Source organism: Serratia sp. Je.1.23.a (assembly GCF_051129805.1).
Classification (GTDB): domain Bacteria; phylum Pseudomonadota; class Gammaproteobacteria; order Enterobacterales; family Enterobacteriaceae; genus Serratia; species Serratia liquefaciens.
In genome coordinates this window covers 571,970-629,038 of the sequence record NZ_JBCPSR010000002.1, presented here as the reverse complement: position 1 = coordinate 629,038, position 57,069 = coordinate 571,970, and the positions used below count along the sequence as shown (strand labels likewise).

Genomic DNA, 57,069 nt, shown 5'->3' with positions numbered 1-57,069 from the left:
GCCATGCCGATAAAGAGGATTTGCATACCTACATTAATTTAATGTCGGGCCGCGTGGACGGCATCATCCTCATATCGTTGAAGCGCGACAAAATTGATACCGTAATCAAACAGATCCATGCGGTGCCGGTGGTGGCTATCGCTTTCGATATCGGTGATGTGATGAGTTTGTGCGGGGGGACAGAGTTCAATTTACATAACGAGACTGGCGGCTATATAGCAGGACGGTTCTTGCTGTCCAAAGGGCACAAAAAAATTGCCTGTGTGACCGGGCCCAAAGCGTTAAAGACCACAACAAACCGTATCGCGGGTCTGAAAAAAGCACTGGGGGAATTTAACCTGCCTGAAGACTCCGTCGACTATATCGAAGGAAACTACACCTATCAGAGCGGCGTTGACGCCATGTATCAACTTTTCTCCTCCGCAGCGTTACCAACGGCCATTATCTGTCATAACGATTTAATGGCCATTGGCGTACAGAATGCGGCGAATGAACTGGGCTTGAAGATCCCCAGGGAGCTTTCAGTCATGGGTTACGATGATATAGAAATGTCCAAATTGTCTTTCCCGTCACTCTCCACGGTTAGAATTCCTTTGGACGACATTGCTTACCAAGCCCTGGAAGGCCTGACCATGAAAATGTCTCATTCAGGGAGTAAAGCCATAATATCAATAACACCTAGTCTGGTCGTCCGGGGATCGGTCAGTGAACCCGTCGATTTCGGAAAATGACGTTCAGAAACTAAACCGTCGCCTTCTCCACCATGGTCGCCATATAGAGGTCAAGCACCCCCTGGTGATCAACCTGAACGCAAACACGTTGCTTCGGTTTCCCGCTCCACTCATCAATCGGGTAACGTTTCCCCCCCTCTTTAAGCAGGGTATGCCCGATGGCCGGCCCTTCAGTAATCACCCGTATAGCGCCGACTTTGACGTCGAACAGCTCAGGGGCAATCGCATAGGCAATGGCCGAAGAGTCGTGCACATAAAACCCTTCCATACCCACTTCCCGTTGATGAAAGTCCGCATAAAAGCGCGTTATGCGATAAATGAACTCACCGTATCGGGCTGAATCCAGACGTAGTCGATCAATATATTCGCCAGTCATTACCGTTTGCTGAGTAACGTCCAGCCCAACGACAGTCACCGGCCAGTCAGTGGTCATCACCCTGTCGGCCGCATGCGGGTCGCCGATGATGTTGGCTTCCGCGAAGGGAGTCACATTACCCGTATGGCCGTTATGGCCAAATGCTCCGCCCATCACAATCACCTCTTTGACCAGGCCGGCAATGCTGGGATCCTTTTCAACCGCCAAAGCCAGATTGGTTAACCTGCCGACGGCGATTAAGGTAATCTCGCCCGGATGGGCTTTTACGCTATCGATAATGTAGTCATGAGCCGCTCGCTTATCGATGCCGTGATACTCCCCCGCAGGAATATCTATATCCCCCAATCCATTTAACCCATGGACAAAAGTGGTTGGCTCACCCGCCGCGACGACCAGCGGAGTATCTGCACCCATCGCAACATCTGCAGTCAGACCAAACCGCTGCTTTAGATACAGCGCATTTCTGGTGGCATTCTCGATAGTCGCATTGCCAAAAACGGTGGTAATCCCCATCAGCTCTATCTCTGAACTGGCATGTGCCAGCAGCATCGCCATGCTGTCGTCAATACCGGGATCCGTATCAAAAATGACTTTTCTCTTCATGAATATATTTCCTTTGTGGATTTGGTGTTTTCAATCTTCTCGAGTATCAGACAGGCAACAATGGCGATACAGACGGCGGTAAAGCCTAGGACGGTCATGACCATCGCGCTGGCCACCCCGAACCGATCAACGATGGCGGCAGACAAAGCCGGAGAAATCGTGCTGCCCACGGTTCCGCACGTCAGTAAAAAGGTAACCAGCACGGCCGGAGAATTTTTCACCTGTTGAGAGCCAACGGAAATGCCTAGTTTATAGACGCACGAGGTCAGGAAACCGAAGCCGAGTGTGAGGCTCAGGAAAACTTTCGGATTGGGGGTCATGCTTAAGTAAAAGGTCAGCACAATGGCGATGATAGAGACTGCCACCAGCATTTTTCGCGCCGGGATCCTGTTAACCAAGACGGCCGCGGTGATCAAACCAAACACGGATGGCCCCCAATAGTTGCCCACTGCCGCACCCGATTCCACCGCGGATAAACCAAACGTCTGCTGCAAGTAACTGGGCGACCAGGTCAGGAAAGTACTCTGAGCAAACAGGTAAACACCGAGCGCAAACCCCATTAAAACCACTCTGGGGGTCATCACCTCTTTCCAGTTAAACCTGGCGCCTGGGGTGTTTGCTTTATCGGCTTCGGCCAAATCCCCTTTCGGATATTTCAATATAAAGGTGCTGATAAACACCAGTGCGGCAATCACGCCCGCCAGTCCGTAGGCGGTAGTCCATTGCATATTGGCCGCAATGATCATTGTCGCCATCGAGGGAAAGATAAAACCGGAAGCGCTAAAGGCACAATCAGTGGCGATAAAGGCAGAAGCACGTTTGTTTTCGTTGAAAACTTTGGAGATAAGCACTGCGCCGCCCGACAAACCGGTGCCGCAACAGGTGCCCAAAACAAAAAGATAGAACGAAACAACAAACGGATTTCTGACATCCAGAAACACCAATGCGGCCAGAACAACCAGGAAAATGGCATAGGTGACGCGCAGGATGTGACGGATCTCAAATCGGGAATACACCGCCATCGAGATGAACGTTCCCAAAAGCGTGCCACCGGTCAGGTAAGAAAACATCGCCGCGGCGTCCGTGATGCCCATACCCAGATAAACAGACATCGGTTTAATAACAATGCCTATCTGAGTGAGGAGACCCGCCATCACCATATAGGTCATAAATGAGACAGACAGTAAGCTGGCTTGGTAAGAACTCATAGTTTTCCCCGAAAAGGTTTAACGTTACACCATTTCATTTTGTTTTATGTGCCGAGAAGTTGAAGTGATCGGGTTCACAATTAAGTTAAATGAGCGTTAATGTTGCGTGAAGTGAGAGAGCGATCGGCTTTTGTTCAATAAATCAGGTTTAGATGCCTATTTTACAGTCAGGCGCAGTGAGGCAGGTTTTCTCTAGCAGGACTTATAAAAGTTTATCGTTACACCTTTTAGTTTTAATAAGGCGAATTGCAGGATTAAGGCAACGCATAGCGAATTTCAGGCAGCAAAAAGGGCCGCCGAAGCGACCCTTGTCTTTAATTAACCCTAACCTGTCGGTCAGTTCATTTCCGTGGTGCCGTTAATTTTAAAGCGAATATTCACGGTACGATCTTTCGCTTCTTTGGCTTCATAACGCCACTTACGCATTGCCTGCTTCACTTCACGCTCGAACATATTGCGCGGTTCCGCAGACAGAATACGCACGTTGCTCACCCGGCCGTCGCTGTCGATATCGAACTGTACCCGTACATTGCCTTCAATCTGCAATGCTCTGGCACGCGGCGGATAAATCGGATCGACACGGCTGAGCGCCCTCGGTGCCACATCACGCGAATTACCCGCCACCGGGGCTGACGGTGCCTGCTTAACTGGCGCTTTGTCGATAGGCTTGGCCGGCTGGTTATTTTCAAACGGCGAAGGCTCACGCGGCTCAGTTTTCTGCGGTTCACGCTTGACCGTTTTTTCGACCTTCGGCTTAGGTTTTGGCTTCGGTTTGGGTTTTACCGGCTCAGGCTTCAATATCGCCTTCGGCGGCGGCTCCGGGATCGGTTCTGGTTCCGGCTCGGGTTCAGGCTCCACCTGCGGTTCTGGCTCCGGCTCGGCCGGCGCAGGAGGTGGCGGCTCCGCCATCGCGGCGGTATTGACCATCATGACGCTGATTGGCGCATCTTCAGGTTTCGGCAACTCCATCACTTCTTTGACAGAAGCATAGAGCAGACCCGCCACCAGGGCGCTATGTAAGCCAACGGACAGGACAATCGGCACGGACAAACGGCGATTAAGGAACATCTTTTTTAGCGGCATAATGATTCTGTTTCCTCTGGTTCGCCAAGTTTAAATGCAAATAGCAATCATATTCAATAACGAATGGCAAACTATCGCTCTAATCGTCGTTATTCATCGCTAAAACCTGCAAACTCATGGGGATATTAACCTTTCATTTGCCTTTTCACCGAGGCTTTTACACGCTTCATTAACCTGATTTACCGCCGCCAAGAAGCAAAAAACCCGCCGTAGCGGGTTATTCGTTATCAATGTGGCGTTATTCTTCATCGCCGTAATACAGCACGCCCAGTTTGATCAACGGCCGGCCCTGTGCTTTGCGGTGCAGGTTGGTGTCACGAAGTGAATAAACGCAACCGCAATACTCCTGTTGATAGAAGCGCTCGCGCTTGCTGATGTCGATCATCCGCGAAGCACCGCCTTTTTTACGCCAGTTGTAATCCCAGTACTCAAGATCCGGGTACTTTTCTGCCGCACGCACGCCGCAGTCGGTGATTTGCTGCATGTTCTTCCAGCGGGAGATGCCCAGCGAACTGGAAATGGTATCGTAGCCATTTTCGTGCGCATACAGCGCGGTACGTTCGAAACGCATGTCGAAGCACATGGTGCAACGGATGCCGCGCTCGGGTTCATGCTCCATCCCTTTGGCGCGAGCAAACCAGTTATCGGTATCGTAATCGGCGTCAATAATGGGTACACCATGCTGCTCGGCAAAACGGATGTTCTCGTCTTTACGCAGCAGGTATTCCTTTTGCGGATGGATGTTCGGGTTATAGAAGAAAATGGCGTACTCGATGCCGGAGGCCTGAATGGCTTCCATCACCTCACCGGAACAGGGAGCACAGCAGGAGTGCAGCAGCAGCTTGCTTTTGCCCTCAGGCAAGTTGAGTTTCTCTCTAACCAGTTCCGTCATTTCTCTACCTCACAAACCTTGTCCGATGAATCGCGCGGCCGCACTATACGAATAAACACTAGCGGCTTCAAGGCATAAGCGCCAGCCATGGCTAAATTCCAGCGGGCGGGCATTCCCTTGTCTCGTCTTTTGCGCTACTTTAAATTTACCGTTCTATAGCAATGATTTTAAAGGTGAAACATGCTTTATCTGATCTACGCGCAAGACGTCCCCAACTCCTTGGAAAACCGCCTGTCGGTACGCCCCGCGCACCTGGCGCGCCTGCAGGCACTGCGTGATGCGGGCCGTTTGGTGGTTGCCGGCCCCAACCCCGCCATCGACAGTAACGATCCGGGTAGCGCAGGTTTCAGCGGCTCCACCGTTATTGCGGAGTTCGCCTCGCTGGCAGACGCACAAGCCTGGGCTGAACAAGATCCCTACGTCGCCGCTGGCGTTTATGGTGACGTAACGGTCAAACCGTTCAAACAGGTGTTTTAGCGCGAAGACAACCCACTGAACTCCCGCTCAGTGGGTTGTGACCACAAAGCATGGCCGGCTACGCCGACGATTGGCCTTACGTATATATCTCCTTCTTGGTTTAGCCTTGACTGGCACAACGACCTTCACCTTTCACGCTATTGTGCATGATGCGATGCGCTCATAGACTCTGAGTGCTGTATATAAATACAGTAACTCCAATTTTCCCTATGAGGATCAAATGATGAACACCTGCCCTGATATTGCCACATTGAGAAGCACCGTACCTACCCTTGCCGGTGAGCTGATCGCAGTAACCGCCTATGATTCAAGCTGGAGCAGCAGTAACGGCCAACCTGCAGGCGGTGGCATCTTTGTCGCTAAAGCACAATCGACACCGGCAGACGACGGTGGCATGTTTATTCGCCCTAACTCGTCGTGGGTTTGGCTGCGTATATTGGAGGTGGCAGGTACAGTTTCACCTTATCTGTACGGTGCTAAAGGCGATGGTCTTGCTGACGATACGGATGCGATCCAAAAAGCGCATGACTATGCCAGTTCGTTGGCCAGTGCCAGTGGCTCCCGCGTGTTGAAAAACGGCAACCTAATTTTTGGCAATGGCCGTTTCAAGTGTACAAAGAAACTGATCTTTGACACCAAAACCGTCGATTATGATTTTTCCGGCGCATTGCTGGATTTCTCGGATATGGCTCGCGGCAGCCAAGATAAGCGTAATACCGCCATCGGATGGCAAAATGATGCCGGCTATGCTCAAGGCAATCTTAGTGTTAAAAATCTGCGTATGCTGGGTCCTGGGGCTGACACTTTTGTCGATGGGATGACATTTTCCACTTCGCTTTCGAAAAGTTACCCACGTAATTCTCTAACGTTCACCGGTGGTGGTCTTGAGGGGTTCGCCCATGGCCTGACAGGCACCACTAATTTCTATTTCCTACGCATGTATGCTTTTACCTTCAATCATTGTGACATCTGTTACTTCTTCCCAAACAACACTACAGACTCCGGTGAAGAGATGAACTTTCACAGCTGTGTCTTCGCGCAAAGTAACTGCGGCGTGAATCTTCAGGGAGGGTATAGCTATTTCTTCAACTGTTCCTTTGATTATATCTACGGAAAAAATGGGCAGCAGACATCGACGGACAGCCTGGGGAAATATATTCATATTGAAGGCGGACAGCACATTTTCCGCGATTGCCACGTTGAAGGCTATGGCCCACAGAATTACATCGTCAACATTCCGGATAATAAAAGCTGCAAGGTTAACTTTATTGGCGGTCTGTTCACCTTTAAAGCAGGAGGTAGCCCATCTACCTATCCCACCACGAGTAATCCATTTTATTTTGGCAACCTGGCCCGTGTCGTGTTTGAGAAGGTCAATATTGGACAGATGCAGCAGGGTGGGGATGCGAACGTCAGCGGTTGGATTGATGGCGGCGGCTCGGCATCATTACATGATACTCAATTGCCTATTGCCTGGCCCTATTTGCTGACACAGGTTCGTACCGATAGCGGTATTCAGGACAACTGGCTCGACAGCACAACCTATACCAGTGGCACTGGCAATGAGAAATGGACCGAGGAGGTTTGGGTTCTTCCGCCAGGAGGGATTAACAGCGTGCGCAAATCTCGTTACGGCTGGGGAACCGCAAACAGCACCAATTTTAGCCTCATCCGGCAGCCCGACTTTGTCTCACTGGGGCGTAACGTCTCCGCAGGCAGCGGCGTGTTTCAAGCCGTGTTAGGGACAATAAAGCTAAAAGGCTACGGCAGCGTCATTCATCATCTTCGCGCCAATACTTTCGCTGGTGATGGACAAAGCTGCCAGGTAAAAATTGTATGGGCAAAACTGAACGAATTTGGTGCACAGCAAGATAGAGAGCCCCAAATACTGCTGCAGCAGACAGGTCACTCGTACACCTTTAATTTCAGTGGCGTTGAATCTGAACTGAAAACCGTGACTATACCTGGCCAAATGCAAGGTTACACCACTCAGCCGCCCAACTTTGAACGCGCTCCTGACTGGGCAACTCATGCTTTTCTACTGATTGATGTGTCAAAAATGAAAAGTAACTTCGACCTGCGTATTACCGATGTTTATATGCGTCAGGTATAAAAACTTAACACCGACAACAGCCGCGGAGGATCGCGGCTTTTCGTTGCGGACAAAAAAAAGCCAGCACGGAGTGGCTGGCTAAAGGGTTCTTCGAGGGAATATCTTGTTCGATAAACATACTCCCTTCCCCGCTGAATTCGCCATCTATCGGTGCGATAGGCACCGCCTGTACCGCTTATTTTTACCACTGCATGGAAAACCTACAGCTGCGACCTACACTTAAGCCGTAGTCATGTTCGAACTTATCCATTCGTTCTCTACGTAATAGGAATAGTGATGAAAGCAACTAAATATCTGTTGGCTGTACTGGCATTCGCCTCCTTCTCTTCCATGGCCGCCATTGAAATCACCAAGGAAGAAGCCGCAAAACACACCGAAATTGGTCCGGTGACCATCTCACAAGATGGTGATGATACCGTGGGCATCGATCACGCAAGATTGTCTAAAGCGGTCGATGAAAAAGGCGGGAAATACTATGTGATTATCGGTCGCGAAGGGAAAACCTCCTTCGAAACCATCAATGCCGTGGCCTACAAATAACGCCTGAAGACTCAAATGGCGTATTAACGCGGCGGTGACTCGGGCCGCGTTAATCCTGATCCACTAATAATCTTCAGCGACTCTGCACATTTTGCAAAATCAATGTCTGCATATCCGCAAACATGGCATCCCACTCCGCCGGATCAATCTCCATCAAGCCAAAGTAGCGCAGCATAAATGCTCCTTCGGTGGCCAAAAACGCCAGCCGCGCACGCTTGCCTTCCTCAGTGGCTAAATCCAGTCCGGCAATCCGGCTGCGGTACCATTCACGCGTGCTGTCCAGATGCTCCGGCGTTTGGATCAGGGTCGCCATCAGCCCGGCAGCCTTGGCGCTGGAGGCCTGATCGGAGCTTCGGGTCGCCTGCAGATGCGCTTGCACACTCGTCGTGGCCGTGGGGTTTTCGCCGGCAATCTCATCGAATACTCGTTCATAGGCCTTACCCCAGCGATCGAACATCGCATCGATCATCGCGTCTTTGCTGCCGAAGCAATATTGCACGCCACCTTTTGAAATCCCCATCGCTCTGGCAACAGAATCAATGGTCAGCCCGGCGGCACCCTGCGTGGCGACAATCTCTTCCGCCACGTCCAGAACCTTGTCACGATCGATGCTGCGTTGACGTCCCATTGAGAAACCCCCTTTTCAATACATACGTATGGATATATATTACGCCAGTATACCACCCGGCAATCCTGAGTGGTGACGATCTTATAGCTACGCCCCCGCGTAGCTTGTTTTTTTGGAATAATATTATGCACGTAAACAACCGCTGGTTGATCCTGGCAATGATTTCCAGCGCGCTATTTTTGATTATTATCGACATGACGGTACTTTACACCGCTTTGCCACGGCTGACCCTGGCGCTGGATGCCAGCGCTTCGCAAAAATTATGGATCGTAAATGCCTATCCACTGGTGGTAGCGGGTTTACTGCCTGGTGCAGGCATGTTGAGCGATCGTATTGGTCATAAGCGATTGTTTATAGCCGGGTTGCCGGTGTTTGCCGTCGCCTCGCTTTGCGCGGCCTTTTCCCCGTCGGCCGAATGGCTGATCGCTGCCCGGGTATTCCTTGCGGTAGGTGCCGCGATGATGATGCCGGCTACCCTTTCCATTGTCCGTCATGTCTTTACTGATGAGCGTGAACGCGCCTTGGCCATAGGCATCTGGGCAGCGGTGGCCTCTGGCGGGGCGGCTATTGGACCGGTGGTTGGCGGCGTGCTGCTGGAATATTTCTGGTGGGGCTCGGTGTTTTTGATCAACGTCCCTGTGGTGTTGGCAGTACTGCCGTTTGCATGGCGTTTGATTCCACACTGCGGCGGCGAAAACAAAAGCCCTTACGATATCATCGGCTCGGTACAGATCATGGCCGGTCTAGTTGGTTGTATCTATGCGTTAAAGGAACTAAGCAAAGCGGCACCCTCCTTTACCGCGTTGGCGATTGCCGCCACGATCGGCGTTGTTTCGCTCTGGCTGTTCGTTCGCCGCCAACGGCGGGCACGCTATCCGATGATCGACTTCTCGTTGTTCCAGAATCGGCTGTTTGCCGGTGGCGTCGGGGTAGCGTTAGTGTCGATGATTGCGTTAGTCGGCGTAGAGCTGGTACTGACTCAACGGCTGCAGCTGGTGCTTGAACTCAGCCCTTTGCAGGCCGCGCTGTTTATTCTGCCGATCCCGCTGGCGTCAGCGCTGGCAGGCCCGTTAACCGGCTTACTGCTGCCGCGCTTCGGTGAGCGCAGCATGATACTCGGCGGATTTACTCTGACCGGCTTGGGTATCGCAGGCCTGGCTCTGCTTTACCAAAGTAGCCTGGTGTTGCAGCTGATTTGCCTGTTCATCGCCGGTTTTGGTCTTGGCGCCGTGATCACAGCAGCCTCCACCGCCATCATGCTTAACGCGCCGGAAGAGAAGTCAGGTATGGCAGCGTCGATCGAAGACGTTTCCTATGAACTGGGCGGGGTTCTGGGCATCACCTTGCTTGGCGGATTGATGACCGCCATCTATAGCCACAGCCTGGCTCTGCCTGACAGCCTGCCGGTAAGTGATATCGCCTACGACAGCATCGATGAGGCGTTGAGGCTGGCCGCCAATCTGGCAGCCGATCAGGCTGAACAGCTAAAACAGCTGGCGCGCCTGGCATTCGACCGCGCATTTATCATCGTGCTGATTGCAGCTGCTACGCTGATGGCACTGGGCGCCGGCGTGGCAAAAATGGCATTGCGCAAGTAATGGTCGAAAGCTGCTGTTGTTGTTAACGCATTCTGCTTAAACTGATTTGGCAATTTGCTTCGCGGATTTATCGATATTGGTTTTGACGATTGCATTGATGCTTTTGAACGTCTTTAACCCTGCGATAAATCCGGTTACTGTGTTTGTTATGGATATTGTGTAAATCATCGAATCAAATAATCAGGAGAAGATTATTATGGCAACGACGAAGAAAACAGCAAAAAACCATATCGGCCTGGACAGCAAACAATCGGCAAAACTCTCGGAAGCCTTGAATGCGCTGCTGGCGAATTATCAGGTGCTGTATATGAACGTACGCGGCTACCACTGGAACATTTCAGGCCCGCACTTCTTCGAGCTGCACGTCAAATTTGAAGAAACCTATAACGACCTGCTGACCAAAGTCGATGAATTGGCAGAGCGTATTTTGACCCTGGGTTCACAACCGCGTCATGCTTTTAGCGATTACCTGAAAACTTCCGACATCAAGGAAGACACCAACGTCACCGACGATAAAGGCACGCTAAGCGGTTTGTTGCACGGCTATTCGGTGCTGCTGCAACAACAGCGTGAACTGCTGACGCTGGCTGCCGATGCCGGTGATGAAGGGACTGCTTCCCTGATGAGCGACTACATCAAAGAGCAGGAAAAACAGGTGTGGATGCTTAACGCCTATCTGGGTAAATAACCCCCAGTCTCCGCTAACAAAACAGTCCCCTCAGGGACTGTTTTCGTTTTACCACTCGTATGACACCACAAACAGCAACGAACGTCGGTGCTGATCGTCCAGGCGACGCCGCACCCGAATGATATGCCGATTGCTGCATGACTGGCGTTCCAACCAGCGATGCCTGCGGCGCTGGCTCTGCCGCAACATCCGCCAGCGGCCCACTTCGTTTCTACTGCGTCTCATCGTTTCGTTACTCATTCGTCAAAAGCCAACGGCGGGCATTATAGCCCTTTCGCTGTGCGATCCAAGCCACAGTTTTTCGTATTTTACTCTGCCCCGACAACGCGGCAGTTAGCCCAAAATGTCCTTTTCGTTTACAGCAAGTGCCTTAAGACAATCATATTTTTGCAACATAAGCGCGGAGAAAAGGTTTCCCCTTTACCATTCTGTGCGTACACTCATCGTTGGTGGTTTGCGAACGGGATTTTTCGCCTTTATGACAACATTTTATACCGTAATCAGTTGGCTCATGGTGTTTGGTTACTGGCTGCTTATCGCCGGTGTGACCCTGCGTATTCTGATGAAACGCCGTGCCGTACCGTCAGCGATGGCCTGGCTGCTGGTTATCTACATTCTGCCGCTGTTTGGTATTGTGGCTTATTTATCTTTTGGCGAATTGCACCTGGGCAAACGCCGGGCCGAACGCGCCAAGGCCATGTGGCCCTCTACCGCACGCTGGCTGAGCGAATTAAAAGAGAGCCAGCGGATCTTCGCTACGGAGTACAGCGAGGTAGCCAGACCTCTGTTCCAACTTTGCGATCGCCGTCAGGGGATTGATGGTGTCAAAGGCAACCAACTTCAGCTGCTGACCACGACGGATTCAACGCTGGAAGCGCTTATCCGCGATATTGAGCTGGCTCGCCATAATATAGAGATGGTGTTTTATATCTGGCAGCCCGGCGGACTGGTGGATCAGGTCGCCGAGTCGCTGATGGCGGCCGCGCGCCGGGGCGTACACTGCCGCCTGATGCTGGATTCTGCCGGTAGCCTGCAATTCTTCCGTAGTCCCTATCCCGGCATGATGCGTAATGCCGGTATCGAAGTCGTGGAAGCACTCAAGGTCAACCTGTTCCGTGTATTCCTTCGTCGAATGGATTTGCGCCAACACCGTAAAGTGGTACTGATCGACAACTATATTGCCTACACCGGTAGCATGAACATGGTGGACCCACGCTATTTCAAACAGGACGCCGGCGTCGGCCAATGGATCGATTTGATGGCACGCATGGAGGGCCCGGTCGCCAGCACCATGGGGATCGTTTATGCCTGCGATTGGGAAATTGAAACCGGTAAACGCATCCTGCCGCCGCCGCCGGACGTCAATATCATGCCGTTCGAACAGGAAAGCGGCCACACGATCCAGGTTATCGCCTCCGGCCCCGGCTTCCCTGAAGAGATGATCCACCAGGCGCTGCTGACGGCCGTTTACTCTGCGCGCGAACAGCTGATCATGACCACGCCTTACTTTGTGCCAAGCGACGACCTGCTGCATGCTATCTGCACCGCTGCCCTGCGCGGGGTGGAGGTCAGCATTATTGTCCCACGCGACAACGACTCGACGATGGTACGCTGGGCCAGCCGCTCCTTCTTCTCCGAACTGCTGGAAGCGGGCGTGCGGATTTATCAGTTCGAAGGCGGTCTGCTGCATACCAAGAGCGTGTTGGTCGACGGTCAGCTCAGCCTTGTGGGTACGGTGAACCTGGACATGCGCAGCCTGTGGCTGAACTTCGAAATCACGCTGGTGATCGACGATGACGGTTTCGGCAGCGATCTGGCCTGTGTGCAGGATGATTATATTGCCCGATCGCAGTTGCTGAACGCCCAGGAGTGGCAGAAACGGCCGTTCTGGCATCGGATTGTCGAGCGCCTGTTCTACTTTTTCAGCCCGCTGCTATAAATGCCGTAGCGGGCATGGTTTAATAACGCCAAATCATTTGTGATCGGGATTTAATTATGGATTTGAATAACCGCCTTACTGAAGACGAAACGCTGGAACAGGCTTACGACATCTTTCTGGAACTGGCCGGCGACAATCTGGATCCGGCGGATATTCTGCTGTTCAATCTGCAGTTTGAGGAGCGCGGTGGCGCAGAACTGTATGACCCTGCGGAAGACTGGTCGGAACATGTGGATTTTGACCTGAACCCGGATTTCTTTGCCGAGGTAGTGATTGGTCTGGCAGACAGCGATGGCGAGCCAATCAACGACGTTTTTGCCCGCGTGCTGCTGTGCCGCGAGAAAGACCACAAGCTTTGCCACATCCTGTGGAAAGAGTAACCTTCTGATACTCATATAACCCTGTCGGTCATCGTGACCGGCAGGGTTGCTTACCCTCCTCAGGCCACAATCACCTGAAGATTCGCCGGGAAAACCAAGTTCTTCAGTTTCTTCTCCGGATCGCTGGTCACCAACCACGAGATATCTTTTAACTCTGCCACCAGCCCTGTCGCATGGTTATTCAACTTGTGCCCATCGGCAAGGACAATGGTTTTGTTGCTGTTTTTGATCATCTGACGGGCAATGGCGGCCTCGTTCAAATCCTGATCCATCACCCCTGCCTTTGGGCTCACCGCCCCGGCACCGATGACCGCGTAATCCGCATAGAAAGCGCTGATCCCCTGCAATGCCACCGGGCCAATGCACTCCATTTTCGACAGGCCAAACTGGCCACCAATCAGGATCAGGTTAATCGTTGAATTGTCATGGAACAGATTGGCGATCACCGGAGAATTGGTGATGACGGTAAGCTGATTAATACCGGCAATCTGCTTGGCAAACTCCAGCGTCGTAGTCCCGAAGTCGATAAACAGCGAGTCCCCGGGCTTGATCAATTCGGCCGCCTTAATGGCAATGGCCTTTTTGTCGTCTTCAGCCAATTTGGCCCGCTGATTAAATTCCAGCTCAAACCCAAACTGAGCGATAACCGCCCCACCATGGATTTTCTTGATGTGTTTCAGCTCTTCAAGCTTATTCAGATCTCTGCGAATGGTTTCCTGAGAAACATTAAAGTCATCAGCCAATTCATTGACGAACACCTGCCCACTATTTTTCAACTTATCGAGAATGATGTTCCTTCGTTCTAATGCGTTTGAGTAATCCATCTTCTGATCCATTATGCTGTTTTTAACATTATAAAAAGTGTGGGTTTGCAGGGCGTTTTATTGCTTGGTCGACAATTGTTTACCAACTCCTCACGTGAAGCAACTGCCCATTTCACTTTTCACAGGGCTAAAACCACAGCATAACCACACTGCCAGAAGCCAAAACCAAGATGTTGGTCACAATTAAATCGAAAATTGTGAGTTTGATGTTGATTTAATGTGTAGCGATGATACTAAATAATATAAACGGGCACAATGACAACATATAAACCACAAAATAGACCTGAGGGCTTTATGCTGAACCAACGCTATGCAGCCATTGACCAAGGAACAACAGGAACACGCGCCGTGGTGTTCGGCGAGGACGGAAAACATTTTTCCCCCGCCGCCATCGCGCACAAACAATTAACGCCCAATCCTGGTTGGGTTGAACATGATCCCATGGAGATCCTGCGCAATATTCGCACCTGTCTTAGCCAGTGTGGGGTGGTGGATGCCATTGGCCTGGCGCATCAGGGCGAAAGCGTCGTCGCCTGGGATGCCCAGAGCGGCCTGCCGCTCTATAACGCCATTATTTGGCAAGACCAGCGTACCGAATCCGTTATCCGTCAACTGCGCAATGAAGGTTTTGAAGAGACCATCAGGGCGAAGACCGGCTTGCCACTGGATACGTATTTTTCCGGAAGCAAGCTGGGATGGATCATGCGCAATGTGCCCGGTGCCCGTGAGCTTTCACGCCGCGGCCATTTGCGACTCGGTACGATGGACAGTTTTTTCATGTTCCACCTGTGCGGGACACACATCACCGATTACAACTCGGCTTCCCGAACCTCGTTATTCAATATTCATACCCTGCAATGGGACGAAGAACTGTGTCGGTTATTTGGCGTTCCAATCGAAGCATTGCCAAACATTCGCGACAATACCGGCCATTTTGGCGACGTGACCTATGCCGGCAATACCACGCCGCTGACAGCCTGCATTGTCGATCAGTTTGCCGGCACTTATGGTCATGGCTGCCTGCAGCCCGGTCAGATGAAAATCACTTTCGGCACCGGCGCGTTCTTGCAATCGATTACCGGTCCCAAGGTTCCCGACGCGCAAGGCTCAGGGCTGCTCCCGACATTATGCTGGAAATTACCGGGCGAGCCTCCGCTCTACGGCCTGGATGGCGGCGTCTATAACGCGGCATCAGCCATTAACTGGGCCAAAAAGATCGGCTTGTACAGCGATATCGAGGAGTTCTCCGATTTCCCGGATGAACCGGCCATCGCTCGCGGCTTGGCTTTTATCCCTGCACTCTCCGGCTTGGGTTGCCCCTATTGGGATCGCTCGGCAGCCGGATTATGGGCTGGACTGTCGCTGGAAACCGAGCGCAAAGACATGCTGCAGTCCATTCTTGAAGGGATCGCCATGCGCTCGGCCGAGGTGATCTACGCCATGGACAAAGTTCGGCCCATTGGCGACACCATTTCGGTGGACGGTGGCTTATCGGCCAACCTCTACTTTAAGCAGTTCCTTGCCAGCCTGATCCAAAAACGCATCGTTACCCCTGCCAACCGGGAAATTACCGCGCAGGGTGTCGCTTTGCTGGCTCGCAAGGGCTTAGGCAACACCCACCCGATGAACGTCAGAACACAACACGTCACCACTGAGCCTGCAGAACGCGATCTGTCTCCTTATTTTGCAAAATATAAGGACATTATTTCCCGTTCCCGCAACCTGCGCGGCGAATAAATAATAAGAAAACGGAGGCAATTATGTCTGAGATTGGCAACATCATTATCTATATCATTATGGCCGGGACCCTGCTCGGCGCCATGGCTTCGGTGATCAAACCCGAAAGCGGATTGGGCAAAGAATTCGTCAATGGTATTCATTCCATTGGCCCGGTATTTCTGGCCCAGGCCGGTATTATGGCGGCGATCCCGATTCTTTCTTACGCTATTACCTACACCGTCGGCCCTCTGTTCCAATCAATGGGATCGGATGCGTCCATTGCCGCCCTGTCGATTATCGCCGTTGATATGGGCGGCTATCAGTTGGCAGACGCGATCGCGGCTAACCGTGATCAATGGATCACAGCCATGTTGGTTGGCTACACCTCCGGTGCCAGTATCGTTTATTTAATTCCGGTCGGCCTGGTCATGCTGCAGCAAAAAGACCACAAATATCTGGCGCTGGGCGCCATGGCGGGGTTAATCAGCATTCCGTTTGGCGTGCTGATTTCATTGATGATCATCACGCTTAATAATATTCCGGTACGGGATATCATCTCCACGGCATCCCCCGCCAACCACTATTTAAGCATCGACTTCTTCAATGCCTTGCAACTGCTTTCTCCCCTGTTCGTTTTTTGCATCCTGCTGGCGTTAGGGCTGAAATACCGAACCCTATGGATGGTCAAATGCTTTCTGTTCTTTGGCAAGATTATGGATGCCTTTATCAAAATGGTGCTGGCCGCCTGTATTATTCAGCACTTCACCGGGGTCTTTAGCAAAGTCTTTGGCGGTTGGGTGTTCGATCCTCTTTTCGCCGACGAAAAAGAACTTTACCGGGCGATTGAGATTGCCGGCTATATCGGCATCATGCTGGCGGGTACCTTCCCGATTTGCTACCTGTTCCAGAAGTACTGCCAGCGCCCGATGAAGTTTATCGGCCGACAACTTCGGCTCACGGATGCCGGGGCCATTGGCATGGTCATGGTGCTGGCCAACATCATTGCCGTTTATCACCTGTTCAAAGATATGCGCGCCCGTGACAAAGTGCTGTGCGTGGCGTTTGGCATCTGTGCCCAAGCGACCTTAGGCGACCATTTGGCCTTTACCGCCAACTTCCAGCCCACCCTGGTCCTGCCGATTATGGTCGGTAAATTCCTTGCCGGTGCCATTGCCGTGACCATCGCAATCTTTATTTCCGTCCCAGAGGCGCAACGGATGGAGCAGCGCGACGCACGCGAAGAAGCGGCAGCGCAAAACGATCGGCCTACCGTTCCCCTGGCCGTTTAATTTCCCGCTTAATTCCCCAGCAGTGCCTGGTAACCAGGCACTGCTTTCTTTATGTAATCCTATGAGGTTCACCATGCGTAAGATATTCCTTGCCTGCCCCTACAGCCATGCCGATGAGAACGTGGTGCAGGAGCGATTTCTCGCCTGCAATAAAGTGGCAGCCAACATCATCGAGGCCGGTCATGCGGTTTTCAGCCAGGTCACCATGTCGCACCCAATTAATTTGCAGTTGCAAAACACCGATAAAGCAGAAATTGGCAAAATGTGGGCGCCGGTGGATGCGCTGTTTTTAGCCATGATGGAAGAGTTGATTATTTTGGACCTTCCCGGTTGGGATCAAAGCGCAGGCATTAAACGAGAGATTGAGTTCTATCAATCGCGCAATCAACGCGTAAGTCTGTGGTCAGAGGTTGAACACGAATTCAAATAGCTTTCTGGGCATCAGAATAAACTAAGCCTGCATATGCAGGCTTTTTCATTGTGCTAAGTGGGAAAAACCCCTATCGGGCGATAACGGTCAAGTGACTGTTCGGTGTGAGACCGGAAATATCGATATTTTTAAGAAGAATGCGACGTTCAGGCAAGCAGCGGTGCTTTCCGCGGTAAAGCTCTTTTTCACCGTCGCGTACGATGATTTCGCCTTTATGGTAACGGTTAACACGGACATTGAGCGTGACGCGATCGGCGGCCGGTGCTGATACGGAAACCCGATTTGGCGCAGCAAGACGGAATACCTCGTCCAGTTGAATAGGAATCTCAAATCGCACGGCGTCATCCTGTTGCAGAGATCGGGCAACTTGCCGACCTACGCACAACCCTTCCTGGTAACACTGATCGCCCATATCGGCGGGGTGCGTCATATTACCTGCAACATAATAGGCCGGATCGGAACAGCGACCGTGCTGGTCGAACCATGGGCGGCCAGTCTCAGGCTCATAGGCCAAATGGCTGTTACGGATCAGCGTATACTCGCCGGTAAAGCGGCCGGTAAAAATAATGCTGTCGCAGGCCAATTGTTGTGAGCTGCCGTCCGCGGCGGTAAATTCGATACTTTCCACCCGCTCGCCGCCATTGATTTGAGTGATATGCGCACCCAGATAGAGCTTAACGCCCATAAGGCGGGCATATAACGCAGCCACGCGAAACGCCGTTGGCCGGGGGTTTTCATCAATCAGAGCCAGCGCCTTGATGCCCGCATTGCGCAGCGTCCAGATAGTGGAAAAGCTGACCAGCTCAGACCCGACGATCACCGGCTTAATGCCCGGCTTGAGTTTTTTCAGATAGATAAACTGCTGTAACGCCCCTGCGGTCAGAACACCCTGCGGCCTTACGCCGCTGACCAGCCTGGCATGGCGTGGCGTTTCGCGCACGCCCGTGGCAATAATCACGCGTTTGGCACGCAGGGTTTCAAGGCCCCGATCGTCAGAGATGATTACCTCGCCCCCGGGCTTGATATTTATCACCGTGGTGCCGGTTCTGATTTCACAATTGTTTTGCACCAGATTCAAAATGCGCTTGGCCCAGAGGTGCCCTTTCATCGGCCGGTAGAACGTCTGCATGCCGAACGTAGGGTGACGGCAATGGCGCGGTACGCCACCCGCCTGTTTTTCTCTTTCCAACAGCAGAACGCGGTTTACGCCTTCATCCCATAAAGCGCGGGCGGCGGCCAAACCGGCCGGCCCGGCGCCAATAATAATCACGTCATATGACTGACTCATTCCACCCTCCCAACGACCAGCGTGTTGTCCAGACGATCGCCCACGATTTCGGCAACCTGATTACTGCAGAAAAAGCCGTTGCAGCGTCCCATCATGACGCGGGTACGGCGACGCAAACCACCGATACATTCAGGCGGCACCGCCGAGTGGAATGCCGCCTCCAGCTCACGCCGCGTGACCAATTCGCAGTGACAGACAATGCCGCCATTGCCCGAACAGGCATAATCACGCGGCTGATAATCAGACAGCATCGGCATCACCGGCCACTGGAGTTCAGCAGGCGGTTGATCGGTAAAGAGCGGATTAAAATGGTCGCGATAAAGTGTTTCTACATGAGCGGCAATCCCCAACGCAGCCGTCAGCCCGGTGGAACGGATCCCGCCCACGCTGATCCAATTTTCCTGCGGATAGTGATAAATTCGGTACTCTTTCTTTTCCGTTGCCGGCCGTAGCCCGGCGTAGGTGGCGGTCACGCCGTATTGCGTCAAAGTCGGCAACATCCGGCTGCCTTTTTCAATCAGCCCTTTGAGCACCGATTCATCGACATCGGCCCGGTTACGGTCGGTTTGCTCTTCAGCCGTCGGCCCCAGGATCATATTGCCGAAAATGGTTCGACACAGCAGAACGCCTTTGGTGGTGGGTGTCGGAACCGGCAGGATGATGGCATTGATATCCGCCGCGGCGGCTTTGTCATAGACCAGAAACTGCCCTTTCCTTGGGCGGATTTCATAATCTGGTTTCCGCCACAGGCCATCGATTAAATCGCCATGGTTACCCGCACAGTTGATCACCAACTTAGTACGCACGCTGCCTTGGCTAGTCTGCAATAACCAACCATGCTCATCGCGCGTCGCCTTGGTCACTTCACAGTTAAAACGGTAAGCCCCACCGTGCATCACGGCCTGCGTAACGTAAGCGAGCGGCGCACTCCAGGGATCGATGACATATTCACCGGGGACTAATACCCCACCCAGCACGCCCTCCGCTAATTTTGGCTCTCTCTGGTAAACTTCGGCGGCAGAAATCTGCGCCACGTCTGTCACCCCATTTTCATGTGCCTGTTTCACTATGCCAGGCAGCGCCGCGAGTTGTTCTTCGTTCCAGGCCACCACGATGGCCGTGGTCTGCAATAGCGGAAGGTTCATCTTTTCTCTGATCGCCAAATACTCGTCGTAACCCGCCTGCATGCATTGCAGCTCCAGGCTTCCCGTTGGCGCATCAAAACCGGTATGGAGGATCGCGCTGTTGGCCTTGCTGGCGCCGGACAAGATATCGCCGCCACGCTCCAGCAATAACGTTTTCGCGCCCATCAGGGTGAAACGTCGGAAAACGGCACATCCCACTACGCCGCCTCCGATAACTACCACATCAACATTTTCATTTAGCTGTGTCATACGCGTTTTCTCACCACGAAACATGTGATAATAAAACCACACAAACCACACCATTACAACATAAAAGCCACACTTTAAAATCGCAAAGGGGACAGCGAAAATCATAGAAAAATAGAATTACCCATTGAATTTTATTTATTATTTTAAATAAATACGATGAACTTCATTTTTAGCCGCGTGAGTTATTTGTGGTTTTTGTTGGTTTTACCTTGTGGCGGAAATGCCATAAAAAAAGGGTTCATGCAAACATGAACCCTTCAGGCAACAAAATGGAATGAAATGGCCGTTTACAGCGGATCGACCTTCAGACAGGACACGGCATGGCGGAAGCTGCCTTCCAGCAGCGGACGCGTCTTGGCACATTCCGGCCCGGCGATCGGGCAGCGGGTGCGGAACACGCAGCCAGATGGCGGGTTGATCGGCGAAGGCAGTTCCCCTTCCAGTAACTGGATCTGCTTTTCCTTCTCCTTGTCCGGATCTGGGATCGGCACCGCCGACATCAACGCTTTGGTGTAAGGATGCTGTGGATTGTGGTACACCTCATCATACGTACCCAGCTCCACCGCATGGCCCAGATACATCACCAACACACGGTCGGAGATGTGTTTGACCACCGCCAGATCGTGGGCGATAAAGATCAGCGACAGGCCCATTTCACGCTGCAGTTGCTGCAGCAGGTTCACCACCTGCGCCTGAATCGACACGTCTAACGCCGAGACCGGCTCATCGCAGATCACCAACTTAGGTTCGAGGATCAAGGCGCGTGCAATCCCGATACGTTGGCACTGACCGCCAGAGAACTCGTGCGGATAGCGGTTGATCAGGTTAGGCAACAGACCAACCTTCAGCATCATCGCCTTTACCTTGTCTTTCACTTCCTGACGCGGCATTTTTGGGTAATAGGTACGCAGCGGTTCCGCGATAATTTCACCGATGGTCATGCGTGGGTTCAGCGAAGCCAGTGGATCCTGGAAGATCATCTGGATATCACTGCGGGTTTTGCGCCAGTCGACGTCACTCATGCCAAGCAGGTCTTTACCCAACCAGGCCACGCGGCCGCTGGTAGCCTTCACCAGGCCGATAATGGCGCGGGCGAACGTCGATTTTCCACAGCCGGACTCGCCCACCACGCCCAGGGTTTCCCCTTCGAACAGGCGCAGCGTCACACCGTCAACGGCCTTGAGCGTTTTTGGCGGCTGCCAGAACCACTGTTTGTCATCATGAATGTCGAAGTGCACTTTCAAATCGGCCACTTCGAGCAGCACTTTCTTGTCGGTTACCGCAGTCATACCAACGCCTCCACCGGTTTAAAGCAGGCGCGCAGGCGCCCTTCACCAAACTGCTCCAATGGCGGAGCGCTCGAACATTGCGCCATCGCGTACGCACAACGCGGTTGGAACGGACAGCCCTTCGGCAGGCGCAGCAGGTTCGGCGGGTTGCCGGGGATGGTCATCAGCGCCTCGCCTTCGGCGTCCAGACGCGGTACCGCATTCAGCAAACCAATGGAATAAGGATGGCTCGGGTGATAGAACACATCCCGTGCGCTACCGTATTCCATGGTACGCCCGGCATACATCACCAAGACCTTATTACAGATACCGGCCACAACGCCCAGGTCGTGGGTGATCATGATGATCGCGGTATTGAACTCGCGCTTCAGCTCGTTCAGCAACGTCATGATCTGTGCCTGCACCGTCACATCCAATGCGGTGGTCGGCTCATCGGCAATCAGCAGCTTGGGCCGGCACAGCAGTGCCATGGCGATCATCACGCGCTGGCGCATGCCGCCGGAAAACTCATGCGGGTACATGCGCATGCGCTTGCGCGCTTCCGGCATTTTGACCGCATCTAACATGCGAACCGACTCTTCGAAAGCTTCGCTTTTGCTCATGTTTTTATGCAGCATCAGCACTTCCATCAGCTGCTCACCAACGCGCATATAAGGGTTGAGCGAGGTCATCGGGTCCTGGAAAATCATCGAAATTTCTTCTGCCCGCAGCTTGTTGAGCTGTTTTTCCGGCAGGTTGAGGATTTCACGACCGTTAAATTTGGCCGAACCGCCAATGCGGCCATTGCTGGCCAGCAGTCCCATCAACGCGAAGGCGGTCTGGGATTTGCCGGAACCGGATTCGCCCACGATACCCAGCGTTTCACCGGCGCGCAGATCAAAATTCAGATCGTTCACTGCCGTCACGTCACCGTCCGGGGTGCCGAAGGTCACGCGCAGATCTTTTACATCCAGCAACAGCGACGACTTCACGCTGCCGGCGGTTTGCAACTGCGGATTTTCAATGGTGCTCATGATTGCACTCCTTAACGATCTTTCGGGTCGAGGGCGTCACGCAGGCCATCGCCGATAAAGTTGAAACAAAACAGAGTGACAACCAGGAAACCCGCCGGGAACAGCAGCAACCACGGTGAAACTTCCATCGAGTTGGCGCCATCGCTCAGCAATGCACCCCAGCTGCTTAACGGCTCTTGCGTACCCAGCCCCAGGAAGCTGAGGAAAGATTCGAACAAGATCATGCTCGGTACCAGCAGTGAGGCGTAAACCACCACCACACCCAGCACGTTCGGCACGATATGGCGCAGCACGATGTTGCGGCTCGAAACCCCACACACCAACGCCGCTTCGATAAATTCTTTACGCTTCAGGCTCAGAGTTTGGCCACGCACGATACGCGCCATATCCAGCCACGACACCATGCCGATAGCGACAAAGATCAGCAGGATATTCTGCCCGAAGAAGGTCACCAGCAGGATCACGAAGAACATGAACGGGAAGGAGTTGAGGATCTCCAGCAGACGCATCATCACCGAGTCGATTTTACCGCCCAGGTAACCCGACATTGCGCCATACAGGGTGCCAACAATCACCGCCACCAGCGCAGCCGACACGCCAACCATCAGCGAGATACGCCCGCCAATTGCCACGCGCACCAGCAGATCGCGCCCCGATGAGTCCGTGCCGAAGTAGTGCGCAGATTCGAGACTTGGTGCGGCCGACATCATCGCCCAATCGGTATCGTCATAGGCAAACTGCGACAGCCACGGCGCCGCAATCACAAACAGAGTAATCAAAGCCAATACGAACAGGCTGCTGAGCGCCGCCCGGTTGTGCACAAAGCGGCGACGGGCATCCTGCCACAGGCTGCGTCCTTCCACTTCGAGCTTCTCGCTGAAGTTCTCCAGAGCCTCGCTGTTCTTTTTCGTCAACATCATTTGCGTGCTCCAGCTTAATAACGAATTTTTGGATCGATAACGGCGTACAGCACGTCCACGATCGCGTTAAACAGGATAGTCAGAGCGCCAACCAGAATGGTCAGACTCAATACCAAAGAGTAGTCGCGGTTAAGCGCGCCGTTAACAAACAGCTGGCCGATACCCGGCAGGCCGTAAATGGTTTCGATAACCATTGACCCCGTGATGATGCCGACAAACGCCGGGCCCATATAGGAAAGCACGGGCAATAACGCAGGCTTCAACGCATGGCGCAATATAATGCGGCGCATAGGCAAACCCTTGGCGCGCGCGGTACGGATAAAGTTTGAATGCAGCACTTCAATCATCGAGCCACGCGTGATACGGGCGATACTGGCGATATAGGCCAACGACAGCGCCACCATTGGCAAGATGATAAATTTCGGCGCCCCGCCGTTCCAGCCCCCACCCGGCAGCCATTTCAGCGTGATGGCAAAGATCAGTACCAGTAACGGCGCCACCACGAAACTGGGGATCACCACCCCGGTCATGGCAAAACCCATCACCGTATAGTCCCATTTGGTATTTTGATTCAGCGCAGCCACCACACCGGCGCTAACCCCCAGGATCACCGCCAGCAAAAATGCGGCCAGACCCAGTTTGGCAGAGACCGGGAATGAAGCAGCCACCAGATCGTTGACCGAATAATCTTTATATTTGAATGAAGGGCCAAAATCGCCCTGCGACAGCTGGGCCAGATAATGGCCGTACTGTTTCCAGATAGGATCGTTCAAATGATATTTGGCTTCGATGTTGGCCATCACTTCCGGCGGCAACGCGCGTTCGCCGGTAAATGGACTGCCGGGCGCCAGGCGCATCATAAAGAAGGAGATGGTGATCAGAATAAATAGCGTCGGGATCGCTTCCAATAAGCGACGAAATATAAATTTAAGCATTGCCCTAACCCTGTGTTGCAGCCTGATAACGGCTTATTATTCACAACATGGGCCGGCGGTTAACACCGCCGGCACTTACCGTATCAATGCTTGATGATGTACAGGTTTTTATCGTACACGTTATCAAGCGGGTCTTTACCGGTATAACCCCCAACATAAGGTTTCACCAGACGGGCATTCACGTAGTAATAAACCGGAACGATGGCAGAATCTTTATCCAGCTGAACTTCGGCTTTCTGATACAGCTCGGCACGTTCTTCTTTGGTTTTCGCCGTCAGCACATTGGCCATCAGCTTATCGAACTCGGCGCTCTTATAGTGCGGGGTGTTACTGCTGCTGTCAGACAGCATCATGTTCAGGAACGAGCTAGGTTCGTTGTAGTCTGCACACCAGCCGGCACGCGCAACGTCGTAGGTCCCCTGATGGCGGGTATCCAGGAAGGTTTTCCACTCCTGGTTCACCAACTTCACATCCACACCCAGGTTTTTCTTCCAGATGGAGGCTGCGGCAATCGCCAGCTTCTTATGCAGATCTGAAGTGTTGTACAACAGGGAGAAAGTCAGCGGTTTGCCTGGACCATAGCCTGCATCGGCCAGCAGCTTTTTCGCCACTTCATTGCGTTTTTCTTGCGTCCAGCTGAACCACTCAGGCGGAGTCAGTTTGGCGCCGTCGGTGTATGGTGGTGTGAAGCTGTAAGCCGGCAGATCACCCTGGTTTTTCACTTTATTGGTGATGATGTCGCGATCCAGACCCAATTTCAGCGCTTCACGCACGCGTGCGTCAGTAAATGGCGCTTTCTGGTTGTTGATTTCGTAGTAGTAGGTACACAGATAAGGATCTACGTGAACCTCTTTCGGGATCTCTTTTTTCAACTTCTGGAACAGTTCGATCGGCATGTTGTTATAGGTCATGTCGATTTCGCCAGTGCGGTAACGGTTAACGTCGGTCACTTCCGAAGAAATTGGCAGGAAGGTCACTTTGTTGATGATGGTTTTCGCGTTATCCCAATATTCCGGGTTACGTTCCAGCACAATACGTTCGTTAACCACCCAATCTTTCAGTTTGTAAGCGCCGTTGCTGACGTAGTTGGCCGGTAAGGTCCACTTCTCGCCAAACTTCTCGACGGCTTCTTTATATACGGGCTTCATCGCATAGTGCGGCGTCATTTCAACCAGGTATGGCACCGGCTCGGTCAGGGTCACCTGGAAGGTGTGGTCATCAATGGCTTTCACGCCCAGGGTAGACTTATCTTTCTTGCCGGCGATGACGTCATCCACGTTTTCTACGTGGGCATATTGCAGGTAGCTGGCATAAGGTGATGCGGTTTTCGGATCCACCACGCGCTGCCAGCTATACACGAAATCTTGCGCCGTGACCGGCTTGCCGTTCGACCATTTTGCGTCTTTACGCAGATGGAAGGTCCAGACTTTAAAATCTTTGTTATCCCAGCTTTCCGCTACGCCCGGGACAATGGAACCATCCAGGCCGTTGTTGGCCAGGCCTTCCATCAGATCGCGCGTTACGTTGTTTTCAGGCACGCCTTCGATTTTATGCGGGTCGAGCGATTGCACTTCCGAACCGTTGTTCTTAACGATCTCTTGTTTGTCCGCCAGTTGCACGCCCGCCGGCACGTCGGCCGCAAAAGCACTTCCGGTTGCTGTGATACCCAGCGCGGCAATAATGCCGGCCGCAAGGATGGTTTTTTTCGTGATGTTGGTCATGTGTATACTCCAGTTTTTATTATCACAGGCTCATCGTGGAGCCTGCGTTGCCCGTGAGCGGACCTTGTTATACCGGCTGCCGCTGAACGAATACGGCAGGCGGCCTTCCCTGTATTACTCCACCGCTGATGGCGTGGCGTAATACCCCTCGTTACTGCTTGATGATGTACAGATTTTTCACATCGGTGTAGTCCAGCGGATCTTTACCGGTAAAGCCCCCCACCGACGGTCTGATCAGGCGGGCGCTGACGCGGTAATACACCGGAATCAACGCCGAATCTTTATCTAACTGAGCTTCTGCCTGCTGATAAAGGGCGGCGCGTGCAGCCTCGTCCGGCGCTTTTAGCGTGCTGGCCATCAGGGCGTCAAACGCCGGGCTCTTGTAAAAAATGGTGTTGATGCTGCTGTTGGAAAGCACCAGATTGAGGAATGCGCTCGGCTCGTTATAGTCACCGCACCAGGTGGCACGCGCTATGTCATACTGCCCCTGATGGCGGCTTTCAAGCGAGGTTTTCCATTCTTGATTGCGCAGTGTCACCTCAGCGCCGAGGTTTTTCTTCCACATCGAAGCGGCGGCGATGGCCTGCTGCTTATTTTGGTCGGAGGTGTTGTACAGCAGCGTGAACTTAAGCGGTTTGGCGGCGCTGAAACCGGCTTGCTCCAGCAGCTTCCTGGCCTCGGCATTGCGCTGTTCCTGGCTCCAACTCGCCCACGCCGGCGCGGTGAATTTGGCGCCCTCAGTAAAGGTTGGGGTGAAACTGAACGCCGGGATCTGACCCTGGCCCATGATTTTGTTGGCGATAATGTCGCGGTCCAGCGTAAGTTTCACGGCAGTGCGCACTCGCGGATCGGTAAAGGGCGCACGCTGGTTGTTAATTTCGTAATAAAAGGTGCACAGATAAGGGTTAACGTGCAGTTGTTCAGGGATCTCTTTCTTCATCTTCGCGAATAGGTTCGGCGGGATGGCGCTGTTGGTGATATCAATTTCACCACTGCGGAAGCGGTTAACGTCACTGACCTCGGAGGCGATCGGCAAGAACGTCGCCTTATCGATCACCGTTTTCTTGTTGTTCCAATAGCTCGGGCTGCGTTCAAGCACAATACGCTCATTTACCACCCACTCTTTCAAGCGATAGGCTCCATTGCCGACATAGTTCGCCGGTAGCGTCCATTTCTCTCCAAACTTCTCGATCACCGAACGTTTTACCGGCTTCAGCGAGGTGTGGCTCAGCATGCTAATGAAGTAAGGTACCGGTTCGCTCAGCGTGACCTGCAGCGTTTTATCATCGATGGCTTTAATACCCAGGCTTTGCGGCGTTTTCTTGCCGGTCAGGATGTCGTCGATATTTTCAATTTTGGCGTACTGCAGATAGCTGGCGTAAGGCGAGCCGGTTTTCGGATCGGCCAGGCGCTGCCAGCTATAAACGAAGTCCTGTGCGGTAACCGGGGAGCCGTCGCTCCACACCGCGTCCGGACGCAGGTGGAAAGTCCAGGTTTTGAAATCCTGATTTTCCCACTGGGCTGCCGCCGCCGGTACCACATGCCCATTAGCATCGGTGCTGACCAGCCCTTCCAACAGGTTAAGAATAATATTACTTTCCGGTATCCCCTCGACCTTATGCGGATCCAACGAAGCCACTTCCGTGCCGTTGTTAATTACGATGTTCTGCTGCTGAGCCAATTGCACTCCGGCCGGAACGTCGGCCGCCTGAGCAGAATATACGGCGCTGATACTCAGCAAGCCGGCAATGAACATAGCCAATGGAGTGCGCTTTCGGGTTTGCTGCATGGTCGAGGCTCCTTTTCACCAACAAGCATTGCTTATCGATATTCGTGAAGTATTTATAAGAATTCTAAATAAACAGACACCAGCAAAAATCATTCCCACTTTGACGACGCAATCGCGTTAATTGCGCGTAGAAAGTTGCTCGGAAATTAGCAGAAGGCAAATTCCATAGCCAATAATTTTTACAGAAATGTTAAGCAATTCTCTTTTATTGCATCAAGCCCGATCTGTACCCCCCGGACGAGGGTGACAGTCACATAACATAACTAATTGATTTTAATTAGATAAAATAAAGCAAGCCCTATCCTGACGGCACGAAGCAAACTGGCAAAACAGACAAAGAAACATTCAGTTAACAAACCGACCGTTCAAAGAACAAACACCTGCTTATGTGCGGTTAATCACTAATAACACCTGGATGAAAGCGAGACAAGCCCTACAGAATGATGTGATTAAATTAACAGCGGATTTGATGTTAGGAGGCAGAAAAAGGGCAAAAACTGGGGAGGATAAGGGGTAAAAACAACGCTTAGCGTTTTTATTGAGCAACAAATTGAGATTTATGCCACATCCTGGTGCAAGTGAATAAAATTCATTCATATTGCGCACTATATTAATGCGAACCAATAATTGATTTTAATTTTTAAAATTAATTTGAGTCGCGAATCACCCTATTCACGACTCCGTCGCCTGATTACAACAGTCCCGGGAATATGGCCTTAATACCGGTAACGATAAATTCGATACCCAAAGCCATCAGCAATAAACCCATGATTCGGGTGATGACGTTAATGCCGGTTTGCCCCAATAAACGCACCAACAAAGGCGCCGCCCGGAACAACAGCCAACAACAAAAGGCAAACAACGCGATAGCCAGAGTAAAGCCCAACAGGTTCTGCCAGCTATGGTAGCGGGAACTCCAAACGATGGTGGAGCTGATCGCACCCGGCCCGGCCATAAGCGGTAATGCCAGCGGCACGACGCCAATGCTTTCGCGGATCGCGCTTTCTGATTTTTCCTGTTTGTTCTGTTTGTCTTCCCCCAGTTTGCCGCTGATCATCGACATCGCAATGGTAACCACCAGGATGCCGCCGGCAATGCGGAAGGAATCGATTGAGATGCCGAACATGCGCAAAATCCCCTCCCCCAAAAATAGCGAGGTCCACAGGATAATGGCGACCGACAGATTGGCGGTCAGGTTGGTTTTGTTGCGCCCGGCAGCTGCCTGGTAGCTGGTCATGCTGATAAATACCGGCAAAATGCCCACCGGGTTCACCAGCGCAAACAGGCCGACAAAAAATTTTATGTAGCCGGAAAAATCCAACAGAGATTGGCCCACAAATGACTCCGCTTTAATAGCTTTAAAAGTGACACTGCCTACGCGCGCTAATGTAATGGAATTGCCACGGGTTATCCATTGGTCATCAGCAGGATTTTTATCTATTAATGCGTGTATTGATAAAGTAAATCACCATTGTTAACGTAATGTACGGTTTATGATTTTTTATGTTGAAAAAAGTGCCTGACATCGCGGTTATTAAGAATGACTCTCAAAACCCATGGCTGAATGGTGTCAGCATGCGATTTTTTTGATTTAAATCACATAATCACTACCCAAGAGTAGTTAAGCTCTTAGTCGTAGTCAGGGAGTAGAACAGGTTAAGGAAAAAGTGGCATCTCTGTTCGGCCCGCTGTCTTCTCCTGCTGAGGCATCGGGTAAAGCTCTTTAAGCAAATCAGCAACATGCAGCACAAAAAGATGGGAAACCTTTGTTTTTAAAACAGCATTTTCCACCGATCTGTCTATACTAGTTGCTCGCACGGCTGATTTACTGAAAGAGTTTAACATTATCAGGAGAGCATTATGGCTGTAACAAATGTCGCTGAACTGAACGAGCTAGTTGCACGTGTCAAAAAAGCCCAGCGCGAATATGCCAACTTCACTCAAGAGCAAGTTGATAAAATTTTCCGCGCTGCTGCCCTCGCCGCTGCCGATGCCCGTATTCCTCTGGCTAAAATGGCCGTTGAAGAATCCGGTATGGGTATCGTTGAAGATAAAGTGATCAAGAACCACTTCGCATCAGAGTTTATCTATAACGCCTATAAAGATGAAAAAACCTGCGGTATCCTGTCTGAAGACGATACTTTCGGTACCATCACCATCGCCGAGCCTATCGGCCTGATTTGCGGTATCGTACCCACCACCAACCCAACTTCCACGGCCATTTTCAAAGCGTTAATCAGCCTGAAAACCCGTAACGGCATCATCTTCTCTCCGCACCCACGTGCGAAAAACGCCACCAACAAAGCGGCTGATATCGTGCTGCAGGCAGCGATTGCCGCCGGTGCGCCAAAAGACATCGTCGGCTGGATCGATCAACCTACCGTTGAACTCTCCAACCAGCTGATGCACCACCCTGACATCAACCTGATCCTGGCCACCGGTGGCCCAGGCATGGTGAAAGCGGCCTACAGCTCCGGCAAACCGGCCATCGGCGTGGGTGCGGGTAATACACCGGTAGTGGTTGACGAAACGGCGGATATCAAACGCGTCGTGGCCTCTATTCTGATGTCTAAAACCTTCGACAGCGGTGTGATTTGCGCCTCTGAGCAATCCGTCATCGTGGTTGACTCCATCTATGACGCAGTGCGCGAACGTTTCGCTTCCCATGGCGGCTACATGCTGCAGGGTAAAGAGCTGAAAGCCGTACAGGACATCATCCTGAAAAACGGTGGCCTCAATGCGGCTATCGTCGGTCAGTCAGCACCGAAAATCGCTGAAATGGCAGGCATCAAAGTCCCGGCAAGCACTAAAGTGCTGATCGGTGAAGTGAAGCTGGTCGATGAGTCAGAACCTTTCGCTCACGAAAAACTGTCGCCAACGCTGGCTATGTATCGCGCCAAAGACTTTGAAGACGCCGTCAGCAAAGCGGAAAAACTGGTCGCGATGGGCGGTATCGGTCACACCTCTTGTCTGTACACCGACCAGGATAACCAGCCGGAACGCGTAGCCTTCTTCGGCGACAAGATGAAAACCGCGCGTATCCTGATCAACACCCCTGCTTCTCAGGGTGGGATCGGTGACCTGTACAACTTCAAACTCGCTCCGTCTCTGACGCTGGGCTGCGGTTCCTGGGGCGGTAACTCCATCTCTGAAAACGTCGGTCCAAAACACCTGATCAACAAGAAAACTGTAGCGAAGCGAGCAGAAAACATGTTGTGGCATAAACTTCCGAAATCAATCTACTTCCGCCGTGGCTCACTGCCAATCGCGCTGGAAGAAGTAGCGACCGACGGGGCAAAACGCGCCTTCATTGTGACCGACCGCTACCTGTTCAACAACGGCTATGCAGACCAGATCACCTCCGTTCTGAAATCGCACGGCATTGAAACAGAAGTATTCTTTGAAGTTGAAGCGGATCCAACACTGTCCATCGTGCGTAAAGGCGCTGAACAGATGAACTCCTTCAAGCCAGACGTGATCATCGCGCTGGGCGGCGGTTCACCGATGGATGCTGCGAAGATCATGTGGGTGCTGTACGAACACCCTGAAACCCACTTCGAAGACCTGGCGCTGCGCTTTATGGATATCCGTAAACGCATCTACAAGTTCCCGAAAATGGGCGTGAAGGCCAAAATGATTGCCGTCACCACCACCTCAGGCACCGGTTCAGAAGTTACGCCGTTTGCGGTAGTGACCGACGACGTAACCGGCCAGAAATACCCACTGGCAGATTACGCATTGACACCAGACATGGCGATCGTTGACGCCAACCTGGTCATGAACATGCCGAAATCCCTGTGCGCCTTCGGTGGCCTGGATGCGGTAACTCACGCGCTGGAAGCTTATGTTTCAGTCCTGGCGAACGAATACTCCGACGGTCAGGCGCTGCAAGCGTTGAAACTGCTGAAAGAGTATCTGCCGACCAGCTATAAAGAAGGTGCCAAGAACCCGGTAGCCCGTGAGCGCGTGCACAATGCTGCGACCATCGCCGGTATCGCTTTCGCCAACGCCTTCCTCGGGGTTTGCCACTCAATGGCCCACAAACTGGGCTCCGAGTTCCATATCCCACACGGTTTGGCCAACGCCATGCTGATTTCCAACGTCATTCGCTATAACGCGAACGACAACCCGACCAAGCAAACGGCTTTCAGCCAGTACGACCGCCCACAAGCGCGTCGCCGCTACGCTGAAATCGCTGACCATCTCGGCCTGAGCGCACCGGGCGACCGTACCGCACAGAAAATCGAGAAGCTGCTGACCTGGCTGGATGAGATCAAGGCCGAACTAGGCATCCCTGCTTCAATCCGCGAAGCCGGCGTGCTGGAAGCCGATTTCCTGGCGAAAGTAGACAAGCTGTCTGAAGACGCCTTTGACGACCAATGTACCGGTGCTAACCCACGTTATCCGCTGATTGCTGAACTCAAGCAAATCATGCTGGATACCTTCTACGGCCGTAAATTCAGCGAAGCGGTTGATGAAGAGGTTCTGGCCGCACCGGTTGTCGCCAAGACGGTAAAGAAGACCAAAAAATAACGGTTCATTGAATGAGCCAACAAAAAACCGCCGAAAGGCGGTTTTTTTATGCGGCGAAATCATTGGTCAAGCCGCCATGTCTGTTCAATAGCCCCCAAACGCGCCAGAAGGCGCTCTGTAGCGCTCAGGCAATCATTCCAAGGCCTGTATAGCCTCTTTGTAATGCTTACGGCAGACGGAGACGTAGCTTTCGTTCCCGCCAATCACCACCTGTTCGCCAGCATGCATCGCCTGCCCGTTCTCATCGAGCCGCAGCACCATATTCGCCTTACGCCCGCAATGACAAATGGTTTTCAACTCCACCAGTTTGTCCGCCCAAGCCAGCAAATATTGACTGCCAATGAACAGTTCCCCCAGGAAATCAGTACGCAAACCGTAGCACAACACCGGAATATCCAACTGATCGACAACATCGCACAATTGCTCAACCTGCTGTTTGGTCAGGAACTGGCTTTCATCGAGCAGAACGCAATGTACAGGCTGCTGCTGATGTTCCTGGGCAATCATCGCAAATAGCATAGAGTCATTATTGTAGAGCTGTGCCTGGGAAGACAGGCCGATCCGCGAACTCACCTTACCCACGCCAAAACGGTGATCTATTTCGGCGGTAAACACCAGCGTACGCATACCACGTTCTTGATAATTATATGAAGATTGCAACAACGCAGTAGATTTCCCTGCATTCATAGCAGAGTAATAAAAATAAAGTTGAGCCATGGGCCAGCAACTCCAATGGTATAAGAAATATTCAGCGGTTGATTCAGAAGCCAAGTGTAACATAAGGCGCCCGTCGGCTCACACCTTCGGATTAATCAATACCGCGGACAAAGCAATACCAGACTTTCAAATGAAACTTTTCGGTCTGCTCCCGTTAAGCTTTTGCATCTATTTACAAGATGCTTTCTGCCTGCCGTCACATTTAATTACTACTAATGATTAGCGTCCGGCATTAATGGTTATGCCAATGAAGTGAAGCGCCCCACAACAGCGGGCTGACGCAAGATTATATCTATTAACACCACTTGGCCTCCATACCAGAGTATTTAATGACATAAAGCAGCCAAGGGTACAGTTCTTGACGTTACCTTTACTGATATACCCCTATTGTTTACAGTGTTGGCAGACAAATCGCGTGATTTAACCCACAGAATTCGGCGTAATATTGATATAAAACACAATTATAACTTAGCCATGAATGCCATTCTGGCATAGTAAACATACCGCCGCTGTTGAAAATTTGACTTAAAAATGGAGGTTGTAATACTTATCTCCCCCGCCTATATTAACCAGAGAGTTCCGATTAGGTCTTTTAAAGGTAAATTTGAGTGTTCCTTTCAATTTGGCTATTGCAGAAAAGAAAAGAGCACTCTATTATTATCCAGACGCCCCCCACCAATATAATTTGAGACTAGGACAATGAGCGAAGCATTAAAGATTTTGAACAACATCCGTACTCTACGCGCTCAGGCCAGAGAATGCAGCCTGGAAACGCTGGAAGAGATGCTTGAAAAACTGGAAGTTGTTGTGAACGAACGTCGCGAAGAAGACAGCCAGGCTCAAGCAGAAGTTGAAGAACGCACTCGTAAACTGCAACAATATCGTGAAATGCTGATTGCTGACGGTATTGATCCAAATGAACTGCTGCAAACTATGGCTGCAACTAAAGCCGCAGGTAAAGCTAAACGTGCAGCACGTCCGGCTAAATACCAATATAAAGACGAAAACGGTGAACTAAAAACCTGGACTGGCCAGGGCCGTACCCCAGCAGTGATTAAGAAAGCTATCGAAGAGCAAGGTAAATCTCTGGACGATTTCCTGCTGTAATAGCATTCCATTGCATGTTAAAAAGGCTCCTTTAGGAGCCTTTTTGTTATGCTTATTTTTCAGATTTTTTACAGCACCAATCAGCCTTTACGTAATAATCCTAATGGATGACCCGGTTTATCCGTTGGCGAGCGACCACGCCCCTCTCTTTTACAAGGCATTAAAAAAGGGGCCGGAGCCCCTTATAGCATTACCGCATCGTTCAATTACTGAGCTTTATAAAACGACTTATACCATTCAACAAAGCGTTTCACACCTTCTTCAACGCTGGTTTCCGGTTTAAATCCAATCACGCGATAAAGCTCGGCAGTATCGGCACTGGTATCCAACACGTCGCCTGGTTGCATAGGCAACATATTTTTACGCGCCTCAATCCCCAACGCCTGTTCCAGTGCACTGATATATTTCATCAGCTTCACCGGGCTGCTATTGCCGATATTATAAACATGGTATGGAGCAGAACTGGTCGCCGGCGATCCCTGCTCTACCGTCCAGTCCGCATTTGGCTGAGGAATAACCGCCTGCAAGCGGACAATAGACTCGGCAATATCGTCGATGTAGGTAAAGTCACGGTGCATCTCGCCGTGGTTATATACATCGATACTGTCACCCGCCAATATGGCCTTGGTGAATTTGAACAGCGCCATATCTGGACGCCCCCACGGACCATAGACGGTAAAGAAACGCAGGCCGGTGGTTGGGAGACCATACAGATGAGAATAGCTGTGCGACATCAACTCATTGGCTTTCTTGGTTGCCGCATACAATGATACAGGGTGATCGACCGAATCTTCAGTCGCAAACGGCAACTTACGATTCAGGCCATATACCGAGCTGGACGAAGCATATAACAGATGTTCGACCTTATTGTGTCGGCAGCCTTCCAGCACGTTTAAATGCCCGATAAGATTTGCGTCCGCATACGCCAGCGGATTTTCCAGCGAATAGCGCACCCCGGCTTGCGCGCCCAGATGGATCACTCGTTGGAATTGGTGCTCAGTGAATAGCTGCGCCATCCCTTCTCGATCGGCCAAGTCCAGCTTAATAAACTGGAATGCGGGTTTATCCGCCAGCAGCTCAAGACGGGCCAATTTCAGCCCCACATCGTAATAATCATTCAGGTTGTCGATACCGACAACCTGATGCCCCGCTGCTAATAGCCGATCAGCAACGTGAAAACCAATAAAACCTGCTGCGCCTGTAACCAGGAATTTCATAGGTATCCCTTAAATAACCGGCTGAATGGACGCACCGCGTCCAATCGCATAATAAGTAAAGCCGCGGCTTTCCAGACGCTCTGGATCAAACAGGTTACGACCATCAAAGATCACCGGCTGCTTCAGCGCGCCCTTAATCACATCGAAGTCCGGCGCACGGAAGTTCTGCCACTCAGTACAGATAACCAACGCATCAGCCCCATGCAGCGCCGCTTCTTTGGTCCCTACCAGCTTCAGATCGTCACGTTGACCGTAAATACGTTGCACTTCATTCATCGCTTCCGGATCGTAAGCCTGAACGATAGCGCCCGCTTCCCACAGTTGCTCCATCAGCACCCGGCTGGAGGCTTCGCGCATATCGTCAGTATTCGGTTTGAATGCCAAGCCCCATAGCGCAAAGGTTTTGCCTTTCAGGTCATCACCGAAATGCTGCTTGATAAATTTGGTCAGCTTATACTTCTGCTGGTAGTTAACCTGCTCTACGGCCTGCAACAGTTTTGGCTGGTAGCCAATATGTTCCGCAGTGCGGATCAGCGCCTGAACGTCTTTCGGGAAACAGGAGCCGCCGTAGCCGCAGCCTGGATAGATAAAGTGATAACCGATACGGGAGTCTGAACCGATACCCTGGCGTACTTTCTCAATATCCGCCCCCAGCATTTCGGCCAGGTTGGACATTTCGTTCATAAAGCTGATTTTGGTCGCCAGCATGCAGTTGGCGGCATATTTAGTCAACTCGGCACTGCGAATATCCATCATGATCATGCGATCGTGATTGCGGTTAAACGGCTCGTACAGTTCACGGATAGGTTCGATCACATCTTTGTTATCGGTACCGATTACGATGCGCTCAGGGCGCATGCAGTCTGCTACCGCCGCCCCTTCCTTCAGGAACTCTGGGTTGGAAACCACATCGAAAGGCACTTTACTGCCACGTTTTTGCAGGGTTTCTTCCATCACCTGACGGACTTTATCTGCGGTACCGACCGGCACGGTAGATTTGTCGATCACCACTTTGTGTTCGGTCATGTGCTCCGCGATTGTGCGCGCAACGGCAGTCACATATTTCAAATCGGCAGAACCGTCTTCGTCCGGCGGTGTTCCCACCGCGATAAATTGAATGGCACCATGCGCCACCCCAGCCTTGGCATCGGTGGTAAAATGCAGGCGGCCAGCTTCATAGTTCTGCTGAACCAATGGCGTTAAGCCTGGCTCAAAAATAGGGATATTCCCTTTCTTCAGGTTTTCGACTTTGCGTTCGTCTATATCAATACACATAACGTCATGGCCAACTTCAGCCAACACCGCAGCCTGCACCAGGCCAACATAGCCAATACCAAAAACTGTTACTTTCATGGGAAAATCCTAGTTTTTCAAATTAAGACGAAAGATAAATAAATTATTTCTTATCAGCGGCCAGCAACTGATTCAACCACTGCGAAAAATCTTTGCCGAGTGCCGGATGGCGCATGCCGTATTCGACAAACGCCTGCATATAGCCCAGCTTGTTGCCGCAGTCATGGCTGATCCCTTTCAGGTGATAGGCTTCAACCGTTTCTTGCTGCATCAGCATTTCGATGCTGTCGGTAAGCTGGATTTCATTGCCGGCGCCCGGAGGGGTTTTCGACAGCAGCGGCCAAATATCCGCAGAAAGCACATAGCGTCCTACAATCGCCAGATTGGAAGGCGCTTCGTCCGGTGATGGCTTCTCGACGACGCTGACCATCGGAGCACTTTCACCCGGCTGCAGTGCATAGCCTTTGCAGTCGGCTACGCCGTAATTACCGACATCTTTATGCGGTACGGGTTCAACCATGATCTGGCTGATGCCGGTTTGCTCAAACCGCTGCAGCATTTCGTGCAAGTTGTCTTTTTTAAGATCGGAGCTGTACTCATCAAGGATTACGTCAGGCAAAATCACGGCCACCGGCTCGTCACCCACCAGCGGATAGGCACACATAATGGCGTGCCCAAGCCCTTTGGCAACGCCCTGACGTACCTGCATCACGGTCACGCCCTTCGGACAGATGGACTGCACTTCGTCCAGCAACTGGCGCTTAACGCGCTTTTCCAGCATCGCTTCCAACTCAAAGCTGGTATCGAAATGGTTTTCGATCGAATTCTTGGAGGAATGGGTAACCAGCACAATCTCGTTAATCCCCGCGGCAATACATTCATTAACCACGTATTGGATCAGGGGTTTGTCGACCAGCGGCAGCATTTCTTTTGGAATGGCTTTTGTCGCCGGTAACATCCGTGTTCCCAAGCCTGCAACCGGGATCACAGCCTTTCTGACTTTACGATTTACAGCAGGCATTATTTCCTCTCTTAATAGCGCTCACTTTATGAGCTTTTTCGCCATATAAAAACCTTCGGAGTATACCAGCTTATGACTGTCTGGCATTAACCGCAGTACAAATAGAAAGAATTTAGGACAATTACCCAAGGGGTTAACTGAGGTAAAAATAAGCATCTCAAATATCTGGATTTCAAATACTATTTTAGCCGTTTGGATTATTCGGCACTGAGCATCAACCGCAGTCGCCCGCCAGAACCCCAAACCTGACACTGCCAGGCAGCACAGTGCTGGCTGATTTGATTCATGTACGTCGCGCCCAGCGTGCCGAGCGGCACGCCGTTGCTCAATTGAATTTGATTGTCGCCGGTATTCACATTGGCATGCAGGCCGGCGGAGACCAGAATCAGGTTTTTATATTCGGCGTGGTAATAACCCACCAACAGTGGGAATTGCCCTTCCAACTTGCCTTGGCGTAATAATTGATTAACTTGCTTTAACAATGCGCTCATTTGCGGCAGCCTTTGACGCTGATTCGCTAAATGATCTTGCAGTAACCCATTAAATAAAGCTCGCAACAGTAGCGCCGCCAAAACGCCATTATCACCTGCACGCGTCACATCCAGACAATAGAAGGCCAGATCCTTATCCGACAGCGCCGCAATATCCAGTACCAGTCCGGGATTTTCACCGGTGGTTAATTGCCGATAATTGATCCGGCAATGGGCAACGGTCTGCTGCACCGGAGGCTGCAACTGTTTGAGTAGCTTCACCGCTTCGGAGGGGTTTTTACTCAGCGCGTCCCAGTCCTGTAACAGCTCCACTTCTTCAATCGCCGGGGACGTGAACATATTGGGATACAGGCAACCCAGCACCGCTTCACGCAGACGATTAAGATCGGTCACCGGTTTTAACAACACGTCCTGTACGCCTAACCGCAGCATTTTGGCGATATCGGCCATTTTATCGGTTGCCGATATCACCAACACCGGAATTTGCACGCCCTGCAGGCGCAGATGTTCGACAAACTCTATCCCGTCCATTTCCGGCATCGCCAGATCGCACAGGATTAAATCCGGATGAACGTCATCCACCAGACTCAAGGCCAGCAAACCATTGGGCGCCTCACTGGTTTCTGCTCCCAACGATTTCAAATAGCCAACAAGCACCGAACGAAAAACCAGTTCGTCCTCAACCACCAAAATGCGCTTGTGAGTCAATGGTAATGCCATCAGCCGTGCCTCTTCCCTTTCCATAGTGTAATAGTGGCTCAAAAAGGCCATTTATGCTTGCCGGAAATTTTTCCAACGGTGGAGTATTTTCCCGCAAACCGGTAGTTATTTGTTTTTTATCAACGGCAACAGCATATCGATCTGTTTTTCCACCGCCAGTTTTCCAGCGGCAATCGCCTCCTCGGCGCGATGGAAATCCAGCGTCGAAATCTGAGGGCAATAAGGCTGAATCAACACATCTGGCGGGTCGCCGGCCATGCGGTTACGTTTCAGGCGATTTTCCAGAACCTGGATCGACGTCCCCATGATTTCCATCGCAGTTGGGGTGAAATTAGGCTTTCTGGTCGTCATTTTGCTGATTCGTTCTCTTAAACGCCCTCGCCAGTTGCGCGCAGGAAGATCTTGCGGCGCCTCTACATCGTGATTGCGCACCGAGAATAGGTCCTGCTGCATTAAATGAGCATCATGCTGCAAATCGACGGCAATGACGATGTCGGCGCCCAATGCACGGGTCAATGAAATAGGCACAGGATTCACCACTGCGCCATCCACCAGCCAATAGCCATCAAACCAGACCGGTGCCAACAGGCCCGGCATGCTGCACGACGCACGCACCGCCTGATGAATATCGCCTTCCGTCAACCACAGCTCACGCCCGGTACTGAGATTGGTTGCCACGGCGCCGAATTTGAGTGAGCACTCGGCGATATCATCGATCTTCAGCAATTGTCCCACCGCGTTGAAAACCCGTTCACCGCGTAGCAGCCCACCCCGTTGCCAGGACAAGTCCATCAATCGGATCACGTCCCAATAGCTGAACGAACGCACCCAGGTTTCCATGGCAGGTAAACGATGGCTGGCAAAAGCGGCCCCCACCAGGGCACCCACCGAGCAGCCGGCTACTATATCGACCTCAACGCCCAACTTCTTTAGCGCATTGATCACGCCGATATGCGCCCACCCCTTCGCCGAACCCGCGCCCAATGCCAATCCAATCTTTATTTTTCGCATAGTTTCCGCCCTTTGCCCGGTGAATTGTATCAATGACGCTGTCAGCGTAGATTGTCACGATCGAATAATGTTAGGTAACATATGCGCTAAATTTCTTTCGGCATCGGCCCGTTCCTCAGGTTCCGGCCATTTTAGGAGTCACCTTGTCCGAATTATGCCCCTGCGGCGGCGGAGTGGAGTATAGCGCATGCTGCGAGCCCTACATCAACGGTAGCCAAACGCCATCGACCCCCGGACAGTTAATGCGTTCGCGCTTTAGCGCTTACGTAACACACAACGTGGATTATCTGATTGCTACCTGGCACCCCGACTGCCACGCGGCAGAATGGCGCAATGGCATCGTCGACAGCTTCAAAGACACCGAATGGCTCGGCCTGACGGTGGTGGAAGAAAAACCCGGCCATGAGGCCAGTGAAGGTTTTGTCGAGTTCATTGCCCGCTTCATCGACGGCAGCACCGGTGAGCAAAGGGCGATGCACGAACGCTCGCGCTTCCTTCAGCTTGGCCAACGCTGGTATTATATTGACGGAACCAAACCTCAGCCTGGCAGAAATGCCATTTGCCCATGCGGCTCAGGAAAAAAATATAAAAAGTGCTGCGGGCGTTAGCCGGCAGTCACCGTGCTCAAGAGATTTCAGGCGATGGCCTGAAAATGAAAGCGATAAAATTCTCGCCTGCGCAGACAGGACATACCGTATCAGACAGGATCCTCATCCCCATGCCACACCAAAATGTACAAAGAAAAGTTTTGCGCACCATTTGCCCGGATGCCAAAGGCCTGATCGCCAAGATCACCAATATTTGCTATAAGCATGAGCTCAACATTGTTCAGAACAACGAGTTCGTCGATCACCGCACCGGTCGCTTCTTTATGCGTACCGAGTTGGAAGGCATTTTCAATGACACCACGTTGCTGGCGGATCTCGACAGCGCGCTGCCGGCAGGCTCGGTTCGTGAACTGCATAACTCCGGCCGCCGCCGCATTGTCGTGCTGGTGACCAAAGAAGCACATTGCCTGGGCGACCTGCTGATGAAAAGCGCCTACGGTGGCCTGGACGTGGAGATCGCGGCAGTTATCGGCAACCACGATACGCTGCAAACGCTGGTAGAACGTTTCGACATCCCATTCCATCTGGTCAGCCATGAAGGCCTGACTCGCGATCAGCACGATCAGAAAATGATGGCCCAGATCGACCAATACCAACCGGACTACGTGGTACTGGCCAAATATATGCGCGTATTGACGCCAGCATTCGTACAGCACTACCCGAACCAGGTGATCAATATTCACCACTCCTTCCTGCCGGCCTTTATCGGCGCAAGGCCTTATCATCAGGCTTACGAGCGCGGCGTTAAAATCATCGGCGCCACGGCGCACTACGTTAACGATAATCTGGATGAAGGCCCGATCATCATGCAGGACGTGATCCACGTCGATCACACCTATTCTGCCGAAGATATGATGCGCGCCGGACGTGACGTTGAGAAAAACGCGCTTAGCCGTGCGCTTTATCACGTGTTGGCGCAGCGCGTATTTGTATACGGCAACCGGACGGTTATTTTGTAATTGCTCAATAAAGCGGTGCCTTTCGTTCAGGGATGCACCGCCAAGGGTAAAAAATCGGCAAACGATTCATTTTCTGCATTTCAATACTTTACACGCGCGCTTCATTTGATATGATGCGCCCCGCTTACCGAGACAGACGTTTCGCAAGCAAGGCCAGTGGTGGGGTTCCCGAGCGGCCAAAGGGAGCAGACTGTAAATCTGCCGTCACAGACTTCGAAGGTTCGAATCCTTCCCCCACCACCATCTTCTCTCTGCCAAGAGCGAAGACGCAGTAAGGAAACCGGCCAGGTTTCTTCCGGATAAAACCGGAACTACAATTTGTAAAGCCATGAATACCATGGTGGGGTTCCCGAGCGGCCAAAGGGAGCAGACTGTAAATCTGCCGTCACAGACTTCGAAGGTTCGAATCCTTCCCCCACCACCATCCTTGTATATTCCCCATAATAAAATCAAACCTGTAAATCCCAATATCACTCCTTTGCGGGAAGGATAAGAAGCTTCGACAAGGTTCGAGTCTCACGCAGTGAGACAACGCGCTTTAGCGCGGCCCGCAGGGTGAGTCGCCCAGCGACGAATAATCCTTCCCCAACCACCATCCTTATATGCTCCCCTGAATCAAATCAAACCTGTAAATCCCAATATCACTCCTTTACGGGAAGGATGAGAAGCTTCGACAAGGTTCGAGTCTCACGCAGTGAGACAACGCGCTTTAGCGCGGCCCGCAGGGTGAGTCGCCCAGCGACGAATAATCCTTCCCCCACCACCATCCTTATATGCTCCCCTGAATAAAATCAATCCTTGGCACTCCGATATCTCATTTATCAATTCCCCTAACCCTTCAGCACATCCTCAACTTGAACTCCGGCCAACAATTCGCTATACCACTGGCTTCTTTAATGCAGTAAGGAAAAAAGTGCATGCGTAACAATATCTGCGTTTTTTGCGGAGCAAGCGAAGGTGTTAACCCTGCATATGCCGAAAATGCACGGCAACTGGGCCAAACTCTCGCGGCCCAGGGTCGACGTTTAATCTACGGTGGCGGTAAAAAAGGGCTAATGGGCATTGTCGCGGATGCCGTGTTAGCCGCCGGTGGCGAAGCCGTTGGCATCATTCCTGAGCGATTGGTCGAAGCAGAAACCGCGCATCGTGGCCTGACCGAGCTGGAAGTGGTCCCTGACATGCATACCCGCAAGGCGCGTATGGCGGCGCTGGCAGACGGTTTTATCGCCCTGCCCGGCGGCATAGGAACGCTGGAGGAACTGTTTGAAATCTGGACCTGGGGCCAGATTGGCTATCACAGCAAACCGGTGGGCCTGCTCGACGTGAACGGTTTCTACCGCCCGCTAAACAATTTCCTGCAGCACGTGGCCGATCAGGGCTTTATGCGCCATGACTACCTCGGCACCATGCACATCAGCGAATCCGCACAAACCTTGCTGCAACAATTCGACGACTATCAGCCCAAAAATTACGACCGCTGGGCGAAATAATCCGGCTTGCCAGCGGCGGCCATTGCCGCTGGCCCGCGTTACATTTCCGGCCAAACTCTGCTACTATCTCAACACATTTTTCTCGCATAAACGGCACCGCTCATGAAGTTTGTCTCTTTTAATATCAATGGACTGCGCGCGCGTCCGCACCAACTGGCCGCAATTATCGAGCAGCACCAACCCGACGTGATCGGTCTGCAAGAAACCAAAGTTCACGATGATATGTTTCCATTGGAAGACGTCAGCCAGTACGGCTATCACGTGTTCTATCACGGGCAAAAAGGCCATTACGGCGTAGCGCTGCTGACCAAAGAAAAGCCGCTGGCCGTGCGTCGCGGTTTCCCTACCGATGAGGAAGACGCACAACGCCGCATCATCATGGCCGACCTGGCTACGCCGCAGGGCACTTTGACGGTGATCAACGGCTACTTCCCACAGGGTGAAAGCCGTGACCACCCGATCAAATTCCCTGCCAAAACGCGCTTCTATCAGGATCTGCAAAACTACCTGGAGCAGCAGATGTCAGTAGACTCACCGGTACTGGTGATGGGTGACGTCAATATCAGCCCAAGCGATTATGATATCGGTATCGGTGAAGAGAACCGCAAGCGCTGGCTGCGCACCGGTAAATGCTCTTTCCTGCCGGAAGAACGTGAATGGATGGATCGTCTGCTGAATTGGGGCCTGGTGGATACCTATCGCCACGCCAATCCAGAACGCAACGATCAGTTCTCATGGTTCGACTACCGTTCGCGCGGCTTTGATGAAAACCGCGGCCTGCGCATTGATCTGCTGTTAGCCAGCACGCCACTGGCCGCGCGTTGTATCGCCACCGGCATCGATTATGATATCCGCGGGATGGAAAAACCTTCGGATCACGCGCCGGTTTGGGCGGAGTTCTCGCTGTAATTCACCCAACCCCGGCCCCGGCCGGGGTTTCTCTCTGTGGTAAAGATGAAAATTATCGATGTCGTCGCCGCCATTATCGAAAAGAATGGCAAAATTTTACTGGCGCAACGCGATGCCGACAGCGATCAAGCCGGCCTGTGGGAGTTCCCCGGCGGAAAAGTTGAAGTGGGCGAAAGTCAGCCTCAAGCCCTGGCGCGTGAACTGGACGAAGAGTTGGGGATTGTGGCCAGCGTCGGCAATTACGTCGCCAGTAATACGTGGCAGCAAACTGAGCGGGTGATTAGGTTACATGCGTGGCGTGTCGAGGCATTCAGTGGCGAATTAGAGAACCGCTGCCATGCCGACTTTGTTTGGATCACGCCGGAGCAGGCGTTTGACTATCCGCTGGCTCCGGCCGACGTACCGCTGCTGACGGCGTATATTGCCAGTTTAACCTCAAAAGCCTGAGTCGCTGACGTTACCGCGTCACTTCTTCAGACGGATCCAGATCAGCGGATTGGTTCCCACCACGTTGGGATCGCGCACGCACTGCAGCACTTCCCCTTCCACCTTCAGTACCGCCCCTTCAGAATAGTTTTGGTCCTGATAAATACAGCAGCGGCTGCAAGGTTGCACGACAGGTTGAGCCGCCGCGCTTTTCGCCGCACCCCAAATTTCCGGTGACACCGGCACCACCACGTCCACATCGCCACGGTTGGCCATGACTGCCGACGAAAATAGCAGTACGCCAGTGGTCAGCATCAGTAAGGCGTAATTCATTCACTCTTCTCCCGCGCCTTGCCGGCGCTTTTCTTGCGTTTTTTTGCCCCGGAGGAAGGTGGCGGCGGCAACCCGCGAAACGCCATACTCGCCCGGCTCTGCTTGGCCTGATAAATCAGCTCCTGCAAAGTCCCCACCAGAGGTTGCATAAAGTCCTGATAGCGACAGGATTTCTCACTGATTTGCGTCAGCGTAGCCTCCCAGTTCGCCGTCATATCCGGACGGGCTGCAATATCCGGCAGCGAATGGATCAACGCCCGACCGGTTTCGCTGGAATGAATATAACGCCCTTTCTTATACAAAAACGCCCGCTTGAACAGCAACTCAATAATGCCTGCGCGCGTGGCCTCGGTCCCTAAACCATCGGTCGCTCGCAGGATTTTCTTTAGCGCTTTATCCTGAACAAAACGTGCAATACCGGTCATGGCGGAAAGCAGACTGGCATCGGTGAACGGACGCGGCGGCTGCGTCTGACGCTCAACCACTTCACCGCGTTCGCACAGCAGTTCGTCATCCTTCGCCACAACCGGTAACGGTGCGCCTTCGTTTTCTTCATCGCGCTCTTTGCTGCCCAATAGCGTGCGCCACCCTGCTTCAGCCAGAAAGCGTGCCTTGGCGATAAACTTGCCTCCGGCGATATCCAGCTCAATGACGCATTTGCGGAACATCGCATCCGGGCAAAACTGCATCAGGTACTGTCGGGCAACCAGCCCATAAACGTTCAGTTCGTCCTGACTCAGGCTGACTTTGCTGGCACGGGCTGTCGGAATAATAGCGTGGTGGGCATCCACCTTCTTGTCATCCCAGCAACGGTTACGACGATCGCTGTCGATCACCGGCTGCGGATAAAGATCCGGTTGATGAACACTGATGGCGTTCAACACCGAATGACGCCCGGCGAAATGTTCTTCCGGAAGGTAGCGGCAATCAGAACGCGGGTAAGTGATTAACTTATGGGTTTCGTACAGGCGCTGACAGACATCCAGCACCTGCTGGGCACTCAGGTTAAAACGTTTGGAAGCTTCGATTTGCAAGGTCGACAATGAAAACGGCAGCGGAGCGGTATCTGATTCCCGTTTATCATTATAGGAAGTGACCAGCGCCGGTTGGCCCTCGATGCGCTTAAGCACGTGCTCCGCCAAAGGCCGATGCAGCAGACGCCCTTCCTCATCCTGATAGGGTTCGCAGGAGTCGCTGGGTTGCCACAGGGCGACGAATCGCTCCTCTTTCGGCGTCACGATGTGCGCTTTCACTTCGAAAAAGTCTTTCGACACGAAGTTTTCGATATCTTCGTCCCGCCGTACCACCAGCCCCAATACTGGCGTTTGCACCCGTCCAACGGACAACACGCCGTCATAACCGGCATTGCGCCCCAAAATGGTGTAGGCACGGGTCATGTTGATGCCATACAACCAATCAGCGCGGGAACGCGCCAGGGCAGATACACACAAAGGGATAAAATCGCGGTTATCACGCAGCCGCTCTATGGCACGTTCCACCGCCTGCGGGTTGAGATCGTTGATCAGGCAACGGCGTACGCTGTGCCGTTTTTCCGGCGTCAGCGCCAGATAGTCGAGCACTTCGTCCACCAGCAGTTGGCCTTCGCGATCCGGGTCACCTGCGTGCACCACCTCATCGGCTTCATGCAACAGTTTTTTGATCGCATTAAGCTGCTTGCTCACCGACGGGCGCGGCTGCAACTGCCACTTCTCTGGGATGATTGGCAAGTCCGCCAGCGACCAGCGCGCATAGCGGCTGTCGTAGGCATCAGGCTGCGCCTGCTCTAATAAGTGGCCCACACACCAGGTCACCACATCATTGTTACCGCAGGCGATAAATCCGTCGCCGCGGCGATGCGGTTTGGGAAGTACGTCGGCAATGGCGCGCGCCAAACTCGGTTTCTCGGCAATAAACAGTCGCATTATTCACCGTTATTCTGGCTGTACGTCATCAGGAATTCTCTTACTTCAGCATAATTCCCGCGGAATACGATCCGCTGGGATTTCTTTTCCAATTGATAGTGATACATCGGATCATAGTAGTGCTGCAACAACGGCACCAGCCACTCCTGATGCGCGTCACTATTACCGCTGACATAGTGGCGCTGTAACGCCGATTCCAGGCTCTTCGTCAGCTGCTGAAAACGCTCCAGACCCAAACGACGGCGAATGGCGAACAGCCCATGGTGCAGATACTCATCGTATTTTTGCCAACCCGGCTCCGCCCCCAGAGCCTGTTCAAACTCCAGGCGCATGCGATCGATATATTCATGCTGCAGCCGTGCCAGACGCACCTCGAACGGATCGTCGATAACGGCCACCGGCGCTTGCTGCATGCGGTTGAAGATGGGTAACGGCAGATTGTTGCTGCCGATAATGCGCCCTTCATCCTCCAACACCCAGCGGCGGCAGCCACCATGCTGTTTTTTCAGCAATAACACAGCCAGACGATTCTCAAAATCAATCTGGCCGCTTTGTGCCACCAGCGTTCGGCCAAAAGATGAACCGCGATGCCGGGCCGCGCCCTCCAGATCGATACCTTCGGCCAGCTCATTCACCAACACCGTTTTGCCGCTGCCGGTATTGCCGCCGATCAGCACCATCGGCAGTTCGGCACTTTGTTCCAACGTGGTCAGCAAGAACTGACGCAGCGCCTTGTAGCCGCCAATAATGCGCGGATAGGTCACTCCAGCCTCACGTAGCCATTGCTGTACCAGTTGCGAACGCAAACCGCCGCGAAAACAGTAGAGGTAACCTTCTGGCCATTGCGCGCATTGCGCCAGCCACACCGCCGTGCGCTGCTCGCGCAATCGGCCGTTAACCAGGCTGTGGCCCAGGGCAATCGCCGCCTGCTGCCCCTGCTGTTTGTAACAGGTGCCAACCGCCTGCCGTTCATCGTCGTTCATCAACGGCAGGTTTACCGCATTGGCAAAAGCGCCCTGCTGAAACTCAACCGGCGCGCGCACGTCAATCAGCGGGATGTCCTGCAAAAAAATACGGCGATAATCCTGGGTATCTACCCGCTCCAGCGTAGTAGACACTACACAACCTCGATCAGCGGCTTGCCCGCAACGGCCGTATGCAGTTCACCGATGGCCTGTAGCTGAATGCCGTGACGTTCGGCAATCGCCTGAACCTGCTGTTCCGCTTCCGGCAACACAGCCAGCAGCAAGCCACCGGAGGTTTGCGGATCGCATAGCAATTGCCGCTGCAGGCTGGTCATTTCACCCACCAGATGGCCGTAACTTTCAAAGTTGCGCCCGGTGCCGCCCGGCACGCAGCCTTCGGCAATATAGCGCTCGATGTCCGGCAGTTTTGGCACTTGCTCAAACCAGACCGTCGCCTGCAATCCTGACCCCTGGCAAACCTCACTCAGGTGGCCCAGCAGACCGAAACCGGTCACGTCGGTCATCGCCGTTACGCCTTCGACATCGGCAAAGTCCGCGCCCGGTTTGTTCAGTTGGCACATGACCTCGGTCGCCAGACCTTCATGTTCAGGCCGCAGCTTACTTTTCTTCTCGGCGGTGGTCAGCACGCCAATGCCCAGAGGTTTGGTCAGGAATAACCGCGATCCGGCCTGGGCCGCGCTGTTTTTCTTCACCCGCTCGGTGCCGACGATGCCGGTAACCGCCAGGCCAAAAATAGGCTCAGGCGCATCGATAGAATGGCCGCCGGCCAACGCGATCCCCGCCTGTTGGCAGGCATAGCGCCCGCCGTCGATCACCTGTTGCGCGACTTCCGGCGGCAGCTTGGCTATCGGCCAACCCAGAATGGCAATCGCCATGATCGGTTTACCGCCCATGGCATAAACGTCGCTGATGGCATTGGTTGCCGCGATGCGGCCGAAGTCGAACGGGTTGTCAACGATAGGCATAAAGAAATCGGTAGTGCTGATAATGCCAACGCCGTTGCCGATGTCATACACCGCAGCATCGTCACGGGTTTCATTGCCCACCAGCAAATGCGGATCGACAAACTTCTCCCGCTCGCTGTGCAGAATAGTTTCGAGAACTTTCGGTGAGATTTTACAACCGCAGCCTGCGCCATGGCTGTACTGGGTTAAACGGATCGCTGGCGATGTCATATACCACTCCCTTCGGTTAACGGCATTCAAGATATCATAGGGTAGCGCTTGCCGAGGGGAATGGTAAGAGCGGGCTGTCGATAACCGAACAGCCTGCTCAGAAACAACACAGAATGGCGGGATTTAACGCATTTTTGCGGCAACCCTGCGCCGGAGTTTATTAGAAGTAGCTGACGAACGGCGTGCTGTCCGGTGCGACAACTTTGGTTGCGGCTTTCAATTGAGGAGTCCCCAAATACAGGAAGCCAACAATTTCGTCCTGCTCACGGCAGCCAAAGGCTTCGCGAACCAGAGGATGCTCGGTCCAGGCCCCGGTACGCCAGATGCCGTTGAAGCCTTGCGCCAGCGCGGCCATCTGCATCGCCTGCACCGCACAACCGGCAGAAACTACCTGCTCCCAGCGCGGCACCTTGGTTTCTTCGGTGCAATGCGCCACTACGGTGATGATCAGCGGTGCGCGGAACGGCGCTTTTGTCGCCTTCTCAATAGCCGCTTCGTCCATTTCATCCTGCTTTGCAGCAGCTTGTAACAATTGGCTGAAGCGCTCCAGGCCCTGGTTTTCAATCATCACGAAACGCCATGGCTGCAATGCGCCATGGTCAGGTGCCCGCAGGCCCGCGTTGATGATATTTTGACGAGCCTCATTAGTGGGCGCAGGCTCGGCGAGGCGTGAGGCCGAACGGCGGTTCAGTAAAAGATCCAGTGCATCCATCGTAAACTCCTGATAACAATTTTCATTACGATCACGTTAACATAGCTAAACGGCGAGTGACAGCGTCGGTAATACCCTCTGTGACACACGATTTAAAGCTGACATTTCCTCGGCCGCTCATTAGGATAGCGGAACATTCTCGACTCTTGCTGGAGAGCACATGCGCACATTGTGGCAAATCATTGCCGGCGTTTTCAGGTGGACATGGCGTCTGCTGAACTTTATCAGGGAACTTATCCTTAATCTGTTCCTGGTGTTGCTGATCCTGGTTGGGGTTGGCATCTATCTTTCATTCCAGAGCGCAACCACCCCTGCCGTGCCTACTCGCGGTGCGTTACTGGTGGACTTGAGCGGCGTGGTCGTTGACCAACCCTCGATGAACAACAAAGTGCGCCAATGGGGCCGTGAACTGCTGGGTGCGTCCAGTAACCGTTTGCAGGAAAACTCCCTGTTTGACGTGGTTGACAGCATCCGCAAAGCCAAAGACGACAAAAACATTACCGGCATGGTATTGCAGTTAAATGATTTTGCCGGCGCCGATCAACCTTCGCTGCAATACATGGGCAAGGCGCTGCGGGAATTCCGCGACAGCGGGAAACCGATTTTCGCCATTGGCGACAGCTATAACCAGACGCAATACTATCTGGCCAGCTACGCCAACAAGGTTTATCTGTCGCCACAGGGCGCCGTCGATCTGCACGGTTTCGCCACCAACAATCTTTACTACAAATCCCTGTTGGAGAAACTCAAGGTCACCACCAATATCTTCCGCGTGGGCACCTATAAATCTGCGGTAGAACCGCTGATCCGTGACGATATGTCACCGGCCGCCCGTGAGGCCGACAGCCGCTGGATTGGCGGGCTGTGGCAGCACTACCTGGATACGGTAGCCGCCAACCGTCAGATCACCGCGCAGCAACTGTTCCCCGGTGCGGCGGGCGTATTGACCGGCTTGCAGGCCGCCGGTGGCGATACCGCCAAGTACGCGCTGGACAATAAACTGGTGGATGAGCTGGCTTCCCGCACCGTCATTGAGAACCAACTGATCAAGACTTTCGGTTGGGACAAGCAGGCGAACGATTTCAACGCCACCAGCATCTATGACTATCAGCCAAAAGCGGCGCCAGATCAGGGAGGCAAAATTGCCGTGATCTTCGCCAACGGCGCGATCATGGACGGCCCGCAGACGCCAGGCACCGTTGGGGGTGACACCACCGCCGCGGAACTGCGTCAGGCACGACTGGATCCGGCGATCAAAGCGGTTATCTTCCGGGTTAACAGCCCTGGGGGCAGCGTCAGCGCCTCTGAAGTGATCCGCTCCGAACTGGCCGCAGTACGCGCCGCCGGAAAACCAGTGGTGGTTTCCATGGGCGGTATGGCGGCATCGGGCGGTTATTGGGTCTCTACGCCGGCGGACTACATCATCGCCAGCCCGAGCACCCTTACCGGCTCTATCGGCATCTTCGGGGTGATCAACACCTATGAGCAGACGCTGGACAGCATTGGCGTCCATACCGACGGTGTGGCCACCTCGCCGCTGGCGGATCTGGCGGTGACCAAGGCGCTGCCACCAGAGTTCTCGCAGATGATGCAGTTGAACATCGAGAAAGGTTATCAAAACTTTATCGATCTGGTCGCCAAGGCCCGCAAAATGACGCCGCAGCAGGTTGACCAAATTGCTCAGGGGCACGTGTGGTTGGGCAGCGATGCCAAAACCAACGGTCTGGTCGATCAGTTGGGCGATTTTGACGACGCGGTGAAAAAAGCGGCCGAACTGGCGCAGTTGAAACAATGGCAGCTTAACTGGTTTGTCGATACGCCAAGCCTGACCGACATGGTACTCAGCCAGTTTGGCGTGTCTATTCACGCCATGCTGCCGGCAGCCATTCAGTCAATGCTGCCTGCGCCGCTGGCGTCGGTAGCCATGGCGGTGAAAGAACAGCCGGGTTTGTTCAACAACCTGAACGATCCGCAAAACCGCTATGCCATATGTTTGACCTGCGGAGAAGTCCGCTAACAAATTAATCCTCAGCCCGGCACCCGCCGGGCTTTTTTTCTGCGCTTATCCCCCTATAATTCAGCCCATCATATTTCTGTTAAAACAATGACCATGCAAAAGAAATCGATTTACGTCGCTTATACCGGCGGTACCATCGGCATGCAACGCTCCGATCACGGCTACATCCCGGTGTCCGGTCACCTGCAGCGCCAACTGGCCTTGATGCCTGAGTTTCACCGGCCGGAGATGCCGGACTTCACCATTCATGAATATGCGCCGCTGATCGATTCCTCCGATATGACGCCGGAAGACTGGCAGCATATCGCCGACGACATCAAAAAGAATTACCACCTCTATGATGGCTTCGTGATCCTGCACGGTACCGACACCATGGCCTTCACCGCTTCGGCCCTGTCGTTCATGCTGGAAAACCTGGCCAAGCCGGTGATCGTCACCGGTTCGCAAATCCCTCTGGCTGAACTGCGTTCCGACGGTCAAACCAACCTGCTGAACGCGCTGTACCTGGCCGCCAACCATCCGGTGAATGAAGTCAGTCTGTTCTTCAACAACAAACTGTTCCGCGGCAACCGTACCACCAAGGCGCACGCTGACGGTTTCGACGCCTTTGCCTCGCCTAACCTGCCGCCGCTGCTGGAAGCGGGGATCCATATCCGTCGCCAGAACGGTATCGACAGCCCGGTCTGCAACGGTGAGCTGAAAGTGCATGACATTACCCCGCAGCCGATCGGTGTGGTGACAATTTACCCAGGGATCTCCGGCGCGGTAGTCCGCAACTTTTTGCTGCAACCGGTGAAAGCCTTGATCCTGCGCTCTTACGGCGTGGGCAACGCACCGCAGAAAGCGGAGCTGGTTGATGAATTGCGCGACGCTTCCGAACGCGGCATTGTGGTCGTGAACCTGACCCAGTGCATCTCCGGTCGGGTGAATATGGAAGGCTACGCCACCGGTAACGCGCTGGCCCATGCCGGGGTCATCAGCGGTTTCGACATGACGGTGGAAGCCGCCTTGACCAAGCTGCATTATTTGCTGAGCCAACCGCTGACGCCGGAGCAAATCCGCAGCCAGATGCAGCAAGACTTGCGCGGTGAACTAAGCATCAGTGGTTAACCCTAACCCCAAGACGGAGTCGCGATGAAAACAGCCCTGCTGCTAATCGATTTGCAAAACGATTTTTGCCCCGGCGGCGCACTGGCGGTGACAGACGGCGATGCCGTGATCGCCGTAGCCAATCGGGCAATAGAGGCCTGCAACGAGCGGGGCGAGCCTGTGGTCGCCAGCCAGGACTGGCATCCTGCCAATCACCGTAGCTTTGCGGTCAACGCCAACGCGCAGGCGGGTACGCTGGGCGAACTGGAGGGGTTGCCGCAGGTGTGGTGGCCGGTGCACTGCGTACAGGAAAGCCCAGGTGCCGAGCTTCATCCGCAATTAAACCACCGGGATATCGTCGCCGTATTCCGTAAAGGTCAAAATACGGATATCGACAGCTACAGCGCCTTCTTCGACAACGGGCATCGCTCACGCACCGAGTTGGACCGCTGGTTGAAAGCTCATGACGTGAGCCATTTGGCCGTGATGGGGCTGGCAACCGACTACTGCGTCAAATTCAGCGTCCTGGATGCTCTCGCGCTGGGGTACCAGACCTCGGTAATTACCGACGGCTGTCGCGGCGTTAATTTGCAACCTGGTGACAGTCAGGAAGCCCTTCAGGCCATGCAGCAGGCTGGTGCAAAACTCGTTACCCTGTCACAATTCATCGAACGATAATGCGTCGGGTGCTGATGGCACCCGCCCATTCCCCCACCGACAAATCTCGACATCGCTCACATTCCGACCATTCTCCTGTGATGACATCTTGTTCGCGTGCAGCACATTTGCTGTTATGACCGCTGATGCCTTGGCATCAATCAGTTATACGCATCCGGGGCCCATTGAGCCCGGCTTTATGTTACCGCCTGAGGCGGTTTCGGGTCGGCCTTGCCGACCAAAGGAGATAACATGGTTTTCACCCGTAAACTGCTGCCTTTGCTGGTCGCGGTTCAGTTTGGTATGGCTGGTGCCGGCATGGCGCATGCCGCCTCTTACCTCTCCGTCGGTTATTTCAACGGCGGGGGTGACGTTACCGCCGGTCCAGGCGGTGACATCAACAAGCTGGACGTCACGCAAATTACCCACCTCAATTACTCCTTCGGCCTGATCTACAACGATGAGAAAGACGAATCCAATCCTGCGCTGAAAGACCCGGCTCGCCTGCACCAGATTTATCTGTCACCTAAAGTGATGGCCGATCTGAAGCTGCTGCCGGTATTGCGTAAACAGAATCCGGAGTTGAAAGTGCTGCTGTCCGTCGGCGGTTGGGGTGCTCGCGGTTTTTCTGGTGCGGCGGCAACGCCAGAGAGCCGGACTGTATTTATCCGTTCGGTGCTGGACGTCATCCAGCAGTACCAACTGGACGGCATCGATCTCGACTGGGAGTACCCGGTTAACGGCGCCTGGGGGCTGGTCGAAAGCCAACCGGCGGACCGGGCCAACTTCACCGTGCTGCTGAAAGAACTGCATAGCGCCCTGAATAAAAATAAATTGCTGACCATCGCCGTGGGTGCCAACGTCAAAAGTCCGCAGGAATGGGTGGACGTCAAAGGTATTGCGCCCTACCTCGATTACATCAACCTGATGACCTACGACATGGCGTACGGCACTCAGTATTTCAACTCCAATCTGTATGATTCCAAACAGTGGCCGACCGTCGCGGCGGCCGATCGCTACAGCGCCAATTTTGTCGTGGATAACTATTTGGCCGCTGGACTTAAACCGGCGCAGTTAAATCTGGGCATCGGTTTTTATGGTCGGGTACCCAAACGCGCCACTGAGCCCGGCATCGACTGGGACAAAGCCGACGCAGAGAAAAAACCTGTCACCCAACCCTATTTCACCGCGCGCGAAACCGCCGTCTTCAAATCACTGGGGTTGGATCTGACCAAGGACAGCTACTTCAAATATAACGATATCGTCAGCAAGCTGTTAAACGATCCACAGCGGCGCTTCAGCGCCCATTGGGACAGCGATGCCCAGGTTCCCTATCTGACGATGAAATCCGCCGAGGGCAAACCTTTATTCGCCATTTCGTACGAGAACCCGCGCTCGGTTGAGCTGAAGGCTGATTACATCAAAAGTAAGGGATTAGGGGGCGCGATGTTCTGGGAATATGGCGCAGACGACAATAACCGGCTCGCGCATCAACTGGCGGAATCGCTGGGGATCAACGGCGGGAAAGGCTAAACCCACGGGGCGATGTCACTATCGCCCCGTTATTCGATTTACTGCGGTTTCAGCTTAGCCAAGGGTTCAGCGATAAACTGCTGTTTCAGCTCTTGCTTGCTCTTCATCACAATCTGACCGTCGGTGCCGATACTCATGTGTTGCGGATCGGCATTGTGCAACGACTGCCACAGCATGACCGCCTGCAGGCTGTTTTCTTTCTGTTCCGGAGTCAGGGCTACGCCATCCGGCCACTTGCCCAGCTCAACGGCTAATACCAGCCGTTGATAGATTTCCGGCGTCATGGCGGCAATCAGGTCTTTCACATCCATCAGGGCCTTTCCTTACTCGTGCAAGAATAATTTGCTGAATCGATTTTTCTAACAACGCACTAGCTCTAGCCAGCCGTTTTCTCACCGTTCTCACCGTCGGTAAAACTGAGCGACGCCGAATTAACGCAAAAACGTTCGCCGGTTGGCTGCGGGCCGTCGGGGAAGACGTGGCCCAAATGCGCGTCACAGTGACCACAGCGGATCTCAACGCGATGCATATTATGTGAATTATCATCAAGATAACGAATAGCATCGTCGGATACCGGCTGATAGAAGCTCGGCCAACCGCAGCCGGAGTCGTACTTGCTGTCTGAGTAGAACAGCGGGTGGTTGCAGCACAGGCAATGGTACACGCCCTCGCGTTTGTTGTGCAGCAATTTGCCGGAATACGGCGCCTCGGTACCACGTTCCTGAGTCACATAACGTTGGATTTCATTCAGTTCCGTGGCCGGATGGTCAGGGGTTGTCTCTTTAGCCATTTGTGCGTTTCTCTGAATGTGGATAATGTCAACGAAAACAATGAGTAATAATAACAAAAAATTAACAACACTGCAGCGCTTTTTAGCCTAAACTGTAGCCCATAAAGGTCACGTCGCGGCAATATGTGATACCGATCACATATCTTATATGGACTGACTTTATACTTGGCGGTTTGACCCCATATTACGGATGAGGCCGAACGCAAACGGAACGTGCAATAAGCGCTCAAACCAGGCTGCGAGGTTTGATTTGCAGCAAGTATTGACACGATTCCGCTTGACGCTTGGTAAGGTTTTTGTAATTTTACAGGCAACCTTTTATTCACTAACAAATAGCTGGTGGAATATATGACTATCAAAGTAGGTATCAACGGTTTTGGCCGTATCGGTCGCATTGTTTTTCGTGCTGCTCAAGAACGTTCTGACATCGAAATCGTTGCAATCAACGACCTGTTAGACGCAGAGTACATGGCTTACATGCTGAAATATGACTCTACTCACGGCCGCTTCAACGGCACTGTAGAAGTTAAAGACGGCCACCTGGTTGTTAACGGCAAAACCATCCGTTGTACCTCAGAAAGAGATCCGGCTAACCTGAAGTGGAACGAAGTCAACGTTGACGTCGTTGCAGAAGCAACTGGCCTGTTCCTGACTGACGAAACTGCACGTAAACACATCGCTGCAGGCGCTAAGAAAGTTGTTCTGACTGGCCCATCCAAAGACGACACCCCAATGTTCGTTATGGGTGTGAACCACAAATCTTACGCTGGTCAGGAAATCGTTTCTAACGCTTCTTGTACCACCAACTGCCTGGCACCACTGGCTAAAGTTATCAACGACAAGTTCGGCATCGTTGAAGCGCTGATGACCACCGTGCATGCAACTACCGCAACTCAGAAAACCGTTGATGGCCCGTCTCACAAAGACTGGCGCGGCGGCCGCGGCGCATCTCAGAACATCATCCCTTCTTCTACCGGTGCTGCTAAAGCAGTAGGTAAAGTTATCCCAGAACTGAACGGCAAACTGACCGGTATGGCGTTCCGCGTTCCTACCCCGAACGTTTCTGTGGTTGACCTGACTGCTCGTCTGGCTAAACCTGCTTCTTACAAAGAAATCTGTGCTGCTATCAAAGCTGCATCTGAAGGCGAGCTGAAAGGCGTGCTGGGCTACACCGAAGACGAAGTGGTTTCTACCGATTTCAACGGCGAAACTCTGACTTCCGTATTCGATGCCAAAGCCGGTATCGCTCTGAGCGACACCTTCGTGAAACTGGTTTCTTGGTACGATAACGAAACTGGTTACTCCAACAAGGTTCTGGATCTGATCGCTCACATCTCCAAATAATGGATTGATGCCAAGCTGATGATGAGGGCGACATTTTTGTCGCCCTTTTTTTGTTTCTACGGCGAACAAAAGGCCAACCGATGAACGAAAAAATTTTCACCCTACCCGTTACTCAGCAAATTTCTCCTTATATCAGCCAACG

The 57,069-nt window shown here is 52.8% G+C and carries 53 protein-coding genes, 2 tRNA genes and 2 other RNA genes (2 of these 57 only partly in view); 28 read left to right on the top strand and 29 right to left on the bottom strand.

The genetic code is table 11. The features are described 5' to 3' along the window. Nucleotides 1-731, top strand: the 3' portion of a protein-coding gene (locus AAZT04_RS10775; protein WP_434679991.1) for a LacI family DNA-binding transcriptional regulator. The gene continues 295 nt to the left of window position 1, outside the view; only the last 731 of its 1,026 coding nucleotides appear in the window; its start codon lies beyond the left edge, outside the window; it ends in the stop codon at nt 729-731. A 10-nt stretch (nt 732-741) separates the two neighbouring features. On the opposite strand, the gene AAZT04_RS10770 is transcribed toward AAZT04_RS10775, so the two are convergent. From AAZT04_RS10770 to AAZT04_RS10755, 4 genes are all read right to left on the bottom strand, one after another. Further along, the gene (locus AAZT04_RS10770; protein WP_129982756.1) at nt 742-1,710 is read right to left on the bottom strand and encodes a nucleoside hydrolase; all 969 of its coding nucleotides are present in this window, start codon (nt 1,708-1,710) and stop codon (nt 742-744) included. After that, nucleotides 1,707-2,918 carry an MFS transporter TsgA gene (gene tsgA / locus AAZT04_RS10765; RefSeq protein ID WP_149573162.1) on the bottom strand — a complete coding sequence of 404 codons (1,212 nt, stop codon included), beginning with the start codon at nt 2,916-2,918 and terminating at the stop codon, nt 1,707-1,709. Before tsgA ends, AAZT04_RS10770 begins: the two co-directional genes overlap by 4 nt. Before the next feature lie 336 nt (nt 2,919-3,254). Beyond that, nucleotides 3,255-4,001, bottom strand: a complete 747-nt coding sequence (gene tonB / locus AAZT04_RS10760; RefSeq protein ID WP_020827167.1) for a TonB system transport protein TonB — start codon at nt 3,999-4,001, stop codon at nt 3,255-3,257. A gap of 238 nt (nt 4,002-4,239) precedes the next feature. Further along, complete coding sequence (locus AAZT04_RS10755; RefSeq protein WP_020827168.1) at nt 4,240-4,893, bottom strand: epoxyqueuosine reductase QueH; 654 nt, start codon at nt 4,891-4,893, stop codon at nt 4,240-4,242. A 180-nt stretch (nt 4,894-5,073) separates the two neighbouring features. Here AAZT04_RS10755 and AAZT04_RS10750 point away from each other — a divergent pair, with 180 nt between their 5' ends. The 3 genes from AAZT04_RS10750 (at nt 5,074) to AAZT04_RS10740 (ending at nt 8,023) form a co-directional block, all read left to right on the top strand. Further along, nucleotides 5,074-5,370: a YciI family protein gene (locus AAZT04_RS10750; RefSeq protein ID WP_020827169.1), complete on the top strand. Its 297-nt coding sequence runs from the start codon at nt 5,074-5,076 to the stop codon at nt 5,368-5,370. A 220-nt stretch (nt 5,371-5,590) separates the two neighbouring features. After that, nucleotides 5,591-7,483 carry a hypothetical protein gene (locus AAZT04_RS10745; protein ID WP_434679987.1) on the top strand — a complete coding sequence of 631 codons (1,893 nt, stop codon included), beginning with the start codon at nt 5,591-5,593 and terminating at the stop codon, nt 7,481-7,483. Nucleotides 7,484-7,759: 276 nt separating this feature from the next. Then, a complete protein-coding gene (locus AAZT04_RS10740) occupies nt 7,760-8,023 on the top strand; it encodes a DUF1471 domain-containing protein (protein WP_048758642.1) in 264 nt (87 codons plus the stop codon). 73 nt (nt 8,024-8,096) lie between these two features. Here AAZT04_RS10740 and AAZT04_RS10735 read toward each other — a convergent pair whose 3' ends face one another. Next, a complete protein-coding gene (locus AAZT04_RS10735; RefSeq protein ID WP_197821025.1) occupies nt 8,097-8,651 on the bottom strand; it encodes a TetR/AcrR family transcriptional regulator in 555 nt (184 codons plus the stop codon). A 125-nt stretch (nt 8,652-8,776) separates the two neighbouring features. On the opposite strand from AAZT04_RS10735, the gene AAZT04_RS10730 reads away from it, so the two are divergent. Together AAZT04_RS10730 and AAZT04_RS10725 are read left to right on the top strand one after the other, a co-directional pair. Continuing rightward, entirely contained in the window at nt 8,777-10,249 is a 1,473-nt protein-coding gene (locus tag AAZT04_RS10730; RefSeq protein WP_197821026.1) for an MFS transporter, read from the top strand. A gap of 196 nt (nt 10,250-10,445) precedes the next feature. Then, a complete protein-coding gene (locus tag AAZT04_RS10725) occupies nt 10,446-10,937 on the top strand; it encodes a Dps family protein (RefSeq protein ID WP_116690344.1) in 492 nt (163 codons plus the stop codon). A gap of 48 nt (nt 10,938-10,985) precedes the next feature. Here the strand turns inward: AAZT04_RS10725 and AAZT04_RS10720 are convergent, their stop codons facing one another. Next, on the bottom strand, nt 10,986-11,162 hold the full coding sequence (locus AAZT04_RS10720; RefSeq protein ID WP_071827036.1) for a YciY family protein: 177 nt from the start codon (nt 11,160-11,162) through the stop codon (nt 10,986-10,988). A gap of 253 nt (nt 11,163-11,415) precedes the next feature. On the opposite strand from AAZT04_RS10720, the gene cls reads away from it, so the two are divergent. After that, nucleotides 11,416-12,876, top strand: coding sequence for a cardiolipin synthase (cls, locus tag AAZT04_RS10715; RefSeq protein WP_041414608.1), 1,461 nt, complete (start codon nt 11,416-11,418; stop codon nt 12,874-12,876). A 56-nt stretch (nt 12,877-12,932) separates the two neighbouring features. After that, nucleotides 12,933-13,256 carry an HI1450 family dsDNA-mimic protein gene (locus tag AAZT04_RS10710; protein ID WP_004945300.1) on the top strand — a complete coding sequence of 108 codons (324 nt, stop codon included), beginning with the start codon at nt 12,933-12,935 and terminating at the stop codon, nt 13,254-13,256. Between the two features lie 59 nt (nt 13,257-13,315). Here AAZT04_RS10710 and AAZT04_RS10705 read toward each other — a convergent pair whose 3' ends face one another. Continuing rightward, the gene (locus AAZT04_RS10705) at nt 13,316-14,080 is read right to left on the bottom strand and encodes a DeoR/GlpR family DNA-binding transcription regulator (protein ID WP_020827176.1); all 765 of its coding nucleotides are present in this window, start codon (nt 14,078-14,080) and stop codon (nt 13,316-13,318) included. A gap of 294 nt (nt 14,081-14,374) precedes the next feature. Here AAZT04_RS10705 and AAZT04_RS10700 point away from each other — a divergent pair, with 294 nt between their 5' ends. The 3 genes from AAZT04_RS10700 (at nt 14,375) to AAZT04_RS10690 (ending at nt 17,518) form a co-directional block, all read left to right on the top strand. Further along, nucleotides 14,375-15,817: a glycerol kinase gene (locus AAZT04_RS10700; protein WP_334648142.1), complete on the top strand. Its 1,443-nt coding sequence runs from the start codon at nt 14,375-14,377 to the stop codon at nt 15,815-15,817. 23 nt (nt 15,818-15,840) lie between these two features. Further along, nucleotides 15,841-17,088 (top strand): ethanolamine utilization protein EutH, encoded by a 1,248-nt coding sequence (gene eutH, locus AAZT04_RS10695; RefSeq protein ID WP_020827178.1) that lies wholly within the window; start codon nt 15,841-15,843, stop codon nt 17,086-17,088. A 73-nt stretch (nt 17,089-17,161) separates the two neighbouring features. Beyond that, complete coding sequence (locus AAZT04_RS10690) at nt 17,162-17,518, top strand: DUF1937 family protein (protein ID WP_128864684.1); 357 nt, start codon at nt 17,162-17,164, stop codon at nt 17,516-17,518. Between the two features lie 70 nt (nt 17,519-17,588). On the opposite strand, the gene AAZT04_RS10685 is transcribed toward AAZT04_RS10690, so the two are convergent. From AAZT04_RS10685 to AAZT04_RS10645, 9 genes are all read right to left on the bottom strand, one after another. Next, complete coding sequence (locus AAZT04_RS10685; RefSeq protein ID WP_434679981.1) at nt 17,589-18,806, bottom strand: FAD-dependent oxidoreductase; 1,218 nt, start codon at nt 18,804-18,806, stop codon at nt 17,589-17,591. Beyond that, on the bottom strand, nt 18,803-20,200 hold the full coding sequence (locus tag AAZT04_RS10680) for an NAD(P)/FAD-dependent oxidoreductase (protein WP_048758684.1): 1,398 nt from the start codon (nt 20,198-20,200) through the stop codon (nt 18,803-18,805). The genes AAZT04_RS10685 and AAZT04_RS10680 overlap by 4 nt, the downstream gene beginning before the upstream one ends. A gap of 287 nt (nt 20,201-20,487) precedes the next feature. Beyond that, on the bottom strand, nt 20,488-21,489 hold the full coding sequence (gene oppF / locus AAZT04_RS10675; RefSeq protein WP_020827182.1) for a murein tripeptide/oligopeptide ABC transporter ATP binding protein OppF: 1,002 nt from the start codon (nt 21,487-21,489) through the stop codon (nt 20,488-20,490). Continuing rightward, the gene (locus AAZT04_RS10670; RefSeq protein ID WP_020827183.1) at nt 21,486-22,502 is read right to left on the bottom strand and encodes an ABC transporter ATP-binding protein; all 1,017 of its coding nucleotides are present in this window, start codon (nt 22,500-22,502) and stop codon (nt 21,486-21,488) included. The genes oppF and AAZT04_RS10670 overlap by 4 nt, the downstream gene beginning before the upstream one ends. Nucleotides 22,503-22,513: 11 nt before the next feature. Next, the gene (gene oppC, locus AAZT04_RS10665) at nt 22,514-23,422 is read right to left on the bottom strand and encodes an oligopeptide ABC transporter permease OppC (RefSeq protein WP_020827184.1); all 909 of its coding nucleotides are present in this window, start codon (nt 23,420-23,422) and stop codon (nt 22,514-22,516) included. A gap of 14 nt (nt 23,423-23,436) precedes the next feature. Then, a complete protein-coding gene (gene oppB / locus AAZT04_RS10660) occupies nt 23,437-24,357 on the bottom strand; it encodes an oligopeptide ABC transporter permease OppB (protein WP_020827185.1) in 921 nt (306 codons plus the stop codon). 83 nt (nt 24,358-24,440) lie between these two features. After that, nucleotides 24,441-26,078, bottom strand: coding sequence for an oligopeptide ABC transporter substrate-binding protein OppA (gene oppA / locus AAZT04_RS10655; RefSeq protein WP_020827186.1), 1,638 nt, complete (start codon nt 26,076-26,078; stop codon nt 24,441-24,443). 151 nt (nt 26,079-26,229) lie between these two features. Further along, nucleotides 26,230-27,867 carry an ABC transporter substrate-binding protein gene (locus AAZT04_RS10650; protein WP_048758631.1) on the bottom strand — a complete coding sequence of 546 codons (1,638 nt, stop codon included), beginning with the start codon at nt 27,865-27,867 and terminating at the stop codon, nt 26,230-26,232. 691 nt (nt 27,868-28,558) lie between these two features. Further along, the gene (locus AAZT04_RS10645; protein WP_020827188.1) at nt 28,559-29,203 is read right to left on the bottom strand and encodes a YchE family NAAT transporter; all 645 of its coding nucleotides are present in this window, start codon (nt 29,201-29,203) and stop codon (nt 28,559-28,561) included. 524 nt (nt 29,204-29,727) lie between these two features. Between AAZT04_RS10645 and adhE the strand changes: the two genes are divergently transcribed. Next, nucleotides 29,728-32,400 carry a bifunctional acetaldehyde-CoA/alcohol dehydrogenase gene (gene adhE / locus AAZT04_RS10640; protein WP_020827189.1) on the top strand — a complete coding sequence of 891 codons (2,673 nt, stop codon included), beginning with the start codon at nt 29,728-29,730 and terminating at the stop codon, nt 32,398-32,400. A 132-nt stretch (nt 32,401-32,532) separates the two neighbouring features. Here adhE and AAZT04_RS10635 read toward each other — a convergent pair whose 3' ends face one another. Next, entirely contained in the window at nt 32,533-33,117 is a 585-nt protein-coding gene (locus AAZT04_RS10635; protein WP_020827190.1) for a thymidine kinase, read from the bottom strand. Nucleotides 33,118-33,816: 699 nt separating this feature from the next. Here AAZT04_RS10635 and hns point away from each other — a divergent pair. Then, the gene (gene hns, locus AAZT04_RS10630) at nt 33,817-34,224 is read left to right on the top strand and encodes a histone-like nucleoid-structuring protein H-NS (RefSeq protein ID WP_006321188.1); all 408 of its coding nucleotides are present in this window, start codon (nt 33,817-33,819) and stop codon (nt 34,222-34,224) included. Nucleotides 34,225-34,430: 206 nt separating this feature from the next. Here hns and AAZT04_RS10625 read toward each other — a convergent pair whose 3' ends face one another. The 5 genes from AAZT04_RS10625 to rssA all read right to left on the bottom strand — a co-directional run bounded on the left by AAZT04_RS10625 (nt 34,431) and on the right by rssA (nt 39,977). After that, nucleotides 34,431-35,441 carry an NAD-dependent epimerase gene (locus AAZT04_RS10625; RefSeq protein ID WP_020827191.1) on the bottom strand — a complete coding sequence of 337 codons (1,011 nt, stop codon included), beginning with the start codon at nt 35,439-35,441 and terminating at the stop codon, nt 34,431-34,433. Nucleotides 35,442-35,450: 9 nt separating this feature from the next. After that, on the bottom strand, nt 35,451-36,794 hold the full coding sequence (locus AAZT04_RS10620) for a UDP-glucose dehydrogenase family protein (RefSeq protein WP_061069108.1): 1,344 nt from the start codon (nt 36,792-36,794) through the stop codon (nt 35,451-35,453). A 43-nt stretch (nt 36,795-36,837) separates the two neighbouring features. Beyond that, nucleotides 36,838-37,755 carry a UTP--glucose-1-phosphate uridylyltransferase GalU gene (gene galU / locus AAZT04_RS10615; RefSeq protein ID WP_041414615.1) on the bottom strand — a complete coding sequence of 306 codons (918 nt, stop codon included), beginning with the start codon at nt 37,753-37,755 and terminating at the stop codon, nt 36,838-36,840. Between the two features lie 197 nt (nt 37,756-37,952). Then, nucleotides 37,953-38,966, bottom strand: a complete 1,014-nt coding sequence (gene rssB / locus AAZT04_RS10610) for a two-component system response regulator RssB (protein WP_041415428.1) — start codon at nt 38,964-38,966, stop codon at nt 37,953-37,955. Between the two features lie 105 nt (nt 38,967-39,071). Beyond that, a complete protein-coding gene (gene rssA, locus AAZT04_RS10605; RefSeq protein ID WP_020827195.1) occupies nt 39,072-39,977 on the bottom strand; it encodes a patatin-like phospholipase RssA in 906 nt (301 codons plus the stop codon). Nucleotides 39,978-40,120: 143 nt separating this feature from the next. Between rssA and AAZT04_RS10600 the strand changes: the two genes are divergently transcribed. From AAZT04_RS10600 to AAZT04_RS10560, 9 genes are all read left to right on the top strand, one after another. After that, nucleotides 40,121-40,585 carry a YchJ family protein gene (locus AAZT04_RS10600; RefSeq protein ID WP_048758620.1) on the top strand — a complete coding sequence of 155 codons (465 nt, stop codon included), beginning with the start codon at nt 40,121-40,123 and terminating at the stop codon, nt 40,583-40,585. A gap of 110 nt (nt 40,586-40,695) precedes the next feature. Then, on the top strand, nt 40,696-41,544 hold the full coding sequence (gene purU, locus AAZT04_RS10595) for a formyltetrahydrofolate deformylase (RefSeq protein ID WP_020827197.1): 849 nt from the start codon (nt 40,696-40,698) through the stop codon (nt 41,542-41,544). A 158-nt stretch (nt 41,545-41,702) separates the two neighbouring features. After that, a tRNA-Tyr gene (locus tag AAZT04_RS10590) sits at nt 41,703-41,787 on the top strand. 96 nt (nt 41,788-41,883) lie between these two features. Further along, nucleotides 41,884-41,968, top strand: a tRNA-Tyr gene (locus AAZT04_RS10585). A gap of 44 nt (nt 41,969-42,012) precedes the next feature. Next, nucleotides 42,013-42,139, top strand: a non-coding RNA gene (locus AAZT04_RS10580) — RtT sRNA. 44 nt (nt 42,140-42,183) lie between these two features. Continuing rightward, a non-coding RNA gene (locus tag AAZT04_RS10575) (RtT sRNA) lies at nt 42,184-42,310 on the top strand. A 151-nt stretch (nt 42,311-42,461) separates the two neighbouring features. Further along, nucleotides 42,462-43,034, top strand: coding sequence for a TIGR00730 family Rossman fold protein (locus AAZT04_RS10570; RefSeq protein WP_020827198.1), 573 nt, complete (start codon nt 42,462-42,464; stop codon nt 43,032-43,034). Between the two features lie 102 nt (nt 43,035-43,136). Continuing rightward, nucleotides 43,137-43,943 carry an exodeoxyribonuclease III gene (xthA, locus tag AAZT04_RS10565; RefSeq protein ID WP_020827199.1) on the top strand — a complete coding sequence of 269 codons (807 nt, stop codon included), beginning with the start codon at nt 43,137-43,139 and terminating at the stop codon, nt 43,941-43,943. Between the two features lie 45 nt (nt 43,944-43,988). Beyond that, a complete protein-coding gene (locus AAZT04_RS10560) occupies nt 43,989-44,390 on the top strand; it encodes a pyrimidine (deoxy)nucleoside triphosphate diphosphatase (RefSeq protein WP_434680251.1) in 402 nt (133 codons plus the stop codon). Nucleotides 44,391-44,408: 18 nt separating this feature from the next. Here AAZT04_RS10560 and AAZT04_RS10555 read toward each other — a convergent pair whose 3' ends face one another. The 5 genes from AAZT04_RS10555 to AAZT04_RS10535 all read right to left on the bottom strand — a co-directional run bounded on the left by AAZT04_RS10555 (nt 44,409) and on the right by AAZT04_RS10535 (nt 49,497). After that, a complete protein-coding gene (locus tag AAZT04_RS10555; protein ID WP_129940711.1) occupies nt 44,409-44,702 on the bottom strand; it encodes a DUF1496 domain-containing protein in 294 nt (97 codons plus the stop codon). Beyond that, the gene (locus AAZT04_RS10550; RefSeq protein ID WP_020827202.1) at nt 44,699-46,624 is read right to left on the bottom strand and encodes a DNA topoisomerase III; all 1,926 of its coding nucleotides are present in this window, start codon (nt 46,622-46,624) and stop codon (nt 44,699-44,701) included. Before AAZT04_RS10550 ends, AAZT04_RS10555 begins: the two co-directional genes overlap by 4 nt. After that, nucleotides 46,624-47,742 carry a tRNA 2-selenouridine(34) synthase MnmH gene (gene mnmH / locus AAZT04_RS10545; protein ID WP_434679972.1) on the bottom strand — a complete coding sequence of 373 codons (1,119 nt, stop codon included), beginning with the start codon at nt 47,740-47,742 and terminating at the stop codon, nt 46,624-46,626. The genes AAZT04_RS10550 and mnmH overlap by 1 nt, the downstream gene beginning before the upstream one ends. Beyond that, entirely contained in the window at nt 47,742-48,785 is a 1,044-nt protein-coding gene (gene selD, locus AAZT04_RS10540; protein ID WP_434679967.1) for a selenide, water dikinase SelD, read from the bottom strand. The genes mnmH and selD overlap by 1 nt, the downstream gene beginning before the upstream one ends. Nucleotides 48,786-48,945: 160 nt before the next feature. Beyond that, complete coding sequence (locus tag AAZT04_RS10535) at nt 48,946-49,497, bottom strand: NAD(P)H nitroreductase (protein ID WP_020827205.1); 552 nt, start codon at nt 49,495-49,497, stop codon at nt 48,946-48,948. A 160-nt stretch (nt 49,498-49,657) separates the two neighbouring features. Between AAZT04_RS10535 and sppA the strand changes: the two genes are divergently transcribed. The 4 genes from sppA (at nt 49,658) to AAZT04_RS10515 (ending at nt 54,793) form a co-directional block, all read left to right on the top strand. Further along, the gene (gene sppA, locus AAZT04_RS10530; RefSeq protein ID WP_434679965.1) at nt 49,658-51,514 is read left to right on the top strand and encodes a signal peptide peptidase SppA; all 1,857 of its coding nucleotides are present in this window, start codon (nt 49,658-49,660) and stop codon (nt 51,512-51,514) included. Nucleotides 51,515-51,607: 93 nt separating this feature from the next. Continuing rightward, on the top strand, nt 51,608-52,624 hold the full coding sequence (gene ansA, locus AAZT04_RS10525; protein WP_041415430.1) for an asparaginase: 1,017 nt from the start codon (nt 51,608-51,610) through the stop codon (nt 52,622-52,624). Nucleotides 52,625-52,648: 24 nt separating this feature from the next. After that, the gene (pncA, locus tag AAZT04_RS10520) at nt 52,649-53,281 is read left to right on the top strand and encodes a bifunctional nicotinamidase/pyrazinamidase (protein WP_434679963.1); all 633 of its coding nucleotides are present in this window, start codon (nt 52,649-52,651) and stop codon (nt 53,279-53,281) included. Nucleotides 53,282-53,512: 231 nt separating this feature from the next. Beyond that, nucleotides 53,513-54,793, top strand: a complete 1,281-nt coding sequence (locus tag AAZT04_RS10515) for a glycoside hydrolase family 18 protein (RefSeq protein WP_129940714.1) — start codon at nt 53,513-53,515, stop codon at nt 54,791-54,793. Between the two features lie 38 nt (nt 54,794-54,831). On the opposite strand, the gene AAZT04_RS10510 is transcribed toward AAZT04_RS10515, so the two are convergent. After that, complete coding sequence (locus AAZT04_RS10510; RefSeq protein ID WP_020827210.1) at nt 54,832-55,104, bottom strand: YeaC family protein; 273 nt, start codon at nt 55,102-55,104, stop codon at nt 54,832-54,834. Nucleotides 55,105-55,169: 65 nt separating this feature from the next. After that, on the bottom strand, nt 55,170-55,583 hold the full coding sequence (msrB, locus tag AAZT04_RS10505) for a peptide-methionine (R)-S-oxide reductase MsrB (protein WP_020827211.1): 414 nt from the start codon (nt 55,581-55,583) through the stop codon (nt 55,170-55,172). A gap of 348 nt (nt 55,584-55,931) precedes the next feature. Between msrB and gapA the strand changes: the two genes are divergently transcribed. Further along, nucleotides 55,932-56,927 (top strand): glyceraldehyde-3-phosphate dehydrogenase, encoded by a 996-nt coding sequence (gapA, locus tag AAZT04_RS10500; RefSeq protein ID WP_012145453.1) that lies wholly within the window; start codon nt 55,932-55,934, stop codon nt 56,925-56,927. An 80-nt stretch (nt 56,928-57,007) separates the two neighbouring features. Next, nucleotides 57,008-57,069, top strand: the beginning of a protein-coding gene (locus tag AAZT04_RS10495) for a D-hexose-6-phosphate mutarotase (RefSeq protein WP_048760076.1). The gene runs 814 nt beyond the window's last position; only the first 62 of its 876 coding nucleotides appear in the window; its start codon is at nt 57,008-57,010; its stop codon lies off the right edge, out of view.

Excerpts from the sequence above, each read along its gene's own strand:
- oppF (WP_020827182.1), bottom strand. The coding sequence starts at position 21,489 with ATGACTGCGGTAACCGACAAGAAAGTGCTGCTCGAAGTGGCCGATTTG.
- AAZT04_RS10720 (WP_071827036.1), bottom strand. The coding sequence starts at position 11,162 with ATGAGACGCAGTAGAAACGAAGTGGGCCGCTGGCGGATGTTGCGGCAG.
- oppB (WP_020827185.1), bottom strand. The coding sequence starts at position 24,357 with ATGCTTAAATTTATATTTCGTCGCTTATTGGAAGCGATCCCGACGCTA.
- AAZT04_RS10510 (WP_020827210.1), bottom strand. The coding sequence starts at position 55,104 with ATGGATGTGAAAGACCTGATTGCCGCCATGACGCCGGAAATCTATCAA.
- gapA (WP_012145453.1), top strand. The coding sequence starts at position 55,932 with ATGACTATCAAAGTAGGTATCAACGGTTTTGGCCGTATCGGTCGCATT.
- AAZT04_RS10515 (WP_129940714.1), top strand. The coding sequence starts at position 53,513 with ATGGTTTTCACCCGTAAACTGCTGCCTTTGCTGGTCGCGGTTCAGTTT.
- adhE (WP_020827189.1), top strand. The coding sequence starts at position 29,728 with ATGGCTGTAACAAATGTCGCTGAACTGAACGAGCTAGTTGCACGTGTC.
- AAZT04_RS10755 (WP_020827168.1), bottom strand. The coding sequence starts at position 4,893 with ATGACGGAACTGGTTAGAGAGAAACTCAACTTGCCTGAGGGCAAAAGC.
- purU (WP_020827197.1), top strand. The coding sequence starts at position 40,696 with ATGCCACACCAAAATGTACAAAGAAAAGTTTTGCGCACCATTTGCCCG.
- AAZT04_RS10705 (WP_020827176.1), bottom strand. The coding sequence starts at position 14,080 with ATGGATTACTCAAACGCATTAGAACGAAGGAACATCATTCTCGATAAG.
- AAZT04_RS10710 (WP_004945300.1), top strand. The coding sequence starts at position 12,933 with ATGGATTTGAATAACCGCCTTACTGAAGACGAAACGCTGGAACAGGCT.
- AAZT04_RS10555 (WP_129940711.1), bottom strand. The coding sequence starts at position 44,702 with ATGAATTACGCCTTACTGATGCTGACCACTGGCGTACTGCTATTTTCG.
- AAZT04_RS10700 (WP_334648142.1), top strand. The coding sequence starts at position 14,375 with ATGCTGAACCAACGCTATGCAGCCATTGACCAAGGAACAACAGGAACA.
- oppC (WP_020827184.1), bottom strand. The coding sequence starts at position 23,422 with ATGATGTTGACGAAAAAGAACAGCGAGGCTCTGGAGAACTTCAGCGAG.
- AAZT04_RS10725 (WP_116690344.1), top strand. The coding sequence starts at position 10,446 with ATGGCAACGACGAAGAAAACAGCAAAAAACCATATCGGCCTGGACAGC.
- AAZT04_RS10750 (WP_020827169.1), top strand. The coding sequence starts at position 5,074 with ATGCTTTATCTGATCTACGCGCAAGACGTCCCCAACTCCTTGGAAAAC.
- xthA (WP_020827199.1), top strand. The coding sequence starts at position 43,137 with ATGAAGTTTGTCTCTTTTAATATCAATGGACTGCGCGCGCGTCCGCAC.
- sppA (WP_434679965.1), top strand. The coding sequence starts at position 49,658 with ATGCGCACATTGTGGCAAATCATTGCCGGCGTTTTCAGGTGGACATGG.
- AAZT04_RS10685 (WP_434679981.1), bottom strand. The coding sequence starts at position 18,806 with ATGAGTCAGTCATATGACGTGATTATTATTGGCGCCGGGCCGGCCGGT.
- oppA (WP_020827186.1), bottom strand. The coding sequence starts at position 26,078 with ATGACCAACATCACGAAAAAAACCATCCTTGCGGCCGGCATTATTGCC.
- rssB (WP_041415428.1), bottom strand. The coding sequence starts at position 38,966 with ATGGCATTACCATTGACTCACAAGCGCATTTTGGTGGTTGAGGACGAA.
- tonB (WP_020827167.1), bottom strand. The coding sequence starts at position 4,001 with ATGCCGCTAAAAAAGATGTTCCTTAATCGCCGTTTGTCCGTGCCGATT.
- AAZT04_RS10570 (WP_020827198.1), top strand. The coding sequence starts at position 42,462 with ATGCGTAACAATATCTGCGTTTTTTGCGGAGCAAGCGAAGGTGTTAAC.
- ansA (WP_041415430.1), top strand. The coding sequence starts at position 51,608 with ATGCAAAAGAAATCGATTTACGTCGCTTATACCGGCGGTACCATCGGC.
- tsgA (WP_149573162.1), bottom strand. The coding sequence starts at position 2,918 with ATGAGTTCTTACCAAGCCAGCTTACTGTCTGTCTCATTTATGACCTAT.
- hns (WP_006321188.1), top strand. The coding sequence starts at position 33,817 with ATGAGCGAAGCATTAAAGATTTTGAACAACATCCGTACTCTACGCGCT.
- AAZT04_RS10680 (WP_048758684.1), bottom strand. The coding sequence starts at position 20,200 with ATGACACAGCTAAATGAAAATGTTGATGTGGTAGTTATCGGAGGCGGC.
- AAZT04_RS10740 (WP_048758642.1), top strand. The coding sequence starts at position 7,760 with ATGAAAGCAACTAAATATCTGTTGGCTGTACTGGCATTCGCCTCCTTC.
- rssA (WP_020827195.1), bottom strand. The coding sequence starts at position 39,977 with ATGCGAAAAATAAAGATTGGATTGGCATTGGGCGCGGGTTCGGCGAAG.
- pncA (WP_434679963.1), top strand. The coding sequence starts at position 52,649 with ATGAAAACAGCCCTGCTGCTAATCGATTTGCAAAACGATTTTTGCCCC.
- cls (WP_041414608.1), top strand. The coding sequence starts at position 11,416 with ATGACAACATTTTATACCGTAATCAGTTGGCTCATGGTGTTTGGTTAC.
- AAZT04_RS10620 (WP_061069108.1), bottom strand. The coding sequence starts at position 36,794 with ATGAAAGTAACAGTTTTTGGTATTGGCTATGTTGGCCTGGTGCAGGCT.
- AAZT04_RS10625 (WP_020827191.1), bottom strand. The coding sequence starts at position 35,441 with ATGAAATTCCTGGTTACAGGCGCAGCAGGTTTTATTGGTTTTCACGTT.
- eutH (WP_020827178.1), top strand. The coding sequence starts at position 15,841 with ATGTCTGAGATTGGCAACATCATTATCTATATCATTATGGCCGGGACC.
- AAZT04_RS10535 (WP_020827205.1), bottom strand. The coding sequence starts at position 49,497 with ATGGATGCACTGGATCTTTTACTGAACCGCCGTTCGGCCTCACGCCTC.
- AAZT04_RS10560 (WP_434680251.1), top strand. The coding sequence starts at position 43,989 with ATGAAAATTATCGATGTCGTCGCCGCCATTATCGAAAAGAATGGCAAA.
- galU (WP_041414615.1), bottom strand. The coding sequence starts at position 37,755 with ATGCCTGCTGTAAATCGTAAAGTCAGAAAGGCTGTGATCCCGGTTGCA.
- AAZT04_RS10745 (WP_434679987.1), top strand. The coding sequence starts at position 5,591 with ATGATGAACACCTGCCCTGATATTGCCACATTGAGAAGCACCGTACCT.
- AAZT04_RS10690 (WP_128864684.1), top strand. The coding sequence starts at position 17,162 with ATGCGTAAGATATTCCTTGCCTGCCCCTACAGCCATGCCGATGAGAAC.
- AAZT04_RS10770 (WP_129982756.1), bottom strand. The coding sequence starts at position 1,710 with ATGAAGAGAAAAGTCATTTTTGATACGGATCCCGGTATTGACGACAGC.
- AAZT04_RS10670 (WP_020827183.1), bottom strand. The coding sequence starts at position 22,502 with ATGAGCACCATTGAAAATCCGCAGTTGCAAACCGCCGGCAGCGTGAAG.
- msrB (WP_020827211.1), bottom strand. The coding sequence starts at position 55,583 with ATGGCTAAAGAGACAACCCCTGACCATCCGGCCACGGAACTGAATGAA.
- selD (WP_434679967.1), bottom strand. The coding sequence starts at position 48,785 with ATGACATCGCCAGCGATCCGTTTAACCCAGTACAGCCATGGCGCAGGC.
- AAZT04_RS10550 (WP_020827202.1), bottom strand. The coding sequence starts at position 46,624 with ATGCGACTGTTTATTGCCGAGAAACCGAGTTTGGCGCGCGCCATTGCC.
- AAZT04_RS10730 (WP_197821026.1), top strand. The coding sequence starts at position 8,777 with ATGCACGTAAACAACCGCTGGTTGATCCTGGCAATGATTTCCAGCGCG.
- AAZT04_RS10735 (WP_197821025.1), bottom strand. The coding sequence starts at position 8,651 with ATGGGACGTCAACGCAGCATCGATCGTGACAAGGTTCTGGACGTGGCG.
- AAZT04_RS10650 (WP_048758631.1), bottom strand. The coding sequence starts at position 27,867 with ATGCAGCAAACCCGAAAGCGCACTCCATTGGCTATGTTCATTGCCGGC.
- AAZT04_RS10635 (WP_020827190.1), bottom strand. The coding sequence starts at position 33,117 with ATGGCTCAACTTTATTTTTATTACTCTGCTATGAATGCAGGGAAATCT.